We start from the raw sequence: 54,783 nt of genomic DNA, 5'->3' as shown, positions 1-54,783 counted from the left end.
ATCTTTTTGTTTATGACTTTGATCGACAGGCTTACCCGGTTTCTGCTTCCCGCCATGCCGGCCGGCGACATCGCCGATTATCCGTTTGTCGCCAGCGACGTCGCGCTGTACCACCGCACGTTGCACGGTGGCGGCGGCGCGCTCGACGCGCAAACGTGGGACGACATGCTGCTGCCGCAATACAGCGCGCAACTGGCGCGCGGCACCAGCATCCTCGGGCAGCAGGAGCTGCACCGCCGCCTGCACGCGCCGGCCGATGGCGGCGTGGAGGTCGCCGCGTCCGCCGCGCGGGTGCGGACGTTGCTGGACGACGCCGGACAGCGGGCGCTTTTGCTGACGGCCTGCGAGGGCCTGCGCCGCGCCGACCGCGAGGTCAGCGAGACCCTGTTCGGCGCGGCGCCGGCGCCGGTGCCGCGCTGGGCGCCGTACCTGGCGTGGCTGCCGGTGGCGTTTCTGCTGTCGGCCGTGCTGGCGCTGGTCAGCGGCTTCTTGCCGCTGTGGGGCGTGACGCTGGGATTGTGGTTGTCGCTGTCGCTGGTGCAGATGCGCTTTGGCGAGGCGGCGTCGGAATGGGGGCGCATCCTCAAGACGCTGCAGCAGATGCTGCGCGCGCACACGCTGCTGTCCAAAATCGACAGCGCGTTGACGGCCGGCTTGCGCGACGACGCGGCGCGCGCCGGCAAGGTCAATCGGGGCATCGGCCGCTCGCCGATGGCCGATCTGCCGGGCGCGCGCGAATACGCCGACTGGCTTTGGTTGATGAACATCCGCCACTACTTCAACAGCCGCGAGGTGGTGCGGGCCAACCTCGATCTGCTGCGCGCCAGTTTCCGGCGGATCGCGGCGCTGGAGGCCGATCTGGCGCTGGCGCGGCATTTGGCCGACGCGCCGCGTTATTGCTGGGCGCAGCAGGGACCGGACGTGGCGATGACCAACGCCGTGCATCCGCTGCTGGCCGAACCGGCGCCGCTGTCGTTCGCGTTCGAACGGCGGGGCGCTTTCATCTCGGGGCAGAACGGCATCGGCAAGAGCACCTTGCTGCGCACGGTGGGGCTGAATCTGATCGTCGCCCGCGCCTTTGGCTTCAGCTATGCCGACCACGCCGTCACACCGGCGCTGCCGGTCTACTCCAGCATGCAGAACGAGGATGCGCTGGAAGGCGGCGAGAGCCTGTACATCGCCGAGCTGCGGCGCGCCAGGGAGCTGCTGGCGCTGGCCGCGCGGGCGCCGGCGATCTTCATCATCGACGAGATCTTCCGCGGCACTAACCATCTGGAATCGATATCGGCCGCCGCCGCCGTGCTGCATACGCTGTCGGCTTCCGGGCGGGTGCTGGTGTCGTCGCACAACCTGGTGTTGGCGCCTTTGCTGGCCGATGCGCTGGCGCCGTGGTGCGTCGGCCGGGTGGACGGACAACTGCGGCTGGGGCCCGGGGTGCTGAAGGAAACCAACGGCATCGCGCTGCTGGCCTCGCGCGGCTTCGACGCCGCCATCTCGGCCAAGGCCAACCGCGTCCACGGCTGGCTGAGCGAGTACATGGCCCATCCGGCCGACTGCGAGACGGTGTTGGGATGAAAAGTACGCGCAAGGAGTGCTAAAAGTTGAACATTGTACGAATTTCTGTACAATGTTTTTTTGTACCTGCTGACATTTCCTGGAGTTTAAGAAAGGCCATTTTTATGAACATTCTAACTTTTAGCGAGGCCAGGGCCGGACTGAAAGCTGTGATGGACGATGTATGCAACGACCACAGCCCGACAGTCATCACCCGCCAGAGCGGGGAACCGGTCGTGATGTTGTCGCTGGCGGATTTCAACAGCATCGAGGAAACCCTGTATTTACTTGGTTCCCCGAAAAACGCCAGCCGCTTGCTTGAATCGTTTGAACAGCTGAAGGCCGGCAAGGTCCAAATTAGGGAGCTGGGCCGGAATGAAAAAAACAAAAGCAAGCAACAAAGAACAGGCTAGGAATGCCGTTGTCGCTTTTACCGACATCGGATGGGAGGATTACCAATACTGGCAAAGGGAAGACCCGAAGCTAAGCGACAAAATTAACGACCTCATTGATGCTTGCATCGCCGATCCTTTCAAAGGCATCGGTAAGCCGGAGCCGCTCAGGGGCAATTTGGCAGGGCTGTGGTCGCGCCGCATCGACCGCGAGCACCGTTTGGTCTACGCGGTAGTTGACGGCATCATTTACGTCGCGGCCTGCCGTTATCATTATTAAACCGCTTTTCGTCAAATGAATGAATCGCCGACGGCCAGCAACCTAACTGGAAATACAAGAACTGTTAGCCGCCGGCGCGCCGCGCCGCCCAACCCGTCGCCCGGCGTCGTGTCTAATACACGCGAAGCTAAGTAAAACGCATTTTTCATCGCCCGAATGTCAATTTCTTGGTATATTCGACCTTCACATTATTGCCAAATGGCAATGGTAACTGATCTATGCGGGGGAAGCGATGAACAATGTGACTGTGCGGGCGAGTTTGTTGGGGGTGCTGTTGCTGTTTGCCGGCATGCTGGTGGTCGGCGCGGGGCTGGGCCTGTACGCGTTGAAGCAGTCCAACCAGGCGATCGCCACGGTGCACCAGATCGGCTCGCAGGTCATCACCATCAACGACGCCTACAAGGACACCACGCGCACCCGCTCGGCCCTGACGCGCGCCTACACCATTGTCAAGGACAGCGGCGGCAAGGACAACCGCGACTCCGCGCTGGCCAGCGCCGCCAAGTCGTACCAGCGCACGCTGGACTTCCTCGACAAGTACGAGAAGGCGCCCGCCTATCCGGGCCAGGACGCGCAGCTGAAGGCCGCCCTGATCGAGTCGGGCCGGGCGCTGTCCCGCGTGCTCGAGCGCGCCTCCGCCGCGCTGACGCGCGACGACACCGATACCTACACCACCATCAACACCAAGGAGCTGACGCCGACCGGCGCCGCCTTCTCGGCCCAGCTGGAGAAATACCAAAAGCTCAGCGACGAACAGATCACTGAACTGATGGACGGCGGCGCGCGCGAATACACGCTGGTCAAATGGCTCGTCGCGCTGGGCCTGATCGTGGCGCTGGCGCTGGTGGTCGGCGTGCACCTGCTGCTCAAGTCCATCGTGCTGCACCCGCTCGAACGCGCCGTGGCGCTGCTCGACCAGGTGGCGCGCGGCGACCTGACCGCCCACATCAACGACAGCGGCGAGAACGAGATCAAGCGCCTGCTGGTGGCGATCGGGCGCATGCAGCAGGATCTGCTGTCGACGGTGTCGCGCGTGCGGCGCGGCGCCGAGGTGATCAACATCGGCTCGCAGGAGCTGGCGGCGGGCAACATGGAACTGTCGTCGCGCACCGAGACGCAGGCCAGCTCGCTCGAGGAGACGGCCGCGTCGATCGAGGAGCTGACCAGCACCGTCAAGCAGAACTCGGAGAACGCCCAGCACGCGCGCACGCTGGTCGAGGGCGCCTCGAGCACCGCCGCCCAGGGCGGCGAGGTGATGCACGAGGTGGTGACGACGATGAACGACATCAACGAGTCGTCGCGCAAGATCGTCGACATCACCGGCGTCATCGACGGCATCGCCTTCCAGACCAACATCCTGGCGCTGAACGCGGCGGTCGAGGCGGCGCGCGCCGGCGAACAGGGACGCGGCTTCGCCGTGGTCGCCAGCGAGGTGCGCAACCTGGCGCAGCGCTCGGCCGCCGCCGCCAAGGAAATCAAGCTGTTGATCGACAAATCGGTGGAGAAGATCCAGCTCGGCACCACGTTGGTCGAGCGCGCCGGCACGACGATGAACACCTTGGTGGGCAACGTGCACCAGGTCACGCAGATCGTCGGCGAGATCGCCATCGCCAGCCGCGAGCAGAGCGAGGGCATCGACCAGGTCAACCAGGCGATCGCGCAGATGGACCAGGTCACGCAGCAAAACGCGGCGCTGGTGGAGGAGGCGGCCGCCGCCACGCAATCGCTGCAGGACCAGGCCGGCGAACTGGCGCAAACGGTGAGCATCTTCAAGATCGACGAGGCGCGCGCGGCGGCCGGCGCGGCCACCCGGCGGCTGGCGCTGGCCTGAGGCCCGGTTCACCAATGTTCGCTTGACATCGGGGGCGGGGAATTCTATTATTTCTGTAACGACAGAAATGAAAGAAATCCATGATCCTCGCGCCGACCATCCAAAAATACATCCTGCACTGGGGCGAGATGGGCACGCGCTGGGGCGTCAACCGCACGGTGGCGCAGATCCACGCGCTGCTGTTCCTGTCGAACCAGCCGCTGCCGGCCGAGGAGATCGCCGAGACGCTGGCCGTGGCGCGCTCCAACGTCAGCAACAGCCTCAAGGAGCTGCAAAGCTGGGGCCTGGTGCGCATCACCCACCTGGCCGGCGACCGCCGCGACCACTTCGTCGCGCTGCAGGACGTGTGGGAGGTGTTCCGCGTCATCGTCGAGGAGCGCAAGAAGCGCGAGATCGACCCGACCCTGACGGTGCTGCGCGAATGCGCGCTCGAGGCGGAGCACGACCCGGCGCTGGAGCCGGCCACCAAGGTCAAGATGGAGCAGGTGCTGGACTTCCTCGAAATGCTCACCGCCACCTACGGCGACTACAAGCACCTGCCGCCGGCGACCCTGCGGCGCTTCCTGAAGATGGGCGGCAAGGTCGCCCGCCTGCTCGGCGGCGACGACAAGGCGGAGGCGGGCAAATGATGATCCCGTCCGAAGGCGAACTGTTTAAAAAGATCCTGGGCCGGGAATGGGGCAAGCTGCATCCGGATATCCAGGCCCGCTTCGACAAGAACCCCTTGCCCGGCAAGTCGCTGTATTACACGGGCCATTTGTCCGAGCTGACTTGTTCGCGGCTCGGCCGCGTGCTCGGGTATCTGAGCATGCCCTTCGTTAAGGGCGCGCTGATGCCGTATAACGACGCCGACTTCCCGGTCGATATCGAAGTCTACTCGAAGCGCGATTGCGCCTGGATCTTCAAGCAGCGCACCTACCGCCTCAACGCCCGCAAGCCGGTGATGTTCACCTCCTACATGGCCGAAAGTCAGCAAGGGGAGGTGCTGGAATACGTCGGCGCGGGACTGGGCATGAAGCTGGTGCTCGATGTCCGGGACGGCAATCTGCACTTCGAAAGCGACGGTTATTTCTGGGAGCTGTTCGGCGTTCGCGTTCCGCTGCCCGCTTGGCTCACGCCGGGCAAGACCTTCCTGTGCCATCGCAATAACAACGCCAACCAGTTCGACATCCGCATCGAGATACGGCATGCGCTGTTCGGCACCACATTCACCCAGGCGGGCGTATTCAGGGAGGTGACCGCATGAACACCCATTTACTGGCGTTGCAACTGATGGCCTTCCAGGGCTGCCTCGGCGCCTTCGACACGCTCTACCACCACGAATTGACCGAAGCGCTGCCGGGGCGACCCAGCGCGCGGCGCGAACTGTCGATCCACGCGACGCGCGCGCTGATATATAGCGCGATGTTCATCGGGCTGTCCGCGTGGTCGTTTCAAGGCGCGTGGGCGGCGGCGCTGCTGCTGGTGTTCGCGGTCGAAATCGTGCTGACGTTGTGGGACTTCGTGGTCGAGGACCGTACCCGCCTGCTGCCGGCGACCGAGCGCGTCACGCACACGGTGCTGGCGATGAACGGCGGCGCCTTCATCGCGCTGCTGGCGTTGAACACCCCGGCCCTGCTGGCGCTGCCGACGGCGCTGGTGTGGCAGCCGCAGGGCGCGTTGAGCGTTTTCCTCGCGCTGTGCGGGGTCGGCGTGGGCTTGTCCGGCCTGCGCGACGCCTGGGCCGCGCGCGCCATCGGCAAGCTGGCGCTGCGGGAGGCCGGGGCGCCAGCCACGCGCTTCGCGGACGGCGAGCGCGGTTTCCTGGTGACCGGCGCCACGGGCTTCATCGGCCAGCGCCTGGTGCGCGCCTTGCTGCGCGACGGCCACCGCGTCACGGTGCTGAGCCGCCAGCCGCGCCAGGCGGCGTGGCTGTTCGAGGGCCGGGTCGAGTGCGTGGAGAGCATGGACCGCTTGCCGTCGTCGCGGCGGATCGACGTGGTCGTCAACCTGGCCGGCGCGCGCATCCTGGGCTGGCGCTGGACGGCCAAGCGGCGCGCCGCGCTGCGCAAGAGCCGTATCGACTTGACGCGCAAGGTGGTCGACTGGATCGGCGCGGCCGAGCACAAGCCGGCGCTGCTGTTGTCGGCGTCGGCCATCGGCTACTACGGCATCCAGCGGCGCGGCGACGACACGGTGCTGACCGAGGCGGACGGACCGCAACCGATGTTCATGTCCGACCTGTGCCGCGAATGGGAAGAGGCCGCGCAAGGGGCGGCGGCGCACGGCGTGCGCGTCGCGTGCATGCGCTTCGGGCTGGTGCTGGGCACGCAGGGCGCGCTGCCGATGATGCTGTTGCCGGTCAAGCTGGGGCTGGGCGGGCCGCTGGGCGGCGGCGCGCAGTGGTTGTCGTGGATCCACGTCGACGACCTGATTGGCGGCATCGCCCACCTGTGCCGCGCCGGCGGCAGCGGCAGCGGCGCCTACAACTTCACGGCGCCGGAAAGCGTGCGCCAGGCGGGGTTCAGCCGGGTGGCCGCGTCGGTGCTGGGGCGGCCGTACGGGTTCCCGACGCCGGGCTGGCCGATGCGGCTGGCGCTGGGCGAGCAGGCCGATCTGTTGCTGGAGGGGCAGCGCGTGGCGCCGCAGCGGCTGCTGCGCGAAGGCTACGCGTTCCGCCATCCGACCCTGGACGGCGCGCTGCGCAGCCTGGTCTAACCGTGCGTTAAGCCGATTTTCGTAGGGCGGATTAGGCGGAACGCCGTAATCGGCCATCGATGAGCCGCCGACGGCGCATGGCGGATTACGCTGCGCTAATCCGCCCTACGTGATTCCGATGTCCGCTTAACTTTGCGGCACTAGGACTTAACCCCGGAATATGGAGGCTGTATGAAAGTGCTGGTGATCGGTGCGACGGGATTGATCGGCGGCCATGTGCTGCGTGCCTTGCGCGCGGCCGGTTGCGCGGCCGTCGGCGCGAGCCGCCGCCGTCCGCCCGGCGCGCGCGCCGACGATTGGCTGGAGCTGGACTTCGGCGCCATGACGCGGGAGCGCGACTGGCTGCCGCTGCTGGCCGGCGTGGACGCCGTCGTCAACTGCGTCGGCATCCTCCGCGAGGCGCGCGAGGGCGATTTCGACCGCCTGCACCGCGCCGCGCCGGTGACGCTGTTCGCCGCCTGCGAGCGGCTCGGCGTGCGGCGCGTGGTGCAGGTGTCGGCGCTGGGTAGCCATCCCGACGCGGCCACCGCCTACTGGCGCAGCAAGGGCGCGGCCGACGCCGACCTGCTGGCGCGCCGGCTCGACGCCACCGTCGTCCGGCCGTCGCTGGTGTACGGCGACGATGGCGCCAGCAGCGTCATGTTCCGCATGCTGGCCACGCTGCCGCTGCTGGCGATGCCGATGGCGCACGGCGCCCGGGTGCAGCCGATCCATGTCGACGATCTGGCGGCGCTGCTGGTGCGGCTGGTCATGCATGAGGGCGAAACGCCCCGCGAGCTGGCCGCAGTCGGCCCGCGCGCGCTGACGATGGCGGACTACCTCGACGCGCTGCGCGACGGCATGGAGGCGCCATCGGCGCTGGTGCTGGATTTGCCGATGCCGGTCGCGCGGCTGGTGGCGCGGGTGGCCGGCGCGATGCCATCGAGCGCGCTGACGCCGGAATCGTTGCTGATGCTCGAGCGCAGCGCCGACGGCGGCAACAGCGCCGACGCCGGCCCCGTCGCCGCGCTGCTGGGCCGGACCCCGCGCGACCCGGCCCGCTTCACGCGGCCGGCCCAGCGCATCGTCGCCGTGTGGTCGTGGGGCGCGCGACTGGTCGCGGTGGCGATGGCGATACTGTGGCTGGTGACCGCGTATGTGTCTTGGTTCGCCTGGCCGCACGCCGAGAGCACGGGATGGCTGGGCGCGTGCGGCGTGCCGCCCGTCTGGCGGGAACCGATGCTGCTGGCGGCCAGTCTGACCGATGCCGCCGTCGGCGTGCTGCTGCTACTGCGCCCGCGCCGCTGGCTGTGGGCGTTGCAGCTGGCGCTGGTGGGCGGCTATACGACGGTGATGAGCGTGTGTCTGCCGCATTTCTGGCTGCATCCGTTCGGCCCGCTCAGCAAGAACCTGCCGCTGCTGGCGATGATGGCGGTAATGTGGCGCCTGAGCGCCAGGAAGGATTGAAATCATGGAATACCTGGCAATCAAATGGGCGCACATCCTGTCGGCCACGCTGATGTTCGGCACCGGTTTCGGCACGGCGTTTTATATGTTCTTCGTCAACCGCACGCGCAATGTGCAGGCGATCGCGGTGGTCACGCGGCTGGTGGCCAGGGCCGACTGGTGGTTCACCACGCCGTCGGTGATCGTGCAGCCGCTGTCGGGTTTCTGGATGATCCACCTGGGCGGCTTCGCGCTGTCGTCGCGCTGGATTGTCTGGTCGTTCGCGCTGTACTTGCTGGCCGGCGCCTGCTGGCTGCCGGTGGTGTGGCTGCAACTGAAGATGCGTGACATGGCAGCGCATGCCGCCGCCAACGGCGCGCAACTGCCGGCGCGCTACTGGCGCTACGAGAAAATCTGGACCGCGCTCGGCTTCCCGGCCTTCATCGGGTTGCTGGTGGTGTACTGGCTGATGGTGCACAAGCCTGCTTAAACTCCGGGGTCAGGTCTAACATTTCTACACGGGCTGGGCTGTAAAGGCGCGATACGGCCGGGCACGTGTAGCAATGTTAGACTTGACCCCGACTTCTAGACGTGGGCGGTCGCTATAGCGGCACGACCGTGCCCAGCCAGCCGTCGTCGTCGCGGGCGATGACCAGATATTCGCCTGGGCCGTCGGCCCGCGCCAGCAGCGGGCCGCCGGCCGCCCACACGGCGCTGCCCCCGGCGACATCGTAGCCGCCGGACGGCGCGGCGTGATTGGCCATCAGGACGCCCATGCCGAAGTCGGCCGCGTACTGTTGCAGCAGCGCGGCGTCGCGCTCGTAGCCGCCCCTGGAGATCAGCACGCCGGCCAGGTACAGCGATGCTCCCGCTTCGGCCGCCGCCGCGGCGTGGGCGCGGTGCGTGGTGTCGGCGCAGATCGCCAGCGCGTAGCGGCGGCCGTTGATCGCGTCGCCATGCGCCTCGATCGGGCCGGCCTGGACGTATCGCTCTTCGCCGGCGTGCAGATATTGTTTGCGGTAGACGGCGGACGTGCCGTCCGGCCGGTAGGCGAAGGCGGCGATGTAAGGCGGCGCCTCGCCACCGCCGGCCAGCGGCGCGCCGACCACCACGGTCATGCCGGCGGCGATGGCGGCCTCGCGGATCGGCGCCAGCCGGTCGTCGTCCGGCGCGAGCGCAAGGTCGCGCAGCAACGGCAATTCATATCCGCTCAGCGACAACTCGGGAAACACCAGCAGTTCGGCGCCGTGCGCGCGCGCCGCGTCGATGAATCGCAGGTGGATGCGGACGTTCGCCCGCAGGTCGCCGGCGACCGATGGCGATTGCGCCGCGGCGATGCAAATAGCCATGATTATTTTTCCCTTTCTAAAATCAACCCGGGGTCAGGTCCGGCAATGCTACACGTGCTCGGCGATACCGCGCCTTTACAGCCTAGCTCGTGTAGAAATGGTGGACCTGACCCCGGAGTTTATTTCTCCTGCGTCAGCGGCTTGCCCTTGTCGATCACTTCGCGGCAGTCGCCCTTGAAGCTGGCGTTGTCGTAGTTGCTCCAGCCGTAGCTGTCGACGTGGCGCTGGTGCGGCTTGAAGCGCTTGCTGATGAAGCTCCATTCGAGCCGCTCGTCGGCGTAGCCGATGTCGCCCAGGTCGAGCAAGGTGTGGAAGATGTTTTCCGTCGCCAGCCTGGCCTTGCGGTGGCGCAGCAGCTGTTTGACCTTGTCCGGGTAGCGCTCCCGGTACGCGTCCGAATACCACACCAGCGCCGGCACGTGGAATTCGAACTGCGTGTTGTGACCGTGGAAGGCGAGGCGGCAGCTGCCGTCGTACAGGGTCTGGCCGTGGTCGGCCACGTACATCATCGATGTCAGCTCCGCCGTGTCCTTGAGCTGCCCGATTACCTGCGACAGGAACCAGTCCGTGTACAGGATCGAGTTGTCGTAGCTGTTGTTCATCTCCGGCTTGATCCGGATGTCGGTGTGCACCGGCTTGTCGACGCCGTACAGCGAAGGCTGCCATTGGTCGAACTCCTTGGGATAGCGCTGGCCGTAGTTCCAGTGGCTGCCCAAGGTGTGCAGCACGATCAGCTTTTTCGGCGCCGGGTCGGCGATCGCGCGCCGCAGCGGTTCGAGCAAAATCTGGTCGAGGTTGGAGCGCTCGTTGTAGCCGCCCAGGTTCATGAACTGGATCACGTCGGCCTCCTTGGCGAACACCGATACCGGCGTGTCGAATTGGCCGAACGAGATCTGGTTCGACAACCACCAGGTCTTGAAGCCGGCCTCCTTGTAGGCGGTGAGGAAGGATTTCTCCGAGAACCCTTCCTTCAGGCTTTGCATCGCCGGCTTGCGCGAGACGATGACCGGGATCGATAGCCGCGTCGCCGAGACCGCCGTGATGACGTCGCTCAGCGTCACGAGGTTGGGCTCCCGGCGCAGCAGCGGCGTGGTGTCGCGCGCGTAGCCGTTGACGCCCCAGCGGTCGTAGCGCGACGATTCGCCCAGCACCATGACGACGATCTCCGGCCGGCCGTTCGGCTCCGGCTGGTGCGCGTGGAAGTGGAAGGCGCTGCTGCGCTGCCCCAGCCGCGCCAGGTAGAGCCGCTCCTTGTAGAAGTCCAGCCCGCGCGCCGGCAGCCCGAGCGGCCACGACGCGGCGAAGTCGCCCAAGCCGAGCGGCGCGCGCCCGTTCGCCGCCAGTCCCGCCAGCACCCCTAATATACAGAGCGCGATCCAGCGGCTTTTTCCGCGCCAGGCCAGTTGCGGACTGCGGCGCGCCGCCAGCCAGAGCGCCAGCCACCAGCCGAGCACGCCCAGCATGACGGCCGCCATCAGCCAGATCTTGTTGCCGAGAAACTCCATCGCCTCCTTGGGGCTGCTTTCGGCGATGATGCCCAGGTGGTGGGTGGAGATGCCCTGGCCGTAGTACAGGATCAGGTAGAGCTCGGTCGGCAAGGCCAGCAGCGCCGGCAGCAGCAGCCAGTGGAACCAGGCCGGGCGCTGGAACACGGCCCACACCGCCACCCAGGCCAGCAGTTCGGCGGCGAGCACGCGCCACAGGTCCGGCACTTGCCGTCCCAGCAACAGCGGCAGGCACGGCACCAGCGACAGCAGCAGGTAGCTGGCGAGCACGAACAGCGGGGCGGCGGGCGGGGACGGGGACGGTACGGGGAAGAGGCGGCGCATTCCAGAAGCAATTTGTGTTAATGTTTGCCATTATCAAGCGTTTCCTTGCCTCTGGGCCAGTTTTTACGGCCCGGCGACGGCGCCCGCCGCCGCGAAAAAGTTTGACGGGTCATCCGATCACGTCTATACTCGCGAGTTCTCTATTTAGTCTGCGCATCGTATACGCTGTTTCAGGCCGCTCCCCGCGAGTGGCTATTCGCGCCTCCGCTGCACATTTAGAAGAGACTAGGTTTTAGTCCCCGGACATGTTGTCCGGGTGTTCAACGTTGTTATTTAGTTGGGTTTAGAACGATGCCAACCATCAATCAACTGATTCGCAATCCACGCGTCGCCCTGACCGTGAAAAGCAAATCGCCGGCGCTGGAAAACAGCCCGCAAAAGCGTGGTGTTTGCACCCGTGTGTACACCACCACTCCTAAGAAGCCTAACTCGGCTTTGCGTAAAGTCGCCAAAGTGCGTCTGACCAACGGTTTCGAAGTCATTTCGTACATCGGCGGTGAAGGCCACAACCTGCAAGAGCACAGCGTTGTCCTGCTGCGCGGCGGCCGCGTAAAAGATTTGCCGGGTGTGCGTTACCACATGGTTCGCGGTGCACTGGATACCCAGGGCGTCAAAGACCGTAAGCAAGCCCGCTCGAAATACGGTACCAAGCGCGCCAAGGCTGGTAAGAAGTAATCTGCATTAAAAACAAAAGTTTTCGCTCGGTGGCAGCTAGCTAAGTGAATGTAATCGACCGCAACTGGTCGAGTAAGTGGATGGCTATGATGGCCCTCCGCGAGAGTGCGAATCCCATATCTGCGCACCTCAACTGAAGATTGAAAGGAATTGATATGCCACGTCGTCGTGAAGTACCCAAGCGCGAAATTCTGCCGGATCCAAAATTCGGCAACACGGATGTCGCCAAGTTCGTGAACGTTCTGATGCTGTCCGGTAAAAAATCGGTCGCAGAAAACATCATCTACGGTGCCTTCGAGCACATCGCCGCTAAATCCGGCAAAGACCCGCTGGAAGTGTTCGCTACCGCGATCAACAACGCCAAGCCGCTGGTTGAAGTCAAATCCCGTCGCGTCGGTGGTGCAAACTACCAGGTGCCGGTCGAAGTACGCCCAGTGCGCCGTATGGCCCTGTCGATGCGTTGGTTGCGCGAAGCCGCGAACAAGCGCAGCGAAAAATCCATGCCACAACGCCTCGGCGGTGAGCTGATGGAAGCGGCCGAAGGCCGTGGCGGTGCGATGAAGCGTCGCGATGAAGTGCACCGCATGGCTGAAGCGAACAAGGCGTTCTCGCACTTCCGCTTCTAATAAAATCGGCCGGATCCTTCATGGTCTGGCTGTTATCTGTTGTTCGAGGCCGGGCTCATTTTTTACCCAAAAAATGGTGCTCGGTTTTGTCCATTCAAAGATTTAGGAATAACTATGGCCCGCAAGACCCCCATCGAGCGCTACCGCAATATCGGTATCTCCGCTCACATCGATGCAGGTAAGACCACCACCACCGAGCGCGTCCTGTTCTACACGGGCGTGAACCACAAGATCGGTGAAGTCCACGATGGCGCCGCCACCATGGACTGGATGGAGCAGGAACAAGAGCGCGGCATCACGATTACGTCGGCCGCGACGACCTGTTTCTGGAAAGGGATGGCTAACAATTTCCCTGAGCACCACATCAACATCATCGACACCCCGGGCCACGTCGACTTCACCATCGAAGTGGAACGCTCGATGCGCGTGCTCGACGGCGCCTGCATGGTTTACTGCGCGGTCGGCGGCGTGCAGCCACAGTCGGAAACCGTGTGGCGCCAGGCTAACAAGTACAAGGTGCCGCGTCTGGCCTTCGTCAACAAGATGGACCGTACCGGCGCCAACTTCTTCAAGGTCTACGAGCAGATGCGCGCTCGCCTGAAGGCGAACCCGGTCCTGATCCAGATCCCGATCGGCGCCGAAGAAAACTTCAAGGGCGTGATCGACCTGGTCAAGATGAAAGCCATCCTGTGGGACGAAGCGTCGCAGGGCATGAAGTTCGACTACGTCGACATTCCAGCCGAGCTGGCAGCGTCGGCCGCCGAGTGGCGCGAGAAGATGGTGGAAGTCGCCGCCGAAGCGACCGAAGAACTGATGAACAAGTACCTGGAAGAGGGCGACCTGTCCGAAGCCGAGATCAAGAAAGCGCTGCGCGATCGCACCATCGCTTCGGAAATCGTGCCGATGATGTGCGGTACCGCTTTCAAGAACAAGGGCGTTCAGGCCATGTTGGACGCGGTCATCGAATACCTGCCGTCGCCACTGGACATCGAAGACGTCGGCGGTACCGACGAGGACGACCAGCCGACCACCCGTAAAGCATCGGACGACGAGAAATTCTCGGCGCTGGCCTTCAAGATCATGACCGACCCGTTCGTCGGCCAGCTGGCCTTCTTCCGCGTGTACTCGGGCGCCGTCAATTCGGGCGACACCGTGTACAACTCGGTCAAGGGTCGTAAAGAGCGTCTGGGCCGTATTCTGCAGATGCACGCGAACCAGCGCGAAGAGATCAAGGAAGTGCGCGCCGGCGACATCGCCGCCGCCGTTGGCCTGAAAGACGTGACCACGGGCGAAACCCTGTGCGATCCGACCGCCATCATCACGCTGGAAAAAATGGTCTTCCCCGAGCCGGTGATCCAACAGGCCGTGGAACCAAAAACCAAGGCCGACCAGGAAAAAATGGGTCTGGCACTGAACCGCCTGGCACAGGAAGATCCGTCGTTCCGCGTCAAGACCGACGAAGAATCGGGCCAGACCATCATCGGTGGTATGGGCGAGCTGCACCTGGAAATTATCGTCGACCGCATGAAGCGCGAATTCGGCGTGGAAGCGACCGTCGGCAAGCCACAGGTTGCCTACCGCGAAACGATCCGCAAGACCTGCGAAGAATCCGAAGGCAAGTTCGTCAAGCAGTCGGGTGGTCGTGGTCAATACGGTCACGTGGTGCTGAAGATCGAGCCGCAAGAGCCGGGCAAGGGCTTCGAATTCGTTGACGCCATCAAAGGCGGCACGGTTCCACGCGAATACATCCCTGCGGTTGAAAAGGGTGTGCGCGGCACCTTGAACACCGGTGTTCTGGCCGGCTACCCAGTGGTCGACGTCAAGGTCACGTTGTTCTTCGGTTCGTACCACGATGTGGACTCGAACGAAAACGCGTTCCAGATGGCCGCTTCGATGGCGTTCAAGGAAGGCTGCCGCAAAGCGTCGCCAGTCATTCTGGAGCCGATGATGGCTGTGGAAGTGGAAACGCCGGAAGACTACGCCGGTACCGTGATGGGCGACCTGTCGTCCCGCCGCGGCATGGTGCAGGGCATGGACGAGATCCCAGGCGGCGGTGGCAAGATCATCAAAGCCGAAGTGCCGCTGTCCGAAATGTTCGGTTACTCGACCACGCTGCGTTCCGCAACGCAAGGTCGTGCAACGTACACGATGGAATTCAAGCACTACTCGGAAGCGCCTAAGCACGTTATCGACGCGATCGTTACCGCTAAAGCTAAGTAATTGTGTATTTGCGGCCCGGGAGATCCCCGGCCGCATATTTAAAACATTGTTCTAAGGAAGAATAAAATGGCAAAAGAGAAATTCGAACGGACCAAGCCGCACGTCAACGTCGGCACCATCGGCCACGTCGACCACGGCAAGACCACCCTGACCGCTGCGATCGCTACCGTTCTGTCGAAGAAATTCGGCGGCGAAGCTAAAGCCTACGACCAGATCGACGCGGCACCGGAAGAAAAAGCGCGCGGCATCACCATCAACACCGCCCACGTCGAGTACGAAACCGCCGGCCGTCACTACGCCCACGTTGACTGCCCAGGCCACGCCGACTACATCAAAAACATGATCACCGGCGCGGCCCAGATGGACGGCGCGATCCTGGTGTGCTCGGCCGCCGACGGCCCAATGCCACAGACCCGCGAGCACATCCTGCTGGCCCGTCAAGTTGGCGTTCCATACATCATCGTGTTCCTGAACAAGTGCGACCTGGTCGACGACGCGGAACTGCTGGAACTGGTCGAAATGGAAGTTCGTGAATTGTTGTCGAAATACGAATTCCCAGGCGACGACGTGCCGATCATCAAAGGTTCGGCCCGTATGGCGCTGGACGGCAAAGAAGGCGAAATGGGCGTTGACTCGATCATGCGCCTGGCCGACGCACTGGACAGCTACATCCCTACGCCAGAGCGCGCAGTGGACGGCGCCTTCCTGATGCCAGTCGAAGACGTGTTCTCGATCTCGGGTCGCGGCACCGTGGTGACCGGTCGTATCGAGCGCGGCATCATCAAGGTCGGCGAAGAGATCGAAATCGTCGGCATCAAAGACACCGTCAAGACCACCTGCACCGGCGTGGAAATGTTCCGCAAGCTGCTGGACCAGGGTCAAGCCGGCGACAACGTCGGTCTGCTGCTGCGCGGCACCAAGCGTGAAGACGTCGAGCGTGGCCAGGTGCTGGCCAAGCCGGGTTCGATCAAGCCGCACAACCACTTCACCGGCGAGATCTATGTCCTGTCGAAAGACGAAGGCGGCCGTCACACCCCGTTCTTCAACAACTATCGTCCACAGTTCTACTTCCGTACGACTGACGTGACCGGTTCGATCGAACTGCCAGCGGACAAAGAAATGGTTATGCCAGGCGACAACGTGTCGATCACCGTCAAGCTGATCAACCCGATCGCGATGGAAGAAGGTCTGCGCTTCGCAATCCGCGAAGGTGGCCGTACCGTCGGCGCGGGTGTTGTTGCCAAGATCATCGCCTAATTAATTTTGCGTGATTGAAACAGGGCCGGCATGGTGTGCTACCATGTCGGCCCTGTTGTACCAAATCCGTTCTTTTTAAATTGCTGGCGCTACATAGTTGCCAGTTCGCTCTTTTCAAGGAAAAATCATGTCCGCACCAAACCAGAAAATCCGTATCCGCCTGAAGGCTTTCGACTACAAGCTGATCGACCAGTCCGCACTGGAAATCGTTGACACCGCGAAGCGCACCGGCGCCGTGGTCAAGGGTCCAGTCCCGCTGCCAACCCGCATCCAGCGTTTCGACGTCCTGCGTTCGCCGCACGTCAACAAGACCTCGCGCGACCAGTTCGAGATCCGCACCCACCAGCGCCTGATGGACATCGTCGACCCAACCGACAAGACCGTTGACGCGCTGATGAAGCTGGACCTGCCAGCTGGCGTCGATGTCGAAATCAAACTGCAGTAATCGTTTATAAACCGGCGCGGGGTTGTCCCCGCGCCGGTTCGGAAAGGCCGGGCCGGTTCGCCAACGCGAGCACGCCCGGCCTTTTTGTTGCTTGGGTTCCGGAACGCCGGCAAACCCGCACGGCCATGCGGGGTCGTATCCCCGGGGGTACGACCCCCGAGCGGCGCGGCGGGCGTACCGCTAAAAGCGGGCGGGTTTTGGCGGCGCCACGTCGGCGCCCTGGCCGCCGAACGGGCGCATCAGGTGGTGGCGCGCCATCGCCGCGCCGCCGATGGCGGTGCCGTTGTCGCCGAAGCCGGGCGTGCGGATGACCGGCGCCGGCAGCCGGGTGGCGGCGGCGCAGTCGCGCAGCACCGCGCGCCCCGGTCCCAGCAGGCGCTCGCCCAGGCGCAGCGCGGCGCCGCCGACGACGATGCACATCGGGTCGAACGCCACCCACAGATTGTTCAACAGCACGCCGAGGTGGCGGCCGGCGTCCGCCACCGCCCGGCAGGCGGCGGCGTCGCCGTCGGCGGTGCGCGCGAACAGGCGCTCGAGCCGCTCGGGCCCGGCGCCGGACCCGCCGTCGACTTGGTCCATCAGCGCGCGCAGGCCGATCAGCGCGTCGGCGCAGCCGCGCCGGCCGCAGGTGCAGCGCGGCCCGCCCTGTTGCAGGATGGTGTGGCCGACCTCGCCCGCGAAGCCGGACAGGCCGGTCAGCAGGCGGCCGTTGACGACGATGCCGGCGCCGACGCCGTAGCCGATGCTCAGGTAGATCAGCGGATCGACGCCGGCCTGGCCGGAGAACTCCAGCTCGGCCAGCGCGGCGACGTTGGCCTCGTTCTGGATGAATAGCGGCAGCCCGGCCAGCGCGCCGGCGGCGAAGCGGGCGCGCAGTCCGGCGGCGACGTCGACGTCGCGCCAGCCCAGGTGCGGCGCGTAGCGCAATACGCCGCTGGCGTCGTCGACCACGCCGGGCACGCCGATGCCCAGGCCCAGCATGGCGCGCCCGTCGAGCGCGCCGCCGGCGGCCGTCATGGCCAGCAGTTCGTCGGCGATCAGCCCGACGCAGGCGGCCGGGTCGGCGATGTCGGCGTAGGGCAGGGCGCGCTCGGCCAGCACGTTGCCCAGCAAATCGGTGGCCACCAGGCGCGCCGCGCCCACGCCCAGGTCGGCCCCCAGCAGCGCCAGGCGGGCGGTGTCGAGGTGCAGCGGCGTGGCGCGCCGGCCCAGCGCGCCCGTGGCCACCAGTTCGCTCTCGGCCAGCCAGCCCTCGTCCATCAGCTCGCGCACCAGCAGGCTGACGGTGGACTTGGTCAGGCCGACCGCCTCGGCCAGCGCCGCGCGCGACAGGCCGGGCGCGCCGCACAGCTGGCGCACCAGGGCCATGCGGTTGATTTGCTTGAGTAACTGCTGGTCGCCGGCGACGATCATGGGGGATCCTGGGAGTGGGGCTGCGGGCGATCATACGCCGGCCGGCGCCGGCGCGCGCGGCTTTCGCCCCGTTTTGGCGCACCCGTTTGGTGCTTCTTTACAACAACGCCCGGATTTGGCGCGGTAATTCGTTCGATCAATTGACTAATGGTTTTTTTACTCTTATTCTGGCTGAGGCCTTATTCATTTGCTATTCGATTGAACGAAGTCGACAGTTGTTGCGGTTGTTTGTGGTGTCATCACTTCCGACGTTGCCTTGACCCTGCTCGATCAGTGTCGGAGAAAAATATAAATAAGGAGATGTAAGTGCACAAAAATTTGAAAACGTTTTCACAGTCGCCGAGCAAGCGCCGGTTGATCAGCCTGGCCGTGGCGGGCGTTTGCGCCGGCTTCGCGCCGGCCTACGCCCAGACCGCCGGGGTGCCGGGCGACGGCGCCGACGGCCCGAAAGTGGTCGTGACCGGCATCCGCGCCAGCATGCAGTCGACCATGAACATGAAGCGCAACGCCGACGGCATCGTCGACGGCATCGTCGCCGACGACATCGGCAAATTCCCCGACACCAACCTGGCCGAATCGCTGCAGCGCATCTCCGGCGTGTCGATCGACCGCAGCAACGGCGAGGGCCAGAAGGTCACCGTGCGCGGCCTCGGCCCCGACTTCAACCTGGTGCTGCTGAACGGCCGCCAGATGCCGACCACCGACCTGAGCGACCTGTCGGGCCGCTCGTTCGACTTCTCCAACCTGGCCTCGGAAGCGATCTCGCAGCTGCAGGTCTACAAGACCGGCCGTGCCGACAGCCCCACCGGCGGCATCGGCGCCACCATCAACGTCATGACCGCGCGCCCGCTCGACAATCCGGGCATGCGCGCGAGCATCGGCGCCAAGGCCGTCAAGGACGACTCCAACAACGAACTGCCCGGCTCGATCAAGGGCAGCAGCGTCACGCCGGAGTTCTCCGGCATCTACAGCAACACCAGTGAGGACGGCCGCTTCGGCATCGCCGTCAGCGCCAGCCACCAGCGCCGCGACTCCGGCTTCAACCGCGCCGGCCTGGCCAACGGCTACCAGGGCCCGTACCTGGGGTCGGCGACCCTGCCCGAGGGCTCGACGCTGCCGCAGCCGGGCCAGCCGGGCTCGGAGAAGATCACCAACCGTCCCGGTCCGACCGATCTGTACTTGATCCCGCAGAACTTCGGCTACGGCGTCAACGCCATCTCGCGCCAGCGTACCAACGGCCAGCTGGTGCTGCAATTCCGTCCGGTCAAGGAACTGACGACGACCTTGGACCTGACGTATTCGGAGCAGAAGATCCAGACCAAGCGCAACGAGCTGAGCGTGTGGTTCGGCCAGACCCCGACGTCGACCAGCAGCTGGCCGGGCGGCAAGGTGCAGACGCCGCTGACCTACATGGAGACGTACAACACGCCGCAGGACATCTCGGTGGTCGGCGGCGACTACGCGACCAAGACCAAGAACAAGTCGATCGGCTTCAACACCGTGTGGAAGGCCAGCAACGACCTGCGCCTGGAGCTCGACCTGCACCATTCGAACGCCGAATCCGGCGCCGACAGCCCATGGGGCACCGAGAACAACCTGTCGAACGCCAGCTACAGCCGCGGCAACACGATGGTCGACTTCACCAAGGAGTTGCCGGTGGTGAGCATGCCGGCGGCCAACCTGGCCGCCGCGCCGATCCAGGCCACCGGTTCGTGGTTCCACAACAGCTGGCAGAAGGCCACCATCAACCAGGCCCAGACCAAGGGCAGCCTGAAGCTGTTCGAGGCGTCCGAGCTGAACTTCGGCGTCGGCTACACCGACTCGACCAACCGCTCGACCTATTCGAACGTGCAGAACAACAGCTGGGGCGGCGCCTCCAAGGCGTCCGACTATCCGGGCAGCCTGTTCCAGGCCAATCCGCTCGGCTCGTTCTTCAAGGAGTTCGGCGGCCACAACGCGCCGGAGCTGTTCGGTTCGCTCTACACCTTCGACTTCGGCAAGGTGCGCGCCGCCACGGCCCAGGCCACCGGGCTGTCGACCTACCTGCCGAATTTCGCCGGCGCCGACACCGACCGCGAGCTGAAGGAAAAAACCACCTCCGGCTACGTGTCGTTCGGCACCGACTGGGATACCGCCATCCCGTTCCACTCGTCGGTCGGCCTGCGCATGGAGCGCACCAAGGTCACCTCGGTGGCGCAAGTGCTGGTGGGCACCGACGTGGTGTGGGAATCGCAGAATGAATTGCCGCTCAAATTCGCCGACAAGTCGTACAGCACCCAGGACGCCAGCTACAACAACGTGCTGCCGAGCCTGAACTTCGACTTCGACCTGCGGTCGGACATGAAGCTGCGCGCCAGCGCCGGCAGCACCATCGGCCGGCCGCGCTACGACCAGATGCAGGGCGGCCTGACCCTGGGCACCATTGGCAACGTGTTCACCGGCGGCACCGCCTCGGTCGGCAACCCGGCGCTGAAACCGGTCAAGTCGAAGAACCTGGACTTGTCGTGGGAATGGTATTACGACCAGCAAAGCGTGCTGTCGATCGCCGGCTTCCACAAGAAGATGGACAACTACGCCGGCCAGACGGCGACGTCGACGTCGCTCTACAACCTGCACACGCCGGTCGGCGGGGCGTATTACACCGCCGCGCGCAACGCCGGCTGCTCGGCGGCCGACACCAACTGCCTGCGCAACTACATCCTGACCAACTTCCGCGGCCAGCCGGGCGTGCAATACATCGGCGTCAAGTCGGACGGCAACCTCGACGGCAAGATCACCGGCCTGGCGACCGATCCGCTGATGCCTTTCCTGCTGACCTCGTATGCCAACCAGAAGTCGGCCACGGTCAAGGGCGCCGAGATCAACGTGCAGCACATGTTCGGCCGCAGCGGTTTCGGCGTGCAGGCCAACTACACGTACGTGACCTCGCCGACCAAGTACGACGACGCCAACACGCAGGATCAGTTCGCGATCCTGGGGCTGAGCAATTCGGCCAACCTGGTGGGCATCTACGAGGACCAGAAATGGTCGGTGCGGGTGGCCTACAACTGGCGCGACAGCTTCCTGGCCTCGACCATCGACGCCGGCGGCGGCCGCCCGGCGCCGGTGTATACCGACAAGTACGGCCAGACCGACGTCAGCATTGGGTACAATGTCACCGAGAAGCTCAGCCTGCAGGCCGAGGTCATCAACCTGACCAACGCCACGCAGCGCCAGTTCGGCCGCACCGAGCGCTCGACGTTGAACGTGACGCAGGCCGGTCCGCGTTACATGCTGGGCGCGCGCTACAAGTTCTGATGGCTGAACGGTAGCGAATAGCCACGGGCCGTCGCGATGCGACGGCCTTTTTCATTGGGGAAGTCCATGCAAGCGATAGTGGAAGTGGACGGCGGCGCGTCGCTGTCCGACGCGGTCCTGGCCTCGCCGGTGCCGCTGGTGCTGCGCGGCCTGGTGGCCGATTGGCCGCTGGTGCGCGCCGCGCGCGCCTCGGCGGCGCAGGCCGACGCCTACCTGCGCCGCTTTTACCGCGACGCCACCGTGCTGGCGAGCCACAGCCCGCCGGGCACGGGCGGGCGCATCTTCTACAACGACGATCTGAGCGGCTTCAATTTCAGTTCGCAGATGGTGCGCTTCGACCAGGTGCTCGACGCGCTGGCCGCGCACCTGGACGCGGCCGATCCGCCCACCCTGTACGTCGGCTCGACCACGGTCGACACCTGCCTGCCGGGCCTGCGCGCCGACAACGATGTCGACCTCGGCGCGCGCGACGCGCTGGCCAGCATCTGGATCGGCAACCGCACGCGCATCCCGGCCCACTACGACGTGCCGGACAACCTGGCCTGCGTGGCGGCCGGGCGCCGGCGCTTCACCTTGTTCCCGCCGGAGCAGTTGAAGAACCTGTATGTCGGTCCGCTCGACTTCACGCCGGCCGGGCAATCGGTCAGCCTGGTCGACTTCGCGCGGCCGGACTTCGACCGCTTTCCGCGGTTCGCCGAGGCGCTGCGGCACGCGCAAACGGCCGAGTTGGGGCCGGGCGACGCGCTGTTCATCCCCAGCATGTGGTGGCACCACGTCGAGGGGCTCGAGCCTTTCAACATCCTGATCAACTACTGGTGGCGGCAGTCGCCGGACTGGATGGACACGCCGGCCAGCACCTTGTCGCTGGCGCTGATGACCTTGCGCGACCTGCCGCCGGCCCAGCGCGCCGCGTGGAAGGAGATCTTCCGCCATTATGTGTTCGACAGCGACGGCGGCGAGGCGGCGCACATCCCGCCGGCCGCGCGCCACGCGCTGGCGCCGCTCGACGACAACGGCGCGCGCATGCTGCGGGCGCAGATTCTCAGGCGGTTGAACCGCTGAGGGTGCCGCGAGCGCCCCTCCCCAACCTTTGATGACAGTCAAACGGGGCCGCCCGATTCGCCATAAGCTTGACGACGAAGGTGCGGCGCAATGCCGCAAATCGGTTTGCATGGGGCCGATATCGTCGTTAGCTGACCATCGTGGGAAATCGCCAAATGAGCAAACCAACGTCGAGTATCGCCTCCGAAGCTAGCGTCGGGGTATTGTTGGCGAAACTCGGTGAACTGATACGCCAGGGACGCGGGCGCGCGCTACATGCCGTCGATACCATCCAAGTGAGAACCTGTTGGGAGCTGGGCCGGCATATCATTGAATTCGAGCAGGGCGGAGCCGTGCGCGCCGCCTATGGAAAGCGACTCTTGGCCGAACTGGCCAAGGCGCTGAGCGCCGAGTTCGGCAAGGGCTTCGACGCTTCAAATCTGCGCTACATGCGCCTGTTTTATCAAGCGTTTCCAAAGTGTGACGCACTGCGTCACGAATTGAGCTGGACCCACTATCGTACTTTGTTGCGGGTGGACAGTTGCGCCGCACGACAGTGGTACATGGACGAAGCGGTCGCGCAGAACTGGAGTTCCCGCGCCCTGGAGCGTCAGATAGGTACGCTTTACTACGAACGATTGCTTGCCAGTCAAGATCGTGCTGCGCTTGAGCGGGAGGCGGGCACCGAGTTGTTGGCCTTGGGAGCCAATCCCCGAGAATTCGTGCGCGACCCCGTGGTGCTCGAATTTCTTGGCCTGCCCAATGCAGGGACCGTGTTGGAGAGCGAACTCGAACAGGCCCTAATGACCCAGCTACAAGCGTTTCTGCTCGAATTGGGCAAGGGATTCGCATTTGTCTCCAGGCAGCAGCGTATCAGCACGGATAGCAAGGACTTCTACATCGACCTGGTGTTCTACAATTTCCTGCTGAAGTGCTTCGTCATCTTCGATTTGAAACGCGGCGAGCTAACCCATCAGGACATCGGTCAGATGGACATGTATGTCCGTATGTACGACGAGTTCAAGCGCGAACCCGACGACAACCCTACCGTGGGTATTATTTTATGCACACAAAAAGATGCTTCTGTTGTGCGCTATTCCGTTTTACACGGTAATGAACACCTGTTTGCCACTAAATACAAACTGTTCCTGCCAAGCGAAGAGGAACTGCGGGCGGAGCTGGACCGTGAGCGGAGTCTTTTACATTCGAAAAAATGAAGGCCGTGAAAACCCAGCTTCACGAAGAAGGTACCTCTTCCTAACAAATAGGAAAGGTTAGTAACCGCTCACTGTTGTAAAAAGTTCGATTTGTAAAATTTGATACAAATCGGCGCCGCCCCACGCTTCACTCATGAAACGCACCCATGCGAGACTGGCTCATCGGCCTGCGACAGGCAGGCCGGTGACCTTCATGCAGTCGAACCACGACTGTCGCTTAGCAAATTGGGAGCAACTGAATGAGCTTAAAAGAAAAGCAGGGAGTATTGTCTGTTCGTCTGGCACTGGGCGCGTTGGCCGGCGCCACGGTGCTGTTGTCGACCGCCCAGGCGCAAACCGCCGTGCAGGGCGCCGCCGCCGAGCCGCCCAAGGTCATCATCACCGGGTCCAACATCGCCCGCATCGCCGGCGAGGGCGCGACCCCGGTGGAGATCATCACCCGCGCCGACATCGAGAAAAGCGGCGCCGCCACGGTGGTGGAAATGCTGGGCAAGCTGCCGTCGGTCGGCGTCGCGCTCGACGGCAATAGCTATAACACGTTCGCCGGCGGCGCCAGCTCGGTGGCCCTGCGCGGACTGGACGCCAAATATACGCTGATCCTGCTCAACGGACGCCGCCTGGCCAATTACGGCTTTGCCAACGGCGCCGAGAACAGTTTCGTCGACCTCAACAATATTCCGCTGGCGGCGCTGGAGAGCGTCGAGATCCTGCGCGACGGCGCCTCGGCCATCTATGGTTCCGACGCCGTGGCCGGCGTGATCAACTTCAAGACCCGCGCCAATTACCAGGGCATGGAGGTGAGCGGCAACCTCGGCGCCAACGTCAAGGGCGACGGCTCGACCTTCAACGCCAGCCTGACCAAGGGTTGGGGCGACCTCGACAACGACGGCTACAACGTCCTGATGACGCTTGACGCGCTCAAGCGCAACTCGCTGCGCAGTAGCGAACACGCGGCGCTGGCCGATCCGGACTACCGGCGCTTCGGCGGCACCGACCAGCGCACGCAAAACCAGTTCCAGGGTTATGTGCGCGACTACGACAACGGCGAGCCGGGCTACGCCATCCCCGGTTGCAAGGGCACGGTCGGCATCGCCACCGGCACGCTCGACCAGGTGTGCTTCACCAACCCCGACCGCCAGCTGACGCCGCGCGTCGAACGCGTGGGCGTCTCGACCATCGTCACCAAGCGTCTGGGCGGCGGCGACGAATTGTTCGCCGAGCTGGGCCTGAACCACAACAAGACGACCTACCAGCAGCGATATCCGATCTTCAGCAGCGCGCAGCTGGTGCCGACGGACGGCACCACCAATCCGGGCGTGCTGGGCCTGCCCGGCCCGACCGACACCACCTACGGCTTCACGCCGGGCGACCGGCTGCAGGTGTTCCACGCGATCACCGAGGCCGGCCGTCAGATGGAAACCGTCAAAAACGACACGGCACGGGTGGTGGCCGGCTGGCGCGGCAGCGTCCGGGGCTGGGACAGCGAATTCGCCGTCAATCTGAACCGCAGCAAGCTCAACGACGACACCAGCAACACCGTGCTGCTCGACGCCTCGACCAAGTTGCTCAACGACGGCGTCATGGGTGTCGGCGGCTATGATCCGTTCAATCCGGCCAATCCGATGAGCGTGGTCTCGCCGATGCTGTATGGCATGCACCACACCGCGACCTCCAAGCTGGAGACGGCCGAATGGAAGATGAGCAAGTCGGAATTGTTCGCGCTGCAGGGCCGCCCGGTCGGTTTCGCCTGGGGCGCGCAGGCCAGCCACGAGTCGATCGACGACGTCGCCGACCCGCAGACCGTGCTGGGCAACGTGGTCGACTACGGCGCCACCAGCAGCAAGGCCTCGCGCAGCCTGTATTCCGTGTACGGCGAACTGGCGGTGCCGGTGCTGCCGACGCTCGACGCCCAGCTGGCGTTGCGCGGCGACCATTACAGCGACTTCGGCAACAGCTGGAATCCGAAACTGGCGCTGGCCTGGCGTCCGGTCGACGCGGTGCTGCTGCGCGGCTCGGCCACCACCTCGTTCAAGGCGCCGACGCTGCCGGAGATTGGCTCCGTCACCACCGCCTACACCACGGTGGCCGATTACGCCCGCTGCGGCCCGCTCGGCTATGTCGGCGCGACCTGTTCTTACAGCCCGAAAGTCTACCTGCAGGGCAACCCGGACCTGAAGGCGGAGAAGGCCAAGAATTACTCGCTTGGCATCGTGCTGCAGCCGCTGAAGAACTTGTCGATGTCGCTCGACTGGTACGGCATCGACCAGCGCGACACCATCCAGCCGCTCGACGCGCAGTACATCCTGGACCACGAGGACACCATCCCGGGCTACGCCGCGCTGATTGGCCGCGACCCGCGCAACCCCGCGCTGGAGGCCACCCATCCAGGCCTCAACAAGGGCCGCATCAAGAGCATCACGACGCCATTCAGCAATCTTGGCAAGACCAAGATCTCCGGCGCCGACCTTGATCTGAAGTACGACGTGTCGCTGGGCGGCTACGGCAAGCTGCACTTCCACGAAGTCAACAACCACACGTTCAAGTACGACCAGAGCATCGCGCCGGGCGAGGAACCGAAAAGCCGGCTGGGCGGCACCTATCATCCGCGCTGGAACAACTCGTTGCTGACCGCGTATGAGTTTGGCGCTCACGAGATCGGCCTGACGGCGCGCACCGCCGCCGGCACGCTCAACATCACCGATCCGACCTACACGCAGGACGCGGCGGTCACCAACGCGCGCATTCCGTCGTACACCGTGTGGGACCTGAACTATTCGCTCAAGGCCAGCAAGCAGTTGAGCGTGAATGTCGGTGTCAACAACGTGTTCGATAAGGCGATGGTGTATTCCAACAGTGTCTACAACGACACCTATGTGCAGGGCTTGAACGACGTCGTCGGCCGCTACGCCTACGTCAACGCGCGTTACGCGTTCTGACCGGCGCCACAGTGACGACCTCCGCCGCGGGCGTTCGCGGCGGAGGTTTTTTAATGTGCGGCGCGACGACCGCGCGATGAAAACCTTCGGCGGCTATTTAGGGTATACAGGGGCAGTGGGAGCGGGCGAGGACTATAATTGGTCTCTTTAGAAGGAGGCGACATGAAATACCGCGTTGCGCTTCATAAATCGGACGAGGGCTACAGCGTCTCCGTTCCAGGGCTGCCGGGCTGCTGTTCGCAGGGGGCGAGCGAGGAAGAGGCGATTGAAAATATCAAGATCGCCATGCCGAATATCTTTCAGTCGTGGAAGAGAATCTTCACGGCGCCATCATGCGCGAAGTGGATGTGGCGATCTAGCCATGGTGCGTATTCCGGGCGTCAATCACCTGGATGTGGTCAAGGCGCTCCAGAAGGCCGGCTTTCACGTCGCGCGGCAGGGCAAACATATCGTCATGACGGATGGCCATCGCGTCGTCACCATCCCTCGCCACAACCCAGTGAACGCGTTTGCGCTCGGCACGATTGTGCGCGGCGCCGGGTTGAGTGTGGAGCGGTTCCGTAACTTGCTGTGAGCCCAGGCATCAGTTCTGGACACAACCCGCCGGCGCCGGTAGGCTGTTGCCAATTGCCCAACCGGAACCGCCATGCTCGCCACGCTAGACCAGCATCTGCTCGACAATTCCGTTCGCGGTGGCCTGCGCGGCGGCACCCGCCTGCTGGTCGAGTTCCTGTATTTCGGCGTCAAGGAGGCGAGGGCGTGCCTGTTCGTGGCGTTGTTCTTCGCCGCGGTGTTCCTGGTGCCGCGCGCCGGCATCCTCGGTCTGCCGCGCTATGACGTGTTGCTGGTCGCCGCGCTGGCGATCCAGGTGTGGATGGCCTGGGCCGGGCTGGAGACGTGGGACGAGCTCAAGGCGGTCTGCCTGTTCCATGCGGTCGGTTTCGCGCTGGAGGTGTTCAAGGTGTCCGGAGCGATCCAGTCGTGGAGCTATCCCGACTTCGCTTACACCAAGGTGTTGGGCGTGCCGCTGTTCTCCGGCTTCATGTACGCCGCCGTCGGCAGCTACATCATCCAGGCGTGGCGGCTGCTGGACTTGCGGATTCGTCATCATCCGCCGTACTGGATGGCGGTGCTGGTCGCGCTGCTTATCTATGTCAACTTCTTCACCCACCACTACATCGGCGACTACCGCTGGTATCTGGCCGCCTGCGCGCTGGGCCTGTACGCCCGCACCACGGTGGTGTTCCGGCCGCTCGACCGCGAGCGCCGCATGCCGCTGCTGCTGGGGTTCGTGCTGGTCGGGTTCTTCATCTGGCTGGCTGAAAACATCAGTACTTTCCGGGGCGTCTGGCGCTATCCCAATCAGTTGGGCGCTTGGTCGGCGGTTCACGTCAGCAAATGGAGCTCGTGGTCGCTGCTGGTGGTGATGACCTTCACCATCGTCGCTCATTTGAAGCATATCAAGGCCCGAATCCACATCCCTGAAGGTTGATCGCGCGTGCGGGGCGCGGGCCTATAATGGTTTTTTTTGATGTCACATGTGTGGCGGCTCAAAAAACCCTGGGGGAATCGTCATGAATGCGGGTACTTTTGATTACGTCGACGTGCGCGCGTTGGTGAACTCGGAGGAAGAGTACGACGTATCGGTAGTCGGCACCAACGGGGAATGGCGTGTGTTCATTCACGCGCGCTCTGATGTGCGCGCGCTGAGCGACGTATCCGGAGGCTTGCCCGTGGTGTTAGCCACGCTATCGGACGTCGAACTGGAATTACGAGAACTAGGCGTGTTGCATTTTGAAGTGGCGGCCAGCCGTGCCGATAGCTGCGCGGACGCGCCGGTAACGGAGACCGACCCGGAATATGACGCTTGGTTCCGAGCCCAGGTGCAAGAGGCATTGAATGACCCTAGCCCGCCTATTCCGCACGAGGAGGCAATGCGTCAAATCCGCGCCGCATTGAAATTAAGCTGAGGTCGCGGTGCCCGCCGTCGTGTGGAGGGCCAGGGCACTCGGCGACGCGCAGACGATCGTCGGTAAAATTTCCGCAGGAAGCCGTCGTGGCGCTGAAAAACTGCTGCGCACCATTGCCGCGCAGGCGGCTCTCCTTGCCATCCATCCGCATATCGGCAGGGTGGGGCGGGACGCGCGAACTTGTCGTCCATCGCCATTACGCGCTGATATATAAGGTCGTCGGCGACCAGGTGTATATCTTGCGAATTTTGCATACCGCCAGGCAGTGGCCGAAGCCTCGCCCTCGCCGCTAGCCCGCCGCCGCAACCCGCATGCCGCCTCGCTTTGGCCCGCCCGGCCACGGCCGCGAAATAAATCCCCGTAAACCCGACATACCTCGTACTAAGTTGTTGCGTCAACCCCTTTTTCACGTTACACTAGCCGGCTTCGGTATGGATTCGACCTTTTATTGGTCCGTACTAATTTTGTAGTTCAACATATCCCCGCCCAATCGTAGGTGGGAATTGGAGAAAAAATGAGCCTTGGCCTCCTCGGTCGCAAGGTTGGTATGATGCGCATCTTCACGGATGATGGGGACTCGATCCCAGTCACCGTGTTGGACGTATCGAACAACCGTGTTGCGCAAATCAAAACTCCTGAAACTGATGGTTATTCCGCAGTTCAGGTCGCATTCGGTCAACGTCGCGCTTCCCGCGTAACGAAGGCTGTTGCTGGTCACCACGCTAAAGCTGGTGTTGAAGCCGGTACTCTGTTGAAAGAGTTCCGCGTCGACGCCACCAAGGCAGCAGAACTGAAAGCCGGCGATGTCGTTGCCGCTTCGCTGTTCGAAGTCGGTCAAAAGATCGACGTTCAAGGTGTCACGATCGGTAAAGGCTACGCCGGTACCATCAAGCGTCACCACTTTGCTTCGGGCCGTGCCACCCACGGTAACTCGCGTTCGCACAACGTTCCAGGCTCCATCGGTATGGCGCAGGATCCAGGCCGCGTGTTCCCAGGTAAGCGCATGACCGGTCACCTCGGTGACGTCACCCGCACCGTGCAGAACCTCGAAATCGCCCGTATCGACGCCGACCGTCAGCTGCTGCTGGTCAAGGGCGCGATCCCAGGTGCGAAAAATGGCCAGGTCGTCGTTTCGCCTGCTGTCAAAGTTAAAGCAAAGAAGGGAGCTTAAACGATGGAACTCAAGCTCTTGAACGCTCAAGGTCAAGCCGCCTCTAACGTAGCTGCCGCCGACGCCATCTTCGGCCGCGACTACAACGAAGCCCTGATCCACCAGATCGTCGTTGCTTACCAAGCCAATGCACGCAGCGGCAACCGTAAACAAAAAGACCGTGAAGAAGTCCACCACACGACCAAGAAGCCATGGCGCCAAAAAGGCACCGGCCGCGCACGTGCTGGTATGTCGTCGTCGCCACTGTGGCGCGGCGGTGGTCGCATCTTCCCGAACTCGCCCGACGAGAACTTCACCCACAAAGTGAACAAGAAGATGTACCGCGCAGGTATCTGCTCGATTCTGTCGCAACTGGCCCGCGAAGAGCGCCTGGTTGTGGTCGAAGACTTCGCGATCGAAGCGCCAAAGACCAAGCTGCTGTCGCAAAAGCTGACCGGCATGGGCTTTGACTCGGTTCTGATCATCACCGACGTCGCCAACGAAAACCTGGAACTGGCTTCGCGCAATCTGCCGAACGTCCTGGTCGTTGAACCACGTCACGCAGATCCAATGTCGCTGGTGTTCTACAAGAAGATTGTAGTGACCAAGGCCGCATTGGCCAAGATTGAGGAGATGCTGGCATGAGCGCATTGAAATTTAGCGAAGAGCGCCTGATGAAGGTGCTGGTTGCTCCAGTCATTTCCGAGAAGGCCACCATGGTCGCGGAAAAGAACGAGCAGATCGTTTTCCGTGTCACCACGGACGCGACCAAGCCAGAAATCAAAGCCGCTGTTGAACTGCTGTTCAAAGTGGAAGTGGAATCGGTGCAGACCGTCAACCGCGAAGGTAAGCAGAAGCGTTCCGGTGCCCACACCGGCCGCCGTAACCATACCAAGCGTGCTTTCGTGTGCCTGAAGCCTGGCCAGGAAATCAATTTCTCCGAGGAGGCTAAATAATGGCACTCGTTAAGATGAAGCCAACCTCGCCAGGCCGTCGCGGCATGGTGAAGGTGGTGAACCCGGACCTGTACAAAGGTCGTCCGTTCGCCGCCCTGGTTGAGAAAAAATCGAAGACCGCCGGCCGTAACAACAACGGCCACATCACCACCCGTCACATCGGTGGTGGTCACAAGCAACACTATCGCCTGATCGACTTCAAGCGTCAGAAGGATGGCATTCCAGCGAAAGTGGAACGTATCGAATACGATCCGAACCGCACCGCGAATATCGCCCTGCTGTGCTACGCCGACGGCGAGCGTCACTACATCATCGCCACCAAGGGCATGAGCGTGGGCGACACCGTCATGAACGGCTCGGAAGCGCCGATCAAGTCGGGTAACTGCCTGCCGATCCGCAACATCCCGGTCGGTACCGTCATGCACTGCGTCGAAATGCTGCCAGGTAAGGGTGCCCAGATGGCCCGTTCCGCCGGCGCCGGCGTCGTCCTGATGGCCCGCGACGGCACCTACGCCCAGGTTCGCCTGCGCTCGGGTGAAGTGCGTCGCGTGCACATCGAGTGCCGTGCCACCGTGGGTGAAGTCGGCAACGCCGAACACAGCCTGCGCAAGATCGGTAAGGCTGGCGCGATGCGCTGGCGCGGTGTTCGTCCTACCGTTCGCGGTGTGGTCATGAACCCGGTCGATCACCCGCACGGTGGTGGTGAAGGTAAAACCGCAGCTGGTCGTCATCCAGTGTCGCCTTGGGGCCAACAGACGAAGGGTAAGAAGACCCGCAGCAACAAGCGCACTTCTTCCATGATCGTCTCGCGCCGCGGCAAGAAATAAGGGGTAGCACATGACTCGTTCATTGAAAAAAGGGCCGTTCTGTGACGCCCACCTGGTGAAAAAAGTCGAAGCCGCGCAAGCCGCCAAAGACAAAAAGCCAATCAAAACCTGGTCCCGTCGTTCGACCATCATGCCTGACTTCATCGGCCTGACGATCGCCGTCCACAATGGCAAGCTGCACGTGCCGGTGTACGTCTCCGAGAACATGGTCGGTCACAAGCTCGGTGAATTCGCGCTGACCCGCACGTTCAAGGGCCATGCCGCTGACAAGAAGGCGAAGAAATAATGGAAACCAAAGCAATCCTCAAGGGTGTGCGCTTGTCGGATCAGAAAGGTCGCCTCGTGGCCGACCAGATCCGCGGCAAGAAAGTTGACGCTGCACTCAACATTCTGCAATTCAGCCCGAAAAAGGGCGCGACCATCATCAAGAAAGTGCTGGAGTCGGCCATCGCCAACGCCGAGCACAACGATGGCGCCGACATCGACGAATTGTTCGTGAAAACGATCTACGTCGAAAAGGGTCCGATCCTCAAGCGCTTCACCGCACGCGCTAAGGGCCGGGGTGATCGCATTTCGAAACAATCGTGTCACATTTACGTGACCGTCGGCAACTAAGGAGCTATAGCATGGGTCAAAAAATCCACCCAACCGGCTTCCGCCTGTCGGTTACCCGTAACTGGGCATCGCGTTGGTACGCTGGCAACAGCAACTTCGCCTCGATGCTGAACGAAGACTTGAAGGCGCGCGCCTACCTGAAGACCAAGCTGAAGAACGCTTCGGTCGGCCGCATCGTCATCGAGCGTCCAGCCAAGAACGCGCGTTTCACGATCTACAGCTCGCGTCCGGGCGTGGTCATCGGTAAAAAAGGCGAAGACATCGAAGTGCTGAAGTCGGCGCTGACCAAGATCATGGGCGTACCTGTCCACGTGAACATCGAAGAAATCCGCAAGCCGGAAATCGACTCGCAGCTGATCGCCGATTCGATCGCCCAGCAGCTGGAAAAGCGCATCATGTTCCGCCGCGCGATGAAGCGCGCCATGCAAAACGCCATGCGTCTGGGTGCCCTGGGCATCAAGATCATGTCGTCGGGCCGCTTGAACGGTATCGAAATCGCTCGTAAAGAGTGGTATCGCGAAGGCCGTGTGCCACTGCACACGCTGCGCGCCGATATCGACTACGGCACCAGCGAAGCTTCGACCACCTACGGCATCATCGGTGTCAAGGTCTGGGTCTACAAGGGTGACCGCGCGCCGAACGGCGACGCACCAGTCATCGATACCCCGCCGGACGAGAAGAAGCCACGTGGCCCACGTCGTGACGACGGCAAACCAGCTGGCCGTCCGCGTCCAGCCGGCGCCGGCGCCGGTGCTAAACCAGCCGCTCCAGGCGCCCGCGTGCGTAGCGCTGCCGCCAAGCCGGCCGAGAAAGCAGGAGAATAATCATGCTGCAACCAGCACGCAGGAAGTATCGTAAAGAGCAGAAAGGCCGTAACACCGGCATTTCGCATGGCACCGGCACTTCGGTGTCGTTCGGCGAGTTCGGTCTGAAAGCGGTCGCCCGTGGTCGTATCACGGCACGCCAGATCGAAGCCGCCCGTCGCGCCATGACCCGTCACATCAAACGGGGTGGCCGTATCTGGATCCGCATCTTCCCGGACAAGCCGATTTCGAACAAGCCAGCCGAAGTTCGTATGGGTAACGGTAAGGGTAATCCGGAGTACTACGTCGCTGAAATCCGTCCGGGCAAAGTCCTGTACGAAATGGACGGCGTCGACGAAACCTTGGCGCGCGAAGCATTCCGCCTGGCCGCTGCCAAACTGCCACTGGCGACGACCTTCGTGGTCCGCCAAGTCGGCCAATAACAGGAGTGAAATATGAAAGCATCTGAACTCCGCGGCAAAGACCAGGTAGCTCTGCAAAAAGAGCTGAATGACCTGTTGAAGGCACAGTTCGGCCTGCGCATGCAAATCGCCACGCAGCAGCTGAGCAACACTTCGCAGCTCAAGAAGGTACGTCGCGATATCGCACGTGTAAAAACGGTAATGAACACGAAGGAAGCCAAATGACCGAACCAGTAAAGTCGCTCAAGCGCACCCTGATCGGTAAAGTGGTGTCCGACAAGATGGACAAGACCGTTACCGTTCTGATCGAACGTCACGTCAAGCATCCTTTGTACGGCAAGATCATCGTGCGCTCGAACAAGTATCACGCGCACGACGAGACCAACCAGGTGAAAGCCGGTGACACGGTGGAAATCGTGGAAGGTCGTCCGATCTCCAAAACGAAGGCATGGACCGTGACGCGCGTGGTGCAAGCCGCGCAAATCGTTTAATTGAAGCCGTCGCCTCCGGTCCACACGGGCCGGGGGCGGTTTTCAATTAGTTCTTGCAAGCCCGCGAGTTGTATGACATACTTGCGGGCTTCGTTCATGTAACGCCGCAAAGTGTCTGGCCACAGACGCAGAACCGTGCGGTCGGTCGCAGTACGAAGGTCAAGCACCCAAACATCGGGCCCTGCATGGGCGCGCTGGCGGGACCAAGACTGACCGCAGGTCCGCATTGTGTGGATTCTTCGGCTTAAGTTGGGAAAGAGAATACTATGATTCAAACTGAAAGCCGGCTCGAAGTGGCCGACAATACCGGTGCCAAAGAAGTTATGTGCATCAAGGTATTGGGCGGTTCCAAGCGCCGTTATGCTGGCATTGGCGATGTGATCAAAGTGACTGTCAAAGTCGCCGCGCCACGTGGCCGTGTCAAAAAAGGTGAAATTTATAACGCCGTGGTTGTGCGCACCGCTAAAGGTGTTCGCCGCCAAGACGGTTCCCTGGTGAAGTTCGACGGCAACGCCGCCGTTCTGTTGAACGCCAAGCTGGAACCGATCGGTACCCGTATTTTTGGACCAGTGACGCGCGAACTGCGCACTGAAAAGTTCATGAAGATCGTGTCCCTGGCACCGGAAGTCCTGTAAGGAGTCGTAATGGATAAGATTCGTAAAAACGACGAAGTCATCGTTCTGACCGGGAAAGACAAGGGCAAACGTGGCGTCGTTTCGCGTCGTGTAGATGCGGAGCATGTCGTGGTTGAAGGCGTCAACGTCGCGAAAAAAGCGACCAAGCCTAACCCAATGACTGGCGTACAAGGTGGTATCGTCGACAAGACTATGCCGATTCACGTGTCCAACGTCGCGTTGTTCAACGCGGCTAGTGGCAAGGCAGACCGTGTCGGTTTCAAGGAAGTGGATGGCAAAAAAGTCCGCGTCTTCAAATCGTCCGGCGAAGTAGTGAAGGCTTAAGAAATCATGGCACGTCTCCAAGAATTCTATAAAGAAAAAGTCGTCGCCGACCTGACCGCGAAATTCGGTTACAAGTCGGTGATGGAAGTTCCACGCCTGACCAAGATCACCCTGAACATGGGTGTCGGTGAGGCCATCGCGGACAAGAAAGTCCTCGAACACGCCGTCGGCGACCTGACCAAGATCGCTGGCCAAAAGCCAGTGACGACCAAGTCGCGCAAAGCTATCGCGGGTTTCAAGATCCGTGAAGGCTACCCGATCGGTACCATGGTCACCCTGCGTGGCGCTCGCATGTACGAGTTCCTCGATCGCTTCATCACCGTGGCCCTGCCGCGCGTGCGCGATTTCCGTGGTGTCAATGGTCGTTCGTTCGACGGCCGCGGCAACTATAACATCGGCGTTAAAGAGCAGATCATCTTCCCTGAGATCGAGTACGACAAGATCGATGCGCTGCGTGGTATGAACATTTCGATCACCACCACCGCCAAGACCGACGACGAAGCCAAAGCTTTGCTCGCCGCCTTTAAATTCCCGTTCAGGAACTAAGAAGATCATGGCAAAACTCGCACTGATTAACCGTGAGCAAAAGCGTGTGGACCTGGCGAACAAATTCGCCGCCAAGCGCGCTTCGCTGAAGGCCATCATTGATGACCAGTCGAAGTCGGAAGAAGAACGTTACGAAGCGCGCCTGAAGCTGCAAGCGCTGCCACGTAACTCGGCTCCGACCCGCCAGCGTAACCGCTGCGCCGTCACCGGTCGTCCTCGCGGCACTTTCCGTAAATTCGGTCTGGGCCGTATCAAGCTCCGTGAATTCGCCATGCGTGGTGAGATTCCGGGTATGACTAAAGCAAGCTGGTAATAGGAGAATATGCAATGAGTATGAGCGATCCTATCGCCGATATGCTGACCCGCATTCGTAACGCCCAGGGCGTGCAAAAAACGACCGTGGCCATGCCATCGTCGAAAGTCAAAATTGCGATTGCCAACGTCCTCAAGGACGAGGGTTACATTGAAGATTTCGCCGTGGCCGAAGCTGGTGGCAAGGCGGAACTGAAAATCGGTTTGAAGTATTATGTTGGCCGTCCCGTCATCGAGCGCCTTGAGCGCGTGTCCCGTCCGGGCCTGCGCGTCTACAAGGGCAAGGACGAGATCCCTACTGTGATGAATGGCTTGGGTGTGGCGATCGTGTCGACTCCGCAAGGCGTCATGACGGACCGCAAAGCACGCGCTACCGGTGTCGGCGGCGAAGTTATTTGCTACGTCGCATAAGGAGTTAGACATGTCTCGTGTAGCTAAAATGCCAATCGCTGTGCCAGCTGGCGCTGATGTCGCCATCTCCGCGCAAGCGATCACTGTCAAGGGCCCGCTGGGCGTCTTGACCCAGGTCCTCAACGGCCAGGTCAAAGTGGAAAACAAAGAGGGAACCCTCAATTTCGTGCCGGCCGACGACAGCCGCGAAGCCAATGCCATGTCCGGCACGCTGCGCGCCCTGGTCAACAACATGGTCACCGGCGTCACCAAGGGTTTCGAGAAAAAGCTGAACCTGGTCGGTGTGGGTTACAAGGCGCAGGCGCAGGGCGACAAGCTGAATCTGTCGCTGGGCTTCTCGCACCCTGTCGTGCACTCGATGCCAGCCGGCGTCACCTGCGCTACCGCAACGCCGACGGAGATCATCATCAAAGGGATCGACCGTCAGCAAGTGGGCCAAGTGGCTGCTGAAGTTCGCGCTTACCGCTCCCCAGAGCCTTACAAGGGCAAGGGCGTTCGCTATGCGGACGAAGTGGTTAAGATCAAAGAAACCAAGAAGAAGTAACTAGGGGCTGACGATGGACAAGAAAGAATCACGTCTGCGCCGCGGACGCCAAACCCGGATCAAGATCGCGCAACAGAAAGTGAACCGCCTGTCGGTACACCGCACTAACCTGCATATCTACGCGAACCTGATCTCGCCGGATGCCAAAGTACTGGTATCGGCCTCCACGGCAGAAGTCGAAGTGCGCAACGAACTGGCTGGCAAATCGGGCAAGGGCGGCAACGCTGCCGCTGCCGCGATCGTCGGCAAGCGCGTCGCAGAGAAAGCACTGAAAGCAGGGATTACCGAAGTCGCGTTCGACCGCTCCGGTTTCCGTTACCACGGCCGTGTGAAGGCGCTGGCAGAAGCCGCGCGCGAAGCCGGTCTGAAGTTCTAAGGAACGATCATGGCAAAAATGCAAGCAAAAATGGCAAGCGACAAGCCGGATGACGGCATGCGCGAAAAAATGATCGCGATCAACCGCGTGACTAAAGTGGTCAAGGGTGGTCGTATCATGGGTTTCGCCGCGCTGACCGTGGTTGGTGACGGCGATGGCCGCATCGGCATGGGCAAGGGCAAGTCGAAAGAGGTACCGGTCGGTGTGCAGAAGGCAATGGAAGAAGCCCGTCGCAACCTGATCAAGGTCAACCTGAAAAACGGCACCCTGCAGCACACCGTTACCGGCCGTCACGGCGCATCGAAAGTGATGATGTCGCCTGCGAAACCAGGTACCGGCGTTATCGCTGGCGGCGCAATGCGCGCGATCTTCGAAGTAATGGGCGTGACCGACGTGGTGGCGAAATCCACCGGCTCGAGCAACCCTTACAACCTGGTCCGCGCCACGCTGGATGGTCTGGCAAAAATGAGTACTCCTGCTGAAATTGCTGCGAAACGCGGCAAGTCGGTAGAAGAAATCCTGGGCTAAGGTGAACGTTATGACAACCAAAACCGTCAAAGTACAATTGGTCAAGGGCTTGATCGGCACGCGTGAAGACCACCGTGCCACCGTCCGCGGTCTGGGCCTGCGTCGTGTCAACTCGGTCTCCGAGCTGCAAGACACCCCATCCGTGCGCGGCATGATCAACAAAGTATCGTACCTCGTTAAAGTAGTTGCGTAAGCCCCCGGGCTTACACACGGAGAAATCATGGAACTGAATACCATTCAACCAGCCGATGGCGCCAAGCACTACAAGCGTCGCGTCGGCCGCGGTATCGGCTCCGGTCTGGGTAAAACCTCGGGCCGTGGTCACAAGGGTCAAAAATCGCGTTCGGGCGGCTTCCACAAAGTCGGTTTCGAAGGCGGTCAGATGCCTCTGCAACGCCGTCTGCCTAAGCGCGGTTTCAAGTCGCTCAACGCCACCTTCAAAGCTGAAGTGCGCCTGTCCGACCTGAACAACCTGCCGGTCGGCGACGTCGACATCCTGGTGCTCAAGCAAGCCGGCGTGCTGGCCGTGCTGGCCCGCGACGTGCGCGTCATTCTGTCCGGCGAGATCACCAAGGCGGTGAACCTCAAAGGCCTGAAAGTGACCGCTGGCGCGAAAGCGGCCATCGAAGCAGCCGGCGGCTCGGTAGCCTGAGTTGACCGCTAACAGCTTGATCGGAGCGAAAATTGGCGACTAATCCACAATTGGCTAAAAGTGCGGCAGCCGGGTTCCCTTGGAACCGGCTCTGGTTCTTGCTTGGTGCATTGGTGGTTTATCGTATCGGCGCTCACATCCCGGTTCCCGGGATCGATCCGGTACAATTGGCCGCGCTGTTCAAGTCGCAAGAGGGCGGCATCCTGGGCATGTTGAACATGTTCAGCGGTGGCGCGCTCGCGCGCTTCACAGTCTTTGCGCTGGGTATCACGCCTTACATCTCGGCCTCGATCATCATGCAGCTGGTGTCGATCGTCTCGCCGCAGATGGAAGCGCTCAAGAAAGAAGGCGAGTCCGGCCGTCGCAAGATCACCCAGTACACCCGCTATTTCACGGTGTTGCTGGCGCTGTTCCAGGCGTTGTCCATCGCAGTCGCGCTGGAGTCGCAGGCAGGTCTGGTGCTGGATCCGGGCTATGCATTCCGTTTCGTGACGGTCGTTACGCTGTTGACCGGAACCATGTTCGTGATGTGGTTGGGCGAGCAGATTACCGAGCGCGGTCTCGGTAACGGCATCTCGATCATCATCTTCGCGGGCATCGCGGCCGGTCTGCCGAACGCACTGGGTGGCCTCGGCGCCTCGGTGAGCAACGGATCGATCGGCGCGTTCTCGGCGATCATCATCATGATCCTGGTGGTGGCGGTGACGTTCTTCGTGGTGTTTGTCGAACGTGGCCAACGCAAGATTCTGGTGAACTACGCGAAACGCCAAGTGGGTAACAAGATCTACGGTGGACAAACGTCGCACCTGCCATTGAAGTTGAACATGGCCGGCGTGATCCCACCGATTTTCGCTTCGTCGATTATCTTGTTCCCGGCAACGATCGTGGGCTGGTTCACGCAGGGCGCCGACACGGCCAACCCTGTCGTCCGGTTCCTGAAAGATTTGGCAGCATCGATGGGGCCAGGCGAGCCCATCCACGCACTGTTGTATGCCATTGCGATCGTGTTTTTCTGTTTCTTCTATACAGCGCTGGTCTTCAACAGCAAGGAAACAGCGGATAACTTGAAGAAGAGCGGGGCCTTTGTGCCAGGGATCCGTCCCGGTGAGCAGACTGCCCGTTACATCGACAAGATCCTGACACGTTTGACACTGGCTGGCGCCATCTACATCACTTTGGTGTGTTTGTTGCCGGAATTCATGCAAGCCGAGTGGAAGGTACCGTTTTATTTTGGTGGTACTTCTCTGTTGATTATTGTGGTTGTGACCATGGATTTCATGGCCCAGGTACAAAACTACGTGATGTCGCAGCAATATGAATCGCTGCTGCGCAAAGCAAATTTCAAAGGCGGAATTCCGACGCGATAAGCGCGGTAAACATACCGAATGGCAAAAGACGACGTCATACAGATGCAGGGCGAGATTCTTGAGAATCTCCCCAATGCAACATTTCGAGTAAAGCTGGAAAACGGACACGTGGTGCTCGGGCATATTTCGGGTAAAATGCGGATGAACTATATCCGCATTCTTCCTGGCGACAAGGTGACGGTCGAACTGACACCTTACGATCTGAGCCGAGCACGCATCGTGTTCCGGACCAAGTAACTAACCAAAGAGAGAGCAAAATGAAAGTTAACGCCTCAGTCAAGCGGATCTGCCGCAACTGCAAGATCATCAAGCGCAAGGGCGTCGTTCGCGTAATCTGCGTCGAACCGCGTCACAAGCAGCGTCAAGGTTAATAACCGTTATTTATCGAGGAATAACGAATGGCACGTATCGCAGGGGTTAATATCCCCAATCATCAGCACACCGTAATCGGCCTGACGGCCATCTACGGTGTAGGCCGCCCACGCGCAAAGTTCATCTGCGCCGCGACGGGTATTGCGACCGATAAAAAGGTCAAGGATCTGGACGACAGCGAACTGGAAAAGCTGCGCGATGAAGTAGCAAAATTCATCGTCGAGGGCGATCTGCGCCGCGAATTGTCCATGAACATCAAGCGTTTGATGGATCTGGGTTGCTACCGTGGTATGCGTCACCGTAAGGGCCTGCCGGTCCGCGGCCAGCGCACCCGCACCAATGCACGTACCCGCAAGGGCCCGCGCAAAGCCGCTCAATCGCTCAAGAAATAATCTAGGGAAATCACATGGCTAAGCAACAAAGCAGCGCAGCAGCAGCGCGCGTCCGCAAGAAGGTCAAGAAGAACGTCGCCGAAGGTATCGCGCACGTTCACGCTTCCTTCAACAACACCATCATCACCATCACCGACCGCCAGGGCAACGCTCTGTCGTGGGCGACCTCCGGTGGCGCTGGCTTCAAGGGTTCGCGTAAATCGACCCCGTTCGCAGCGCAGGTTGCGGCCGAAGCAGCTGGTAAAGTCGCGGTGGAATGCGGCGTGAAGAACCTGGAAGTGCGTATCAAGGGCCCAGGTCCTGGTCGCGAATCCGCGGTGCGCGCACTGAACAACCTGGGCATCAAGATCACCGAGATCCAGGACGTGACCCCAGTGCCACACAACGGCTGCCGTCCTCCAAAACGTCGTCGTATCTAATCGCGCGGTCGGCGGCGAAGTTCGCTTCGCCTCCTTCCCGCTGTTAGAAATCGCTGGAGCAGAAAGCCGGAAACGGTTATACTGCCCGGCTGTTGTCGCCTGTCGAACATCTTCGGCGGGTTATTCGTATTTAAGCCACCGTCTGGCCCACCCTGAGGATCAGACTAGCGCCTAACCATGTTTCGATGTGGCTGGGGCGTTATTATTTATAAAAAGGAAGCATCGTGGCACGTTATATCGGACCTAAAGCAAAACTCTCCCGCCGTGAAGGTACTGACCTGTTCCTGAAGAGCGCACGCCGCTCGCTCGACAGCAAGTGCAAACTGGACGTCAAACCAGGCCAGCACGGCGTCAAGTCGGGTGCCCGCACCTCGGACTACGGCAACCAACTGCGCGAAAAGCAAAAAGTCAAGCGTATGTACGGCGTGCTGGAACGTCAGTTCCGTCGCTACTTCGCCGAAGCGGACCGTCGCAAGGGTAACACCGGCGAAACCCTGCTGAAGCTGCTGGAAACCCGCCTGGACAACGTTGCATACCGCATGGGCTTCGGCTCGACTCGCGCCGAAGCGCGTCAGCTGGTATCGCACAAGGCGTTCACCGTGAACGGCCAAGTGGTCAACATCGCTTCGTACTCGGTCAAGATCGGCGACGTCATCGCCGTGCGCGAAAAGTCGAAGAAGCAAGTGCGTATCGTGGAAGCGCTGTCGCTGGCTGAACAAGTCGGCATGCCAAGCTGGGTGTCGGTCGATGCCAAGAAAATGGAAGGCACCTTCAAGTCCCTGCCAGAGCGCAACGAGATCGCCAACGACGTCAACGAATCGCTGATCGTCGAACTGTACTCGCGTTAATCTGTAGTCTAGCCGTAAAAAAACCCGCCCGCTGTGACCAGCGGGCGTTTTCACTAATGCCATCAGCCTTATCGGCCTAACGCGCCGAGGGTATTGAAAAGGACATTTCATGCAAAACAGTCTGTTGAAGCCACGTATTATCGATGTAGAGGCGCTGGGCGCCGGCCACGCTAAAGTAGTGATGGAGCCGTTCGAACGCGGCTATGGCCATACATTGGGTAATGCGCTGCGTCGCGTACTGCTGTCGTCGATGGTCGGCTACGCGCCAACCGAAGTGACGATCGCCGGCGTCGTGCACGAATACTCGTCGCTCGACGGCGTGCAAGAAGACGTCGTCGACCTGCTGCTGAACCTCAAGGGCGTGGTCTTCAAAGTCCACAACCGTGACTCCGTCACCCTGACCCTGAAAAAAGAAGGCGAAGGCGCCATCCTGGCCTCGGACATCGATCTGCCACACGACGTGGAACTGATCAATCCGGACCACGTGATCGCCCACCTGACCGCCGGCGGCAAACTGGACATGCAGATCAAGGTTGAAAAAGGCCGCGGCTATGTGCCGGGCAACGTCCGTCGCCTGTCCGAAGACACCAACAAAACCATCGGCCGCATCATTCTGGATGCGTCGTTCTCGCCGGTGCGCCGCGTTTCCTACTTCGTCGAGTCCGCTCGCGTGGAACAGCGTACCGACCTGGACAAGCTGATCATCAACATCGAAACCAACGGCGTCATCTCGCCGGAAGAAGCGATCCGCCAGTCGGCACGCGTGCTGGTCGACCAGCTGAACGTGTTCGCCGCGCTGGAAGGCACCGAAGCCGCCGCCGAAGCGCCATCGCGCGCACCGCTGGTCGATCCGATCCTGCTGCGTCCAGTGGACGATCTGGAACTGACCGTGCGTTCGGCCAACTGCCTGAAAGCGGAAAACATCTACTACATCGGCGACCTGATCCAGCGTTCGGAAAACGAACTGCTCAAGACGCCGAACCTGGGCCGCAAGTCCCTGAACGAAATCAAGGAAGTGCTGGCTTCCCGTGGCCTGACCCTGGGCATGAAGCTGGAAAACTGGCCGCCTGCCGGCCTGGAAAAGTAACAAATTGGGCGACAGCGCTGGACATCGCGCAGCGATGTTCTGCCCTGTTGCCAACTGATTTGCATTTTGTAGCACCCGCCCGGCACATGTTGTGCCGGGCGTTATCCCTAGAACCGGTCCGCGCTCAACTTCAACCGTGAGCGATCGAAGAACTCGGATTTAAACACCTGAAAGGAAGTACCATGCGTCACCGTCACGGCCTCCGTAAACTGAATCGTACCTCGTCCCACCGTCTGGCAATGCTGCGCAACATGACCGTTTCCCTGCTGCGTCATGAAGCCATCAAAACCACGCTGCCAAAAGCGAAAGAACTGCGTCGCGTGATCGAGCCGATCCTGACCCTGGGCAAGACCGACACCCTGGCAAACAAGCGTCTGGCGTTCTCCCGTCTGCGCGATCGTGAAATGGTTCTGAAGCTGTTCGCGGAACTGGGCCCACGCTACGCAAACCGCAACGGCGGCTACCTGCGCATCCTGAAAATGGGTTTCCGTGTTGGCGACAACGCTCCAATGGCTTACGTTGAGCTGATGGACCGTCCAGAAGTCACCGACATCGACGCCGCTCCAACCGCTGAAGAGTAATCTTCGCAGTTGTTGTAGTGTCTAAGAAAAAAGCCAGGCTCAGCCTGGCTTTTTTTGTTAACCCGCACGGCCAACCGGGGTCGTACCCCGCGGGGTACGACCCCTGAACAGCGACGCATGCGTATCGCAATACGCATGCCGGGTTGGCGGCCCGCGTTACCTGAGGCGCTGATCGCCAGCCGCCTTGAACTCCGACCCGGGATTCCACGTCGGCGTCACGCCCTGCGCGATGTCGAGCCCCACCTGGAACAGCAACTGGATGTCCTGTACGCCGCCGCTGAAATCCCAATCGGTGCGCACGTCGTCGCTCACCTGGTGATAATCCTTGGCGAAGTAATAATCCACCTTCTCCCGCGCATAATTGTCCGGCTGGTTCAAATAGCGGCTGCGCGCCTTGGTGTACAGCACCGGCACCCCGGCCCGCGCGAACTCCAGCTGGTCGGCGCGGTAGAAGCTGCCCAGCTCGGAGCGCGAATCGCCGTCCATCACCCGGCCCTGCGCCTTGGCGTACTTGGCCAGCAGCGTGTCGATGCTCGAATGCCCGGACGTCACGTTCTCGATCTGCGCCGTCTTGCCCCAGGCGTTGATGCCGTCGATATTGATATTGGCCACCGTCTTCTTGAGCGGATACAACGGATGGCTGGCGTAGTATTTCGCGCCCAGCAAGCCGCGCTCCTCGGCGGTGGTGGCCAGGAACAGGATCGAGCGCTTCGGCGCCTTGGGCAAGGCCTGGTAGGCCTTGGCGATCTCCATCAGCGCCGCCACACCCGAGGCGTTGTCGAGCGCGCCGTGATAGATCTGTTTGCTGCGCCCGCCCGGCAGCCGCTCGTCGACGCCCAGGTGGTCCCAGTGCGCGCTGTAGATGACGAATTCATCCTTCAACTTGGGATCGCTGCCCGGGATCATCGCCACCACGTTGTTCGAGTTGACGGTGCGCGCCGTGTTGTCGATCTTGAAGCTGGCCGTGCCCTTCAGGCTGACCGGCCGGAAGCCCCTGGTCAGCGCCTGCCGCTTGAGGGTGTCGAAATCGTAGCCGGCGGCGGCCATCATCGCCTTGGCCTGGTCCAGCTGCATCCAGGCCGGCACGGCCGGCGCGTCCGGATCGGGGCCGTCGCGCAGCAGGCTGAAGTTCTCGCCGTTGCCGCCGCTGCGCACCACGTCCCACGGATAGGCCGCCGGCTTGGTCTCGTGGATGATGATGGCCGCCGCCGCGCCCAGCTTGGCGGCGATCTCGTATTTGTAGGTCCAGCGGCCGTAGTAAGTCATCGCCTTGCCCTTGAACATGGCCGGGTCCAGCTCGGCGGGATGCTTCGGATCGGGCACGGCCGGATCGTTGATCAGCATCAAGATGGTTTTGCCGCGCACGTCGACGCCCTTGTAATCGTCCCAGCCGTATTCCGGCGCCTGCACGCCGTAGCCGACGAACACCAGCTCGGATTTATCGACAGTGACGGTGGTCGGCTCGCTGGTCGAATGGGCGACATAATCGTCCGGGAAGTTCAGCGCCACCGTCTTGCCGCCGATGTCGTAGCTAAAGGCGGGCGTCGGCGTCATGCCGCGCATCGGCACCGGCTGCACCCACGTGCCGTTCGGATTGCCCGGTTTCAGGCCCAGCTTCTTGAATTCCCGCTCCAGATACGCCACCGTCTTGGCCTCGCCGGCCGAACCGGGCGCGCGGCCCTCGAAGTCGTCGGACGCCAGGACTTTGATATGCTCGAGCAAATCGTCGGCCGACACGGCGGCCAGCGCCTTGGCCGGCGCCTGCGCCAGTGTCGGAACGGCGGCCAGCGCCAGGGCGGAAAACAGCAGGGGGCGTAACGTAGACATCGGTGCGGGCTCCGGATCGGTAAAAGTTGAGTTTCGCACAAAACGCGCAGGCCGGCATGCTGGCGGCACGGAGCGCTTGCCGCCCCGGCCGGGCGCGGGCGTGAAACCACGGCTCGGTGTACTATCCCACTTGCTCCAACGACCCCTCCGCCGATAGAAGGTTTTCATGTTCCGTTTCGCCCGTCTTATTGCCACGCTGTTGTCCCTGATCGCCGTGCTGTTGAGCGCGCAAGTCCGCGCCCAGGACTTCCTCGAGCCCGCGCAGGCGTTCAAGTTTTCCGCGCGCATGGTCGACGGCCATACGGTCGCCGTCAATTTCCAGATCGCCGACGGTTACTATATGTACCGCGAGCAGTTCAAGTTCAGCGCGGCGGGCGCCAAGCTCGGCACGCCGGCCATCCCGCCGGGCAAAGTCCATTACGACGCCACCTTCGAGAAAGACGTCGAAACCTACCGCCAGAACGTCACCATCACGATCCCGGTCGACGTCGACGGCCCGTTCACGCTGCTGGCCAGCGGCCAGGGCTGCTCGGAAAAAGGCCTGTGCTATTCGCCGCAAGACTACAAGGTCCAGCTGACCGGCAGCGGCTCGGTGCCGTTGCCGGCGCCGCCCGCCGCCGCCCAATCCGCCGCCAAGCCCGCCGCCGCGACGCCGCCCGCCGCCGCCAGCCCGGCCCCGGCCGTCGGCGAAGGCAAGCCGGCCGCCGTCAGCCCCGGCGTCAGCATCTACACCATCCCCAAGCCGACCGCCGAGGACATCGTCGCGCCGCCGGCGCCGGCCGCCGCCGTCGTGGCCGCGCCGGCCAGCGAGTCGGGCCGGCTGGAGGCCGCCCTCAAGACCGGCAGCATGCTGGTCATCCTGCCGCTGTTCGCGCTGCTCGGGCTGGGCCTGGCGTTCACGCCGTGCGTGCTGCCGATGGTGCCCATCCTGTCGTCGATCATCGTCGGCGAGGGCGATCGCGGCAGCCGCGGCCGCGGCCTGCTGCTGTCCGTCACTTATTCATTGGGCATGGCCATCGTCTACACCGCGCTCGGCGTGGCCGCCGGCCTGGCCGGCGAGGGCTTGTCCGCCGCGCTGCAAAACCCGTGGGTGCTGGGCTCCTTCGCCGTGCTGATGGCGGTGCTGTCGCTGTCGATGTTCGGCTACTACGACCTGCAGGTGCCGGCCGCGCTGCAGTCCAGATTGAGCGGCGTCTCCAACCGCCAGTCGTCGGGCAAGCTGGCCGGCGTGTTCATCATGGGCGCGATCTCGGCGCTGATCGTGGGACCGTGCGTGGCCGCGCCGCTGGCCGCCGCGCTGGTCTACATCAGCCAGACGCGCGACGTCGTCATCGGCGGCGCCGCGCTGTTCGCGATGGCGGCCGGCATGAGCGTGCCGCTGATCCTGGTGGGCGTGTCGGCCGGCGCCTTGCTGCCGAAGGCCGGCAAGTGGATGGATGCGGTCAAGCGCTTCTTCGGCGTGCTGATGCTGGCGATGGCGTGGTGGCTGGTGTCGCCGGTGTTGCCGGCGGCCGTGCAGATGATGGGCTGGGCCGCGCTGCTGGTTGGCTACGGCATGTATGTGCTGCTCAATTCGGGGCGCTGGGTCGGCAGGATGGTGGGCGTGGTGGTCGCCGTGCTGGGGCTGACGCAGCTGGTCGGCGTGGTCAGCGGCGGCCGCGATCCGCTGGCGCCGCTGGCGCATTTGACCGGCAAGCAGCATGCGCCGCTGGCGTTCCAGCGCATCAAGACCGTGGCGCAGCTCGACGCGGTGCTGGCGCAAACCGACGGCAAGACCGCCATGCTGGATTTCTACGCGGACTGGTGTGTGTCGTGCAAGGAGATGGAGAAGCTGACCTTCGTCGACGCCAAGGTGCGCGACAAGCTGGCCAACACCGTGCTGCTGCAGGTCGACGTGACGGCCAACGATGCCGACGACAAGGCGATGCTGAAGCGGTTTGGGTTGTTCGGGCCGCCGGGGATTATCCTGTTCGATGGCAAGGGCACGGAGGTGCCTGGGGCGCGCGTGATCGGGTATCAGAACGCCGGCCAGTTTCACGCTTCGCTGTCGCGGGCGTTTCCATAAACCCGTACGCGTTTGCCAATACGCATGCCGTACCACTTAGGGGTCGTACCCGGCGGGGTACGACCCCGCATGGCCGTGCGGGTTTGCGTCGATCCAGATCAGCCGTGATGACGCCAGCCGCCGCGCCAGCCGTGGCCGCCGTGCTTGCCGCCCATCGCGTGGTCGTCGAACACCGCCTTCTGCTCCGGCGTCAGCTGCCCGTAGAACGCCGTCAGCGCGGTCAGATGCGCTTCCATTTTCGCTTCGTGCTGCTTGGTCATTTCGATCATCTTGCTTAAACGTTCGGGCGCCGACAGCTTGGCGAACGCGCCGCGCTGCGGCCGCGGTCCGTCCGGCATCGCCGGCTTGATCGCCGCCTGATAAGCGGCCCAGGCCGATTCCTGCTGCGCCGTCAGCTTCAGCTGATCGTGCAGCCTGGCCTGGCGCTTGGCGTACATCTCCGACATCTTGGCGCGGTGCTGCTCCATGTTGGCTGCCTTGTCGTGGCCGGTGGCCGGCGCCGTGTCCTGCGCGTGCGCGGCGGCCATGCCCAGCACCGTGAAACCGACCAGTATGCTTTTGCGGAAGAGGTTCATGATCATTTCCTTTATCGATGAGTAGTTCAGGGATTCATCCAATATCGCGGTGCTTTGTTTCCGCGCTTGAAGCCATCTTCGCAGCCGAAGATTGCCATGACGTTTCCCGAATCCTGGTCTTTGTATCCAGATGTTTCGCCTCAACTGCCATATACAAGACGATACAATTGGTGATTGGTCAGGCGCCGCCGAACTAAGGATAATTAAGGCATGGAACCCACATCTACAATTCTGATCGTCGACGACGATCGCGACATCCGCACCTTGCTGGCCGACTACCTGGAATCGAACAGCTACCGGGCGCTGTGCGCCGCCGACGGCCTGGCCATGTGGAAGATGCTCGACGAAGCCAAACCCGACCTGGTCGTGCTCGACCTGAACCTGCCCGGCGACGACGGCCTGACCTTGTGCCGCAAGCTGCGCTCGCAATCGACCTTGCCGGTCATCATGCTGACCGCGCGCGGCGAGCCGCTCGACCGCATCCTCGGCCTGGAGATGGGCGCCGACGACTACCTGCCCAAGCCGTTCGAGCCGCGCGAGCTGCTGGCGCGCATCCGCAGCGTCCTGCGCCGCAGCAACGCCATGCCCAGCGGCGGCGCCGACAAGGCGCAGCAGATGCGCTTTTCCAACTGGACCTTGGACCTGACCGCGCGCCACCTGCTCAATCCGGACGGCATCGTCATCATGCTGTCGGGCGCCGAATTCCGCCTGCTCAAGGTCTTCCTCGAACACCCGAACCGCGTGCTCAACCGCGACCAGCTGCTGAACCTGACGCAGGGCCGCGACGCCGATCCGTTCGACCGCTCGATCGACATCCAGATCAGCCGCCTGCGCCAGAAGCTCGGCGAGGACGCGCGCGTGCCGCAAATTATCAAGACCGTGCGCAACGGCGGCTACGTGCTGGCCGGCCAGGTCACGGTGGAGCCGCTGCCTTGAAAGCCTTCCTCGGCTCGATGACCGGGCGCGTGTTTGCCGTGCTGCTGTTCGGCATCATCGCCTCGGCGGCGCTGACGCAATGGCTGTCCGTCGGCGAGCGCACCCGCGCCTTCGAACGCTACCGCGACTTCCACGCGATGGAGCGCGCCGAGCAGTTGATCTCGACCGCCGAGGCATTGGCCGAGCCGTCGCGCTCGACCTATCTGCGCATGGCCACGCGCGGCACCATCCTGCTGCAGCGCCCGGACCAACCGTTGGCCGCCACCACCGGGCCGACCGAGTTCTCGGTCCGCCTGCAGCGGCGCCTGGGCAAGGGCATCGCGCTGCTGCCGCTGGCGGTGCGCCCGCCGGAATGCTACCAGCCGCGCCAGAGCTACATCTTCGCGCCGTCGCAATGGGGCGGCGCCTGCGAGGCGATGCGCGTGCGCCTGAGCGACGGCGCCCTGCTCAAGCTGTCGATCCTGCCGCCGCCGGAGAAACCGGCCACCGAGTACAGCGAACTGCTGGCGCTGCTGCCTTTCCTGTTCAGCGTGGCGGCGCTGGCCTATCTGGTCACGCGCATGACGATGCGCCCGCTCAAGCGGTTGGCGCAGGCCGCCAAGGACCTGGGCAACGACATCAACCATCCGCCGGTGGCGCTCAGCGGCGCGGCCGAGATCCGCCAGGCCAGCGCCGCCTTCAACGCCATGCAGGCGCGCATCCGCCAGCACATCATGCAGCGCACGCAGATGCTGGCGGCCATCACGCACGACCTGCAAACGCCGCTCACGCGCCTGCGCCTGCGGCTGGAAAAGGTCGACAACCCGGACCTGCAGCAGCGCCTGATCGACGACCTGTCGGCCATGCAGCAGATGGTCAAGGAGGGCCTGGACCTGGCGCGCAGCATGGACACCACCGAGACCATGCAGGCGCTCGACCTCGATTCGCTGCTCGACAGTGTGTGCAGCGACGCCACCGACAGCGGCCAGCCGGTCGAATTGAGCGGCAAGGCCGGCATGGCGCTGATGGGCCGGCCGCTGGCGATCCGCCGCTGCCTGGTCAACCTGATCGACAACGCCGTCAAGTATGGCCATCACGCCAACGTTACCGTCGAGCGGCTGGTGGGCGCGGCGCGCATCCGCATCCGCGACGGCGGCCCCGGCATCGCCGACGACCAGATGGCGCGTGTGTTCGAACCGTTCTACCGCATCGAGACGTCGCGCTCGCGCGAGTCCGGCGGCACCGGCCTGGGCCTGACCATCGCCCGCAATATCGCCGAGCAGCACGGCGCCAACGTGGTGCTGGCCAACCACGCCGACGGCGGGCTGGAGGTGACCCTGGTGGTGCCCGAATACTACGCCGGACGTTGAGCGCGCGCGGCTTTCCGCGTCCGGGCAAAAAAGCCACACCGGCCCGGACGGCCCGGTTTTGCGCATAAAACCGTGCGACAATGCTTCGCCCTTGTGCACCAGAGCAATAAATCCGGCAACTAATCAAGCAACTAATCCAGCAACTAATCAAGCAACAATTTCAGCAGTAAAACTGGCTCAAACACATGAAAAAATCTTCGGTAGCATATTTGGTGGGCGCCCTCGTCATCGTCGTCGGCGGCGTCTGGTACGCCACGCACGGGGCGTCGGGCCAGCAGGCCGGCGCGCCGTCGAAGAACGGTCCGCAGGGGCCGACCACCGTCAGCGTCGTCGCGCCCACGCGCCGCGACGTCGCCGTCGTGCTGCAGGCCAACGGCACGGTCACGCCGGTCAGCACCGTCGACCTGCATCCGCAAACCACCAGCACCATCGCCAAGGTCCACATCAAGGAGGGGCAGTTCGTCAAATCCGGCGAGCTGATGTTTACGCTGGACGACCGCAGCCAGCGCGCCAATGTGCAGAAGGCGCAAGCCCAGGTCGCGCGCGACCGCGCCACCTTGGCCGACGCCGAGCGCCAGTACCAGCGCTCGATGGAACTGCTGGCGCAGAAATTCGTCGCCCAGGGCGCCGTCGACACGCTCAAGAGCCAGGTCGACTCGGCCCGCGCGCTGCTCGACGCCGACATCGCCGCCGCCCGCGCCGTTGGCGTCGACGCCAGCTACACGACGATCCGCGCGCCGATGACGGGCCGGGTCGGCGCCATCAACGTCTATCCGGGCAGCCTGGTGCAGCTGGAGACGTCGCTGGCGACCGTCACCCAGCTCGATCCGATCAACGTCGCCTTCACGCTGCCGGAATCGGCGCTGGGCGCGCTGCTGGAGGCCAAGCAGCGCGGCGCGGTGCCGGTCAAGGTGGTGCCGGGCAACTCGGACAAGCAAGTCAGCGGCGTGCTCAGCTTCATCGACAACACGGTCGACCCGGTGGCCGGCGTGATCCGCGTCAAGGCCCAGTTCGACAACAGGAACGCCAGCCTGTGGCCGGGCCAGTACGTCAACGCCGAGCTGATCTCCCACGTGCTGAAAGACGCGACGGTGATCCCGCAAAACGCTATCATCAGCAATACCCGCGGCACCTTCGTCTACGCGGTCGATGTCGACCAGTCGGCCAAGGTGGTCAACATCAAGCGGCTGCACGCGTTCGGCGACCTGGCCGCCGTGTCCGGCCTGAGCGGCGGCGAACAAATCATCGTCGACGGCAAGCAAAACCTGCGGCCGGGCGGCAAGGTGCGCATCGCCGGGGCCGACAAGCCGGCCGATACGCGGGTCGATGGCACCAAACAGAAGGGCTGAGCGATGAACCTTTCCGAGTTATGCATCCGGCGTCCGGTGATGGTGGTGCTGCTGTCGCTGAGCCTGGTGCTGGCGGGCGTGCTGGCGTATTTCTACATCCCGGTGGCGGCGCTGCCCAGCTATAACACGCCGGTCATCAACGTCTCGGCCGACCTGCCGGGCGCCTCGCCCGACACGATGGCCTCGTCGGTCGCGCTGCCGCTGGAAAAGCAGTTCTCCACCATCGCCGGCCTGTCGCTGATCACCTCCACCAACACCCTGGGCAACACCTCGCTGACCCTGGAGTTCGACCCCAGCATCAACGTCAACGAGGCGGCGGTCGACGTCCAGGCGGCGCTGCTGCGCGCCCAGCGCCAGTTGCCGGTCGAGATGACCGACCTGCCGTCCTACCGCAAGGTCAATCCGGCCGACGCGCCGGTGCTGTTCATGACGATGACGTCGCCGTCGATGACCCTGGCCGAGCTGAACGACTACGCCGAGAACCTGATCGCGCCCAGCCTGTCGACCCTGCCCGGCGTGGCGCAGGTGACCGTCAACGGCCAGAAGCGCTTCGCCGTGCGGGTGCGCGCCAAGTCGGACCTGATGAACGCGCGCGACCTGACCCTCGACGAGCTGCAGCAGGCGATCAAGTCGGCCAACGCCAACACGCCGCTGGGCATCCTGGACGGCCCCAGCCAGACCTTGACGATCCAGGGCAACGCCCAGCTGATGAAGGCGTCCGAGTTCGCCGAGCTGATCGTGGCCATGCGCAACGGCCAGCCGGTGCGCCTGAAGGACGTCGCCACCGTCGAGGACAGCTTCCAGTCGGTCAAGACCGCCGGCAGCTACAACGGCGAGCGCTCGATCGTGCTGCTGGTGCAGCGCCAGCCCGACGCCAACACCGTGCAGGTGGTCGACGGCGTGCGCCGGCTGCTGCCGCGCTTCAAGAACCAGTTGCCGGAGTCGATCAGCATCAACCTGGTCAACGACCGCTCGGTGTCGATCCGCGAGGCCATCCACGACGTCAACCTGACCCTGCTGCTGACGATCTTCCTGGTGGTGCTGGTGATCTTCCTGTTCCTGCGCCGCGCCGCCGCGACGTTTATTCCGGCGATCACGATGCCGATTTCGCTGCTGGGCGCGCTGGCCTTGCTGTATGCCTTCGGTTACAGCCTCGACAACGTTTCGCTGCTGGGCATCACGCTGGCCGTCGGCCTGGTGGTCGACGACGCCATCGTGGTGCTGGAAAACATCGTGCGCCACATCGAGATGGGCAAGAAGCCGCTGCAGGCGTCGCTGGTCGGCGCCAGGGAGATGGGCTTCACCATCATCTCGATCTCGGTCTCGCTGGTGGCCGTGTTCATCCCGATCTTCTTCATGCCCGGCGTGATCGGGCTGATGTTCCATGAATTCGCCGTCGTCGTGGCGCTGTCGGTGCTGGTGTCGGCGGCGGTGTCGCTGATGCTGGTGCCGATGCTGGCCAGCCGCCTGCTGCCGGCCGACACCATCGATCCCGAGCACGACCAGGGCAACTTCATCGGCCGCTGGTTCGAGGCCGGCTTCACGGCGCTGCGCAACGGCTACGCCCGCACCCTGGACGTGGCGCTGCGCCACCGGCCGGTGGTGCTGCTGGCCGCGCTGGGCACGTTCGCGCTGACGGTGGTGCTGTACATGACAATCCCGAAAGGTTTCTTCCCCGAGGAAGACCTGGGCCAGATCCGCGTCAACACCGAGGCCTCCGAGGACATCTCGTCGGCCGCGCTGATGGCGCTGCAGGACCGCGTGGTCGACGTCATCCGCGCCGATCCCAACGTGCAGGACGTGACCTCGTTCGTGAGCGGCGGCAACGGCGGGCGCATGTTCCTGGTGCTCAAGCCGCGCAACCAGCGCCAGAAGATGCCGCAGGTGCTAGACAGCCTGCGCAAGGCCACCAAGGCCGTGCCGGGCATCGCCGTGTATCTGAGCCCGGTGCAAAACCTGCAGCTGGGCGGACGCCAGTCCAAGAGCCGCTACCAGTACACCTTGCAGTCGGTCAGCCCCGGCGCGCTCAACGACTGGGCCCAGAAGTTCCTCGACCAGATGCGCGCCGACCCCGACTTCCGCGACGTCACCAGCGATTCTCAGAACAAGGGCCTGCAGGCGTCGCTGAGGATAGACCGCGACAAGGCCAACCACCTCGGCGTGGCGATCGGCGACATCCGCACCGCGCTGTACCTGGCCTTCGGCGAGCGCCAGGTCTCGACGATTTACTCCCCGGCGGCCAGCTATTACGTGATCCTCGAGGCGGCCGACGCCGACCGCCAGTTCGACAGCGCGCTGACCAGGATCTCGGTGCGCAACAAGACCGGCCAGCTGGTCAAGCTGTCGAGCTTTGCCAGCGTCGAGCGCACCATCGGCCCGACCGCCGTCAATCACCAGGGCCAGCTGCAGGCGATCACCTTGTCGTTCAACCTGGCGCCGGACGTGCCGCTGGGCACGGCCACCGCCAAGATCGACCGCATGGGCGCCGACATGAGCCTGCCGCCTTCGATCATCACCAACTACGGCGGCGACGCGGCGGTGTTCCAGAGTTCGCAGGGCAGCCAGCTGATCCTGATCCTGGCCGCGCTGGGCGTCATCTACGTGCTGCTGGGCGTGCTGTACGAAAGCTATATCCACCCGCTGACCATCCTGGCCGGCCTGCCGTCGGCGGCCGTCGGCGCCTTGCTGACCTTGCGCCTGTTCAACCTGGACCTGACGATGATCGCCATCATCGGCATCCTGATGTTGATCGGCATCGTCAAGAAAAACGCCATCATGATGATCGACTTCGCCCTGCACGTGCAGCGCAACGAGGGCCGCACGCCGGCCGAGGCGATCCGCGAGGCCTGCATCCTGCGCTTCCGGCCGATCATGATGACCACCTTGGCCGCCCTGATGGGCGCGCTGCCGATCGCGCTGGGCCTGGGCGCCGGCGCCGAGCTGCGCCAGCCGCTGGGGCTGGCGGTGGTGGGCGGCTTGATCTTCTCGCAAGTGATCACCTTGTACATCACGCCGGTGATTTATTTGTTCCTCGATAAGTACAGCGGCAGCGGCCCGATGGGCGACGCCGAGCTGGCCGGGGAAGACGCGGCGGCGCCGGCCGAAAGTGTGCACGCCGTGCCACTGAAGGCGGTGAACATAGTCAAGCATTGAGCGGTGACAAGTTAATTTGAGGGTCGTTTATTTATCATAGGCAAGTTGGCTATGAGGAAAGGCGATCTGATATGAAACGCTATACTGTTACCATCGTGGGAATGGGGCCGCGCGGACTGAGCGTGCTCGAACGCATCGCCGCCATTGCCGGCAGCCGCCAGCTGCTGCTCGACATCGTGCTGGTCGAGCCCGGCGAGTGCGGGCCCGGCGTGCACAGCCCCCGCCAGCCGCGGCACCTGTTGATCAACACGGTGGCCAGCCAGGTCACCATGTTCCCGGCCGCCGGCGCGGTGCAGCACGCGCCGCTGTGCGCGACGCCGTCGCTGACGGCATGGGCGCGCCAGAGCGGCTACCGCCGCTTCGGCGACGCCTACCACCGCATCGAAGGCGGCGCCGAGATCACCGAGGCCGACTACC

General features: G+C 62.9%; 60 protein-coding genes and 2 pseudogenes (1 of these 62 cut by a window edge). 57 read left to right on the top strand and 5 right to left on the bottom strand.

Annotation, left to right across the window (positions count from 1 at the left end; genetic code table 11):
• The first annotated feature begins 12 nt into the window (after window positions 1-12).
• From JOD97_RS22905 to JOD97_RS22865, 9 genes are all read left to right on the top strand, one after another.
• Entirely contained in the window at window positions 13-1,575 is a 1,563-nt protein-coding gene (locus JOD97_RS22905) for a DNA mismatch repair protein MutS (protein WP_209723764.1), read from the top strand.
• A gap of 104 nt (window positions 1,576-1,679) precedes the next feature.
• Window positions 1,680-1,967, top strand: coding sequence for a type II toxin-antitoxin system Phd/YefM family antitoxin (locus tag JOD97_RS22900; protein ID WP_209723761.1), 288 nt, complete (start codon window positions 1,680-1,682; stop codon window positions 1,965-1,967).
• Window positions 1,930-2,226 (top strand): Txe/YoeB family addiction module toxin, encoded by a 297-nt coding sequence (locus JOD97_RS22895; protein ID WP_209723758.1) that lies wholly within the window; start codon window positions 1,930-1,932, stop codon window positions 2,224-2,226. The genes JOD97_RS22900 and JOD97_RS22895 overlap by 38 nt, the downstream gene beginning before the upstream one ends.
• 232 nt (window positions 2,227-2,458) lie before the next feature.
• Entirely contained in the window at window positions 2,459-4,057 is a 1,599-nt protein-coding gene (locus JOD97_RS22890) for a methyl-accepting chemotaxis protein (protein WP_209723756.1), read from the top strand.
• 80 nt (window positions 4,058-4,137) lie between these two features.
• Window positions 4,138-4,686, top strand: a complete 549-nt coding sequence (locus JOD97_RS22885) for a GbsR/MarR family transcriptional regulator (RefSeq protein WP_209723753.1) — start codon at window positions 4,138-4,140, stop codon at window positions 4,684-4,686.
• Complete coding sequence (locus JOD97_RS22880; protein ID WP_209723750.1) at window positions 4,683-5,303, top strand: DUF4166 domain-containing protein; 621 nt, start codon at window positions 4,683-4,685, stop codon at window positions 5,301-5,303. Before JOD97_RS22885 ends, JOD97_RS22880 begins: the two co-directional genes overlap by 4 nt.
• Complete coding sequence (locus JOD97_RS22875) at window positions 5,300-6,754, top strand: TIGR01777 family oxidoreductase (protein WP_209723748.1); 1,455 nt, start codon at window positions 5,300-5,302, stop codon at window positions 6,752-6,754. The genes JOD97_RS22880 and JOD97_RS22875 overlap by 4 nt, the downstream gene beginning before the upstream one ends.
• Window positions 6,755-6,925: 171 nt before the next feature.
• Window positions 6,926-8,200 carry an SDR family oxidoreductase gene (locus JOD97_RS22870; protein ID WP_209723746.1) on the top strand — a complete coding sequence of 425 codons (1,275 nt, stop codon included), beginning with the start codon at window positions 6,926-6,928 and terminating at the stop codon, window positions 8,198-8,200.
• 4 nt (window positions 8,201-8,204) lie between these two features.
• Window positions 8,205-8,669: a DUF2269 domain-containing protein gene (locus JOD97_RS22865; RefSeq protein ID WP_209723744.1), complete on the top strand. Its 465-nt coding sequence runs from the start codon at window positions 8,205-8,207 to the stop codon at window positions 8,667-8,669.
• Between the two features lie 112 nt (window positions 8,670-8,781).
• On the opposite strand, the gene JOD97_RS22860 is transcribed toward JOD97_RS22865, so the two are convergent.
• Both JOD97_RS22860 and JOD97_RS22855 read right to left on the bottom strand, forming a co-directional pair.
• Window positions 8,782-9,528, bottom strand: a complete 747-nt coding sequence (locus JOD97_RS22860) for a carbon-nitrogen hydrolase family protein (protein WP_209723742.1) — start codon at window positions 9,526-9,528, stop codon at window positions 8,782-8,784.
• A 119-nt stretch (window positions 9,529-9,647) separates the two neighbouring features.
• On the bottom strand, window positions 9,648-11,357 hold the full coding sequence (locus tag JOD97_RS22855) for a phosphoethanolamine transferase (RefSeq protein WP_209723740.1): 1,710 nt from the start codon (window positions 11,355-11,357) through the stop codon (window positions 9,648-9,650).
• 291 nt (window positions 11,358-11,648) lie between these two features.
• Between JOD97_RS22855 and rpsL the strand changes: the two genes are divergently transcribed.
• The 5 genes from rpsL to rpsJ all read left to right on the top strand — a co-directional run bounded on the left by rpsL (window position 11,649) and on the right by rpsJ (window position 16,580).
• Window positions 11,649-12,032 carry a 30S ribosomal protein S12 gene (gene rpsL, locus JOD97_RS22850; protein ID WP_025603541.1) on the top strand — a complete coding sequence of 128 codons (384 nt, stop codon included), beginning with the start codon at window positions 11,649-11,651 and terminating at the stop codon, window positions 12,030-12,032.
• Window positions 12,033-12,187: 155 nt separating this feature from the next.
• Window positions 12,188-12,658 carry a 30S ribosomal protein S7 gene (gene rpsG, locus JOD97_RS22845; RefSeq protein ID WP_209723738.1) on the top strand — a complete coding sequence of 157 codons (471 nt, stop codon included), beginning with the start codon at window positions 12,188-12,190 and terminating at the stop codon, window positions 12,656-12,658.
• Between the two features lie 114 nt (window positions 12,659-12,772).
• Window positions 12,773-14,878 carry an elongation factor G gene (gene fusA / locus JOD97_RS22840; protein WP_209723736.1) on the top strand — a complete coding sequence of 702 codons (2,106 nt, stop codon included), beginning with the start codon at window positions 12,773-12,775 and terminating at the stop codon, window positions 14,876-14,878.
• 66 nt (window positions 14,879-14,944) lie between these two features.
• A complete protein-coding gene (gene tuf, locus JOD97_RS22835; protein ID WP_209720678.1) occupies window positions 14,945-16,135 on the top strand; it encodes an elongation factor Tu in 1,191 nt (396 codons plus the stop codon).
• Between the two features lie 127 nt (window positions 16,136-16,262).
• A complete protein-coding gene (rpsJ, locus tag JOD97_RS22830; protein WP_005663509.1) occupies window positions 16,263-16,580 on the top strand; it encodes a 30S ribosomal protein S10 in 318 nt (105 codons plus the stop codon).
• A gap of 180 nt (window positions 16,581-16,760) precedes the next feature.
• On the opposite strand, the gene JOD97_RS22825 is transcribed toward rpsJ, so the two are convergent.
• A complete protein-coding gene (locus JOD97_RS22825) occupies window positions 16,761-17,993 on the bottom strand; it encodes an ROK family transcriptional regulator (protein WP_209723734.1) in 1,233 nt (410 codons plus the stop codon).
• A gap of 306 nt (window positions 17,994-18,299) precedes the next feature.
• Between JOD97_RS22825 and JOD97_RS22820 the strand changes: the two genes are divergently transcribed.
• The 37 genes and pseudogenes from JOD97_RS22820 to rplQ all read left to right on the top strand — a co-directional run bounded on the left by JOD97_RS22820 (window position 18,300) and on the right by rplQ (window position 43,112).
• The gene (locus JOD97_RS22820; protein WP_209723732.1) at window positions 18,300-21,290 is read left to right on the top strand and encodes a TonB-dependent receptor; all 2,991 of its coding nucleotides are present in this window, start codon (window positions 18,300-18,302) and stop codon (window positions 21,288-21,290) included.
• Window positions 21,291-21,356: 66 nt separating this feature from the next.
• Entirely contained in the window at window positions 21,357-22,352 is a 996-nt protein-coding gene (locus JOD97_RS22815) for a cupin-like domain-containing protein (RefSeq protein WP_209723721.1), read from the top strand.
• Window positions 22,353-22,507: 155 nt separating this feature from the next.
• A complete protein-coding gene (locus JOD97_RS22810; RefSeq protein ID WP_209723718.1) occupies window positions 22,508-23,548 on the top strand; it encodes a YhcG family protein in 1,041 nt (346 codons plus the stop codon).
• Between the two features lie 239 nt (window positions 23,549-23,787).
• A complete protein-coding gene (locus JOD97_RS22805; protein WP_209723715.1) occupies window positions 23,788-26,484 on the top strand; it encodes a TonB-dependent receptor in 2,697 nt (898 codons plus the stop codon).
• Window positions 26,485-26,646: 162 nt separating this feature from the next.
• A pseudogene (locus JOD97_RS33315) lies at window positions 26,647-26,760 on the top strand (type II toxin-antitoxin system HicB family antitoxin); the annotation flags it as partial.
• A gap of 85 nt (window positions 26,761-26,845) precedes the next feature.
• Entirely contained in the window at window positions 26,846-27,058 is a 213-nt protein-coding gene (locus JOD97_RS22795) for a type II toxin-antitoxin system HicA family toxin (RefSeq protein WP_209723712.1), read from the top strand.
• 72 nt (window positions 27,059-27,130) lie between these two features.
• Window positions 27,131-27,976, top strand: coding sequence for a DUF817 domain-containing protein (locus JOD97_RS22790; protein WP_209723709.1), 846 nt, complete (start codon window positions 27,131-27,133; stop codon window positions 27,974-27,976).
• A gap of 82 nt (window positions 27,977-28,058) precedes the next feature.
• Complete coding sequence (locus JOD97_RS22785; RefSeq protein WP_209723706.1) at window positions 28,059-28,454, top strand: hypothetical protein; 396 nt, start codon at window positions 28,059-28,061, stop codon at window positions 28,452-28,454.
• A 7-nt stretch (window positions 28,455-28,461) separates the two neighbouring features.
• Window positions 28,462-28,747 (top strand): annotated as a pseudogene (locus tag JOD97_RS33310) (type II toxin-antitoxin system RelE/ParE family toxin).
• Between the two features lie 221 nt (window positions 28,748-28,968).
• On the top strand, window positions 28,969-29,625 hold the full coding sequence (gene rplC, locus JOD97_RS22775) for a 50S ribosomal protein L3 (protein ID WP_008444287.1): 657 nt from the start codon (window positions 28,969-28,971) through the stop codon (window positions 29,623-29,625).
• A gap of 3 nt (window positions 29,626-29,628) precedes the next feature.
• Window positions 29,629-30,249, top strand: a complete 621-nt coding sequence (rplD, locus tag JOD97_RS22770; protein WP_209723700.1) for a 50S ribosomal protein L4 — start codon at window positions 29,629-29,631, stop codon at window positions 30,247-30,249.
• On the top strand, window positions 30,246-30,560 hold the full coding sequence (rplW, locus tag JOD97_RS22765) for a 50S ribosomal protein L23 (protein ID WP_090325850.1): 315 nt from the start codon (window positions 30,246-30,248) through the stop codon (window positions 30,558-30,560). Before rplD ends, rplW begins: the two co-directional genes overlap by 4 nt.
• Complete coding sequence (rplB, locus tag JOD97_RS22760; RefSeq protein ID WP_209723696.1) at window positions 30,560-31,387, top strand: 50S ribosomal protein L2; 828 nt, start codon at window positions 30,560-30,562, stop codon at window positions 31,385-31,387. Before rplW ends, rplB begins: the two co-directional genes overlap by 1 nt.
• A 10-nt stretch (window positions 31,388-31,397) precedes the next feature.
• Entirely contained in the window at window positions 31,398-31,673 is a 276-nt protein-coding gene (gene rpsS, locus JOD97_RS22755) for a 30S ribosomal protein S19 (RefSeq protein ID WP_008444295.1), read from the top strand.
• Window positions 31,670-32,002, top strand: coding sequence for a 50S ribosomal protein L22 (gene rplV / locus JOD97_RS22750; protein WP_176362469.1), 333 nt, complete (start codon window positions 31,670-31,672; stop codon window positions 32,000-32,002). The genes rpsS and rplV overlap by 4 nt, the downstream gene beginning before the upstream one ends.
• Before the next feature lie 11 nt (window positions 32,003-32,013).
• Complete coding sequence (rpsC, locus tag JOD97_RS22745; protein WP_209723693.1) at window positions 32,014-32,826, top strand: 30S ribosomal protein S3; 813 nt, start codon at window positions 32,014-32,016, stop codon at window positions 32,824-32,826.
• 2 nt (window positions 32,827-32,828) lie between these two features.
• Entirely contained in the window at window positions 32,829-33,248 is a 420-nt protein-coding gene (gene rplP / locus JOD97_RS22740; protein WP_090325864.1) for a 50S ribosomal protein L16, read from the top strand.
• Between the two features lie 12 nt (window positions 33,249-33,260).
• The gene (gene rpmC / locus JOD97_RS22735; protein WP_019923486.1) at window positions 33,261-33,452 is read left to right on the top strand and encodes a 50S ribosomal protein L29; all 192 of its coding nucleotides are present in this window, start codon (window positions 33,261-33,263) and stop codon (window positions 33,450-33,452) included.
• A complete protein-coding gene (rpsQ, locus tag JOD97_RS22730) occupies window positions 33,449-33,718 on the top strand; it encodes a 30S ribosomal protein S17 (protein ID WP_008444314.1) in 270 nt (89 codons plus the stop codon). The genes rpmC and rpsQ overlap by 4 nt, the downstream gene beginning before the upstream one ends.
• Window positions 33,719-33,984: 266 nt before the next feature.
• Window positions 33,985-34,353, top strand: coding sequence for a 50S ribosomal protein L14 (gene rplN, locus JOD97_RS22725; RefSeq protein ID WP_008444317.1), 369 nt, complete (start codon window positions 33,985-33,987; stop codon window positions 34,351-34,353).
• Between the two features lie 9 nt (window positions 34,354-34,362).
• Window positions 34,363-34,677 (top strand): 50S ribosomal protein L24, encoded by a 315-nt coding sequence (rplX, locus tag JOD97_RS22720; RefSeq protein WP_209723690.1) that lies wholly within the window; start codon window positions 34,363-34,365, stop codon window positions 34,675-34,677.
• A 6-nt stretch (window positions 34,678-34,683) separates the two neighbouring features.
• Window positions 34,684-35,223: a 50S ribosomal protein L5 gene (gene rplE, locus JOD97_RS22715; protein ID WP_008444321.1), complete on the top strand. Its 540-nt coding sequence runs from the start codon at window positions 34,684-34,686 to the stop codon at window positions 35,221-35,223.
• A 7-nt stretch (window positions 35,224-35,230) separates the two neighbouring features.
• On the top strand, window positions 35,231-35,536 hold the full coding sequence (gene rpsN / locus JOD97_RS22710) for a 30S ribosomal protein S14 (RefSeq protein ID WP_008444324.1): 306 nt from the start codon (window positions 35,231-35,233) through the stop codon (window positions 35,534-35,536).
• A 14-nt stretch (window positions 35,537-35,550) separates the two neighbouring features.
• Window positions 35,551-35,946 (top strand): 30S ribosomal protein S8, encoded by a 396-nt coding sequence (gene rpsH, locus JOD97_RS22705; RefSeq protein ID WP_008444325.1) that lies wholly within the window; start codon window positions 35,551-35,553, stop codon window positions 35,944-35,946.
• A gap of 10 nt (window positions 35,947-35,956) precedes the next feature.
• Window positions 35,957-36,490 carry a 50S ribosomal protein L6 gene (gene rplF, locus JOD97_RS22700; protein ID WP_090325882.1) on the top strand — a complete coding sequence of 178 codons (534 nt, stop codon included), beginning with the start codon at window positions 35,957-35,959 and terminating at the stop codon, window positions 36,488-36,490.
• A gap of 13 nt (window positions 36,491-36,503) precedes the next feature.
• Window positions 36,504-36,866 (top strand): 50S ribosomal protein L18, encoded by a 363-nt coding sequence (gene rplR, locus JOD97_RS22695; RefSeq protein ID WP_090325886.1) that lies wholly within the window; start codon window positions 36,504-36,506, stop codon window positions 36,864-36,866.
• 9 nt (window positions 36,867-36,875) lie between these two features.
• The gene (rpsE, locus tag JOD97_RS22690) at window positions 36,876-37,394 is read left to right on the top strand and encodes a 30S ribosomal protein S5 (protein WP_026334874.1); all 519 of its coding nucleotides are present in this window, start codon (window positions 36,876-36,878) and stop codon (window positions 37,392-37,394) included.
• Between the two features lie 10 nt (window positions 37,395-37,404).
• Window positions 37,405-37,587, top strand: a complete 183-nt coding sequence (rpmD, locus tag JOD97_RS22685; RefSeq protein WP_090325890.1) for a 50S ribosomal protein L30 — start codon at window positions 37,405-37,407, stop codon at window positions 37,585-37,587.
• A 27-nt stretch (window positions 37,588-37,614) separates the two neighbouring features.
• A complete protein-coding gene (gene rplO, locus JOD97_RS22680) occupies window positions 37,615-38,046 on the top strand; it encodes a 50S ribosomal protein L15 (protein WP_090325894.1) in 432 nt (143 codons plus the stop codon).
• A gap of 32 nt (window positions 38,047-38,078) precedes the next feature.
• Window positions 38,079-39,413, top strand: a complete 1,335-nt coding sequence (secY, locus tag JOD97_RS22675) for a preprotein translocase subunit SecY (RefSeq protein WP_209723687.1) — start codon at window positions 38,079-38,081, stop codon at window positions 39,411-39,413.
• Between the two features lie 18 nt (window positions 39,414-39,431).
• Entirely contained in the window at window positions 39,432-39,650 is a 219-nt protein-coding gene (gene infA / locus JOD97_RS22670) for a translation initiation factor IF-1 (protein WP_005663428.1), read from the top strand.
• Window positions 39,651-39,670: 20 nt separating this feature from the next.
• Window positions 39,671-39,784 (top strand): 50S ribosomal protein L36, encoded by a 114-nt coding sequence (gene rpmJ / locus JOD97_RS22665; RefSeq protein ID WP_005663407.1) that lies wholly within the window; start codon window positions 39,671-39,673, stop codon window positions 39,782-39,784.
• Window positions 39,785-39,811: 27 nt separating this feature from the next.
• Window positions 39,812-40,177 (top strand): 30S ribosomal protein S13, encoded by a 366-nt coding sequence (gene rpsM, locus JOD97_RS22660; RefSeq protein WP_019923475.1) that lies wholly within the window; start codon window positions 39,812-39,814, stop codon window positions 40,175-40,177.
• A gap of 14 nt (window positions 40,178-40,191) precedes the next feature.
• On the top strand, window positions 40,192-40,596 hold the full coding sequence (rpsK, locus tag JOD97_RS22655; RefSeq protein ID WP_008444339.1) for a 30S ribosomal protein S11: 405 nt from the start codon (window positions 40,192-40,194) through the stop codon (window positions 40,594-40,596).
• A gap of 224 nt (window positions 40,597-40,820) precedes the next feature.
• Complete coding sequence (gene rpsD, locus JOD97_RS22650) at window positions 40,821-41,444, top strand: 30S ribosomal protein S4 (protein WP_209723684.1); 624 nt, start codon at window positions 40,821-40,823, stop codon at window positions 41,442-41,444.
• A gap of 109 nt (window positions 41,445-41,553) precedes the next feature.
• The gene (locus JOD97_RS22645) at window positions 41,554-42,531 is read left to right on the top strand and encodes a DNA-directed RNA polymerase subunit alpha (protein WP_008444343.1); all 978 of its coding nucleotides are present in this window, start codon (window positions 41,554-41,556) and stop codon (window positions 42,529-42,531) included.
• 182 nt (window positions 42,532-42,713) lie between these two features.
• Window positions 42,714-43,112 (top strand): 50S ribosomal protein L17, encoded by a 399-nt coding sequence (rplQ, locus tag JOD97_RS22640; RefSeq protein ID WP_090325907.1) that lies wholly within the window; start codon window positions 42,714-42,716, stop codon window positions 43,110-43,112.
• A 156-nt stretch (window positions 43,113-43,268) separates the two neighbouring features.
• Here rplQ and JOD97_RS22635 read toward each other — a convergent pair whose 3' ends face one another.
• On the bottom strand, window positions 43,269-44,939 hold the full coding sequence (locus JOD97_RS22635) for a M20/M25/M40 family metallo-hydrolase (RefSeq protein ID WP_209723671.1): 1,671 nt from the start codon (window positions 44,937-44,939) through the stop codon (window positions 43,269-43,271).
• A 166-nt stretch (window positions 44,940-45,105) separates the two neighbouring features.
• On the opposite strand from JOD97_RS22635, the gene dsbD reads away from it, so the two are divergent.
• On the top strand, window positions 45,106-47,004 hold the full coding sequence (gene dsbD, locus JOD97_RS22630; protein ID WP_209723667.1) for a protein-disulfide reductase DsbD: 1,899 nt from the start codon (window positions 45,106-45,108) through the stop codon (window positions 47,002-47,004).
• A gap of 98 nt (window positions 47,005-47,102) precedes the next feature.
• Here dsbD and JOD97_RS22625 read toward each other — a convergent pair whose 3' ends face one another.
• Window positions 47,103-47,579 (bottom strand): Spy/CpxP family protein refolding chaperone, encoded by a 477-nt coding sequence (locus JOD97_RS22625; protein WP_209723664.1) that lies wholly within the window; start codon window positions 47,577-47,579, stop codon window positions 47,103-47,105.
• Window positions 47,580-47,789: 210 nt separating this feature from the next.
• On the opposite strand from JOD97_RS22625, the gene JOD97_RS22620 reads away from it, so the two are divergent.
• From JOD97_RS22620 to JOD97_RS22600, 5 genes are all read left to right on the top strand, one after another.
• On the top strand, window positions 47,790-48,515 hold the full coding sequence (locus JOD97_RS22620; RefSeq protein WP_209723661.1) for a response regulator: 726 nt from the start codon (window positions 47,790-47,792) through the stop codon (window positions 48,513-48,515).
• Entirely contained in the window at window positions 48,512-49,864 is a 1,353-nt protein-coding gene (locus JOD97_RS22615; RefSeq protein WP_209723658.1) for an ATP-binding protein, read from the top strand. Before JOD97_RS22620 ends, JOD97_RS22615 begins: the two co-directional genes overlap by 4 nt.
• A gap of 185 nt (window positions 49,865-50,049) precedes the next feature.
• A complete protein-coding gene (locus tag JOD97_RS22610) occupies window positions 50,050-51,213 on the top strand; it encodes an efflux RND transporter periplasmic adaptor subunit (protein ID WP_209723654.1) in 1,164 nt (387 codons plus the stop codon).
• Between the two features lie 3 nt (window positions 51,214-51,216).
• Window positions 51,217-54,366 (top strand): efflux RND transporter permease subunit, encoded by a 3,150-nt coding sequence (locus JOD97_RS22605; protein ID WP_209723651.1) that lies wholly within the window; start codon window positions 51,217-51,219, stop codon window positions 54,364-54,366.
• Window positions 54,367-54,437: 71 nt separating this feature from the next.
• Window positions 54,438-54,783, top strand: the 5' end (the start) of a protein-coding gene (locus tag JOD97_RS22600) for an FAD/NAD(P)-binding protein (protein ID WP_209723650.1). It continues 1,625 nt past the right edge of the window; the window shows 346 of its 1,971 coding nt (coding positions 1-346); its start codon is at window positions 54,438-54,440; the stop codon falls past the right edge of the window.

The organism is Duganella sp. 1411 (assembly GCF_017833525.1).
In the GTDB taxonomy this organism is placed as follows: Bacteria; Pseudomonadota; Gammaproteobacteria; order Burkholderiales; family Burkholderiaceae_D; genus Rugamonas.
This window is presented reverse-complemented; position numbering and strand designations above follow the sequence as displayed.

Excerpts from the sequence above, each read along its gene's own strand:
- JOD97_RS22625 (WP_209723664.1), bottom strand. The coding sequence starts at position 47,579 with ATGAACCTCTTCCGCAAAAGCATACTGGTCGGTTTCACGGTGCTGGGC.
- JOD97_RS22805 (WP_209723715.1), top strand. The coding sequence starts at position 23,788 with ATGAGCTTAAAAGAAAAGCAGGGAGTATTGTCTGTTCGTCTGGCACTG.
- rplD (WP_209723700.1), top strand. The coding sequence starts at position 29,629 with ATGGAACTCAAGCTCTTGAACGCTCAAGGTCAAGCCGCCTCTAACGTA.
- JOD97_RS22885 (WP_209723753.1), top strand. The coding sequence starts at position 4,138 with ATGATCCTCGCGCCGACCATCCAAAAATACATCCTGCACTGGGGCGAG.
- JOD97_RS22890 (WP_209723756.1), top strand. The coding sequence starts at position 2,459 with ATGAACAATGTGACTGTGCGGGCGAGTTTGTTGGGGGTGCTGTTGCTG.
- dsbD (WP_209723667.1), top strand. The coding sequence starts at position 45,106 with ATGTTCCGTTTCGCCCGTCTTATTGCCACGCTGTTGTCCCTGATCGCC.
- JOD97_RS22855 (WP_209723740.1), bottom strand. The coding sequence starts at position 11,357 with ATGCGCCGCCTCTTCCCCGTACCGTCCCCGTCCCCGCCCGCCGCCCCG.
- rplO (WP_090325894.1), top strand. The coding sequence starts at position 37,615 with ATGGAACTGAATACCATTCAACCAGCCGATGGCGCCAAGCACTACAAG.
- JOD97_RS22795 (WP_209723712.1), top strand. The coding sequence starts at position 26,846 with ATGGTGCGTATTCCGGGCGTCAATCACCTGGATGTGGTCAAGGCGCTC.
- rpsG (WP_209723738.1), top strand. The coding sequence starts at position 12,188 with ATGCCACGTCGTCGTGAAGTACCCAAGCGCGAAATTCTGCCGGATCCA.
- tuf (WP_209720678.1), top strand. The coding sequence starts at position 14,945 with ATGGCAAAAGAGAAATTCGAACGGACCAAGCCGCACGTCAACGTCGGC.
- rpsL (WP_025603541.1), top strand. The coding sequence starts at position 11,649 with ATGCCAACCATCAATCAACTGATTCGCAATCCACGCGTCGCCCTGACC.
- JOD97_RS22860 (WP_209723742.1), bottom strand. The coding sequence starts at position 9,528 with ATGGCTATTTGCATCGCCGCGGCGCAATCGCCATCGGTCGCCGGCGAC.
- JOD97_RS22810 (WP_209723718.1), top strand. The coding sequence starts at position 22,508 with ATGAGCAAACCAACGTCGAGTATCGCCTCCGAAGCTAGCGTCGGGGTA.
- rpmC (WP_019923486.1), top strand. The coding sequence starts at position 33,261 with ATGAAAGCATCTGAACTCCGCGGCAAAGACCAGGTAGCTCTGCAAAAA.
- rplQ (WP_090325907.1), top strand. The coding sequence starts at position 42,714 with ATGCGTCACCGTCACGGCCTCCGTAAACTGAATCGTACCTCGTCCCAC.
- JOD97_RS22895 (WP_209723758.1), top strand. The coding sequence starts at position 1,930 with ATGAAAAAAACAAAAGCAAGCAACAAAGAACAGGCTAGGAATGCCGTT.
- rpsC (WP_209723693.1), top strand. The coding sequence starts at position 32,014 with ATGGGTCAAAAAATCCACCCAACCGGCTTCCGCCTGTCGGTTACCCGT.
- rpsJ (WP_005663509.1), top strand. The coding sequence starts at position 16,263 with ATGTCCGCACCAAACCAGAAAATCCGTATCCGCCTGAAGGCTTTCGAC.
- JOD97_RS22790 (WP_209723709.1), top strand. The coding sequence starts at position 27,131 with ATGCTCGCCACGCTAGACCAGCATCTGCTCGACAATTCCGTTCGCGGT.
- JOD97_RS22870 (WP_209723746.1), top strand. The coding sequence starts at position 6,926 with ATGAAAGTGCTGGTGATCGGTGCGACGGGATTGATCGGCGGCCATGTG.
- JOD97_RS22815 (WP_209723721.1), top strand. The coding sequence starts at position 21,357 with ATGCAAGCGATAGTGGAAGTGGACGGCGGCGCGTCGCTGTCCGACGCG.
- rplX (WP_209723690.1), top strand. The coding sequence starts at position 34,363 with ATGGATAAGATTCGTAAAAACGACGAAGTCATCGTTCTGACCGGGAAA.
- JOD97_RS22900 (WP_209723761.1), top strand. The coding sequence starts at position 1,680 with ATGAACATTCTAACTTTTAGCGAGGCCAGGGCCGGACTGAAAGCTGTG.
- JOD97_RS22645 (WP_008444343.1), top strand. The coding sequence starts at position 41,554 with ATGCAAAACAGTCTGTTGAAGCCACGTATTATCGATGTAGAGGCGCTG.
- JOD97_RS22905 (WP_209723764.1), top strand. The coding sequence starts at position 13 with ATGACTTTGATCGACAGGCTTACCCGGTTTCTGCTTCCCGCCATGCCG.
- JOD97_RS22620 (WP_209723661.1), top strand. The coding sequence starts at position 47,790 with ATGGAACCCACATCTACAATTCTGATCGTCGACGACGATCGCGACATC.
- JOD97_RS22865 (WP_209723744.1), top strand. The coding sequence starts at position 8,205 with ATGGAATACCTGGCAATCAAATGGGCGCACATCCTGTCGGCCACGCTG.
- rplE (WP_008444321.1), top strand. The coding sequence starts at position 34,684 with ATGGCACGTCTCCAAGAATTCTATAAAGAAAAAGTCGTCGCCGACCTG.
- rpmD (WP_090325890.1), top strand. The coding sequence starts at position 37,405 with ATGACAACCAAAACCGTCAAAGTACAATTGGTCAAGGGCTTGATCGGC.
- rplN (WP_008444317.1), top strand. The coding sequence starts at position 33,985 with ATGATTCAAACTGAAAGCCGGCTCGAAGTGGCCGACAATACCGGTGCC.
- rplP (WP_090325864.1), top strand. The coding sequence starts at position 32,829 with ATGCTGCAACCAGCACGCAGGAAGTATCGTAAAGAGCAGAAAGGCCGT.
- infA (WP_005663428.1), top strand. The coding sequence starts at position 39,432 with ATGGCAAAAGACGACGTCATACAGATGCAGGGCGAGATTCTTGAGAAT.
- rpsM (WP_019923475.1), top strand. The coding sequence starts at position 39,812 with ATGGCACGTATCGCAGGGGTTAATATCCCCAATCATCAGCACACCGTA.
- rpsN (WP_008444324.1), top strand. The coding sequence starts at position 35,231 with ATGGCAAAACTCGCACTGATTAACCGTGAGCAAAAGCGTGTGGACCTG.
- JOD97_RS22635 (WP_209723671.1), bottom strand. The coding sequence starts at position 44,939 with ATGTCTACGTTACGCCCCCTGCTGTTTTCCGCCCTGGCGCTGGCCGCC.
- JOD97_RS22825 (WP_209723734.1), bottom strand. The coding sequence starts at position 17,993 with ATGATCGTCGCCGGCGACCAGCAGTTACTCAAGCAAATCAACCGCATG.
- fusA (WP_209723736.1), top strand. The coding sequence starts at position 12,773 with ATGGCCCGCAAGACCCCCATCGAGCGCTACCGCAATATCGGTATCTCC.
- JOD97_RS22875 (WP_209723748.1), top strand. The coding sequence starts at position 5,300 with ATGAACACCCATTTACTGGCGTTGCAACTGATGGCCTTCCAGGGCTGC.
- rplC (WP_008444287.1), top strand. The coding sequence starts at position 28,969 with ATGAGCCTTGGCCTCCTCGGTCGCAAGGTTGGTATGATGCGCATCTTC.
- rpsE (WP_026334874.1), top strand. The coding sequence starts at position 36,876 with ATGGCAAAAATGCAAGCAAAAATGGCAAGCGACAAGCCGGATGACGGC.
- rpsQ (WP_008444314.1), top strand. The coding sequence starts at position 33,449 with ATGACCGAACCAGTAAAGTCGCTCAAGCGCACCCTGATCGGTAAAGTG.
- rpsH (WP_008444325.1), top strand. The coding sequence starts at position 35,551 with ATGAGTATGAGCGATCCTATCGCCGATATGCTGACCCGCATTCGTAAC.
- JOD97_RS22610 (WP_209723654.1), top strand. The coding sequence starts at position 50,050 with ATGAAAAAATCTTCGGTAGCATATTTGGTGGGCGCCCTCGTCATCGTC.
- rplF (WP_090325882.1), top strand. The coding sequence starts at position 35,957 with ATGTCTCGTGTAGCTAAAATGCCAATCGCTGTGCCAGCTGGCGCTGAT.
- JOD97_RS22785 (WP_209723706.1), top strand. The coding sequence starts at position 28,059 with ATGAATGCGGGTACTTTTGATTACGTCGACGTGCGCGCGTTGGTGAAC.
- JOD97_RS22605 (WP_209723651.1), top strand. The coding sequence starts at position 51,217 with ATGAACCTTTCCGAGTTATGCATCCGGCGTCCGGTGATGGTGGTGCTG.
- rplR (WP_090325886.1), top strand. The coding sequence starts at position 36,504 with ATGGACAAGAAAGAATCACGTCTGCGCCGCGGACGCCAAACCCGGATC.
- rpsS (WP_008444295.1), top strand. The coding sequence starts at position 31,398 with ATGACTCGTTCATTGAAAAAAGGGCCGTTCTGTGACGCCCACCTGGTG.
- rplW (WP_090325850.1), top strand. The coding sequence starts at position 30,246 with ATGAGCGCATTGAAATTTAGCGAAGAGCGCCTGATGAAGGTGCTGGTT.
- JOD97_RS22880 (WP_209723750.1), top strand. The coding sequence starts at position 4,683 with ATGATGATCCCGTCCGAAGGCGAACTGTTTAAAAAGATCCTGGGCCGG.
- rpmJ (WP_005663407.1), top strand. The coding sequence starts at position 39,671 with ATGAAAGTTAACGCCTCAGTCAAGCGGATCTGCCGCAACTGCAAGATC.
- rplB (WP_209723696.1), top strand. The coding sequence starts at position 30,560 with ATGGCACTCGTTAAGATGAAGCCAACCTCGCCAGGCCGTCGCGGCATG.
- rpsK (WP_008444339.1), top strand. The coding sequence starts at position 40,192 with ATGGCTAAGCAACAAAGCAGCGCAGCAGCAGCGCGCGTCCGCAAGAAG.